Origin of the sequence: Leptospira vanthielii serovar Holland str. Waz Holland = ATCC 700522, assembly GCF_000332455.1 — a bacterium.
Lineage (GTDB): Bacteria > Spirochaetota > Leptospiria > Leptospirales > Leptospiraceae > Leptospira_A > Leptospira_A vanthielii.
This window is the reverse complement of sequence record NZ_AOGY02000063.1, coordinates 1-48,216: the sequence shown is the minus strand read 5'-3', so window position 1 is coordinate 48,216 and position 48,216 is coordinate 1. Positions and strand designations below refer to the sequence as shown.

At 39.6% G+C, this 48,216-nt stretch carries 45 protein-coding genes, 1 tRNA gene and 1 pseudogene; 18 read left to right on the top strand and 29 right to left on the bottom strand.

Annotated elements, in window-relative coordinates:
* From LEP1GSC199_RS14800 to LEP1GSC199_RS14755, 10 genes and pseudogenes are all read right to left on the bottom strand, one after another.
* Positions 1 to 232 (bottom strand): annotated as a pseudogene (locus tag LEP1GSC199_RS14800) (sterol desaturase family protein); the annotation flags it as partial.
* An 18-nt stretch (positions 233 to 250) separates the two neighbouring features.
* Positions 251 to 1,129, bottom strand: a complete 879-nt coding sequence (gene rsmA, locus LEP1GSC199_RS14795) for a 16S rRNA (adenine(1518)-N(6)/adenine(1519)-N(6))-dimethyltransferase RsmA (protein WP_002986730.1) — start codon at positions 1,127 to 1,129, stop codon at positions 251 to 253.
* On the bottom strand, positions 1,083 to 2,912 hold the full coding sequence (locus LEP1GSC199_RS14790; protein ID WP_002986711.1) for a ComEC/Rec2 family competence protein: 1,830 nt from the start codon (positions 2,910 to 2,912) through the stop codon (positions 1,083 to 1,085). The genes rsmA and LEP1GSC199_RS14790 overlap by 47 nt, the downstream gene beginning before the upstream one ends.
* A 42-nt stretch (positions 2,913 to 2,954) precedes the next feature.
* Positions 2,955 to 3,923 carry a tryptophan--tRNA ligase gene (trpS, locus tag LEP1GSC199_RS14785; RefSeq protein ID WP_002986736.1) on the bottom strand — a complete coding sequence of 323 codons (969 nt, stop codon included), beginning with the start codon at positions 3,921 to 3,923 and terminating at the stop codon, positions 2,955 to 2,957.
* Positions 3,920 to 5,899, bottom strand: coding sequence for a hypothetical protein (locus tag LEP1GSC199_RS14780; RefSeq protein ID WP_002986766.1), 1,980 nt, complete (start codon positions 5,897 to 5,899; stop codon positions 3,920 to 3,922). Before LEP1GSC199_RS14780 ends, trpS begins: the two co-directional genes overlap by 4 nt.
* Positions 5,900 to 5,901: 2 nt before the next feature.
* Positions 5,902 to 6,483 carry a LolA family protein gene (locus tag LEP1GSC199_RS14775; protein WP_002986755.1) on the bottom strand — a complete coding sequence of 194 codons (582 nt, stop codon included), beginning with the start codon at positions 6,481 to 6,483 and terminating at the stop codon, positions 5,902 to 5,904.
* A gap of 23 nt (positions 6,484 to 6,506) precedes the next feature.
* Entirely contained in the window at positions 6,507 to 7,466 is a 960-nt protein-coding gene (locus tag LEP1GSC199_RS14770) for an electron transfer flavoprotein subunit alpha/FixB family protein (protein WP_002986781.1), read from the bottom strand.
* A 10-nt stretch (positions 7,467 to 7,476) separates the two neighbouring features.
* Complete coding sequence (locus LEP1GSC199_RS14765) at positions 7,477 to 8,238, bottom strand: electron transfer flavoprotein subunit beta/FixA family protein (RefSeq protein WP_002986791.1); 762 nt, start codon at positions 8,236 to 8,238, stop codon at positions 7,477 to 7,479.
* A gap of 67 nt (positions 8,239 to 8,305) precedes the next feature.
* A complete protein-coding gene (locus tag LEP1GSC199_RS14760) occupies positions 8,306 to 8,605 on the bottom strand; it encodes an LIC10362 family protein (protein WP_002986773.1) in 300 nt (99 codons plus the stop codon).
* Positions 8,606 to 8,621: 16 nt separating this feature from the next.
* Entirely contained in the window at positions 8,622 to 9,452 is an 831-nt protein-coding gene (locus tag LEP1GSC199_RS14755; RefSeq protein ID WP_232420801.1) for a hypothetical protein, read from the bottom strand.
* An 81-nt stretch (positions 9,453 to 9,533) separates the two neighbouring features.
* Here LEP1GSC199_RS14755 and LEP1GSC199_RS14750 point away from each other — a divergent pair, with 81 nt between their 5' ends.
* Positions 9,534 to 10,886 (top strand): adenylate/guanylate cyclase domain-containing protein, encoded by a 1,353-nt coding sequence (locus LEP1GSC199_RS14750; protein WP_002986745.1) that lies wholly within the window; start codon positions 9,534 to 9,536, stop codon positions 10,884 to 10,886.
* On the opposite strand, the gene LEP1GSC199_RS14745 is transcribed toward LEP1GSC199_RS14750, so the two are convergent.
* Positions 10,883 to 12,355: an HD-GYP domain-containing protein gene (locus LEP1GSC199_RS14745; protein WP_002986757.1), complete on the bottom strand. Its 1,473-nt coding sequence runs from the start codon at positions 12,353 to 12,355 to the stop codon at positions 10,883 to 10,885. The two genes, LEP1GSC199_RS14750 and LEP1GSC199_RS14745, sit on opposite strands and share 4 nt — an antisense overlap.
* A 371-nt stretch (positions 12,356 to 12,726) precedes the next feature.
* On the opposite strand from LEP1GSC199_RS14745, the gene LEP1GSC199_RS14740 reads away from it, so the two are divergent.
* Complete coding sequence (locus LEP1GSC199_RS14740) at positions 12,727 to 13,911, top strand: acyl-CoA dehydrogenase family protein (RefSeq protein ID WP_002986723.1); 1,185 nt, start codon at positions 12,727 to 12,729, stop codon at positions 13,909 to 13,911.
* Positions 13,912 to 14,072: 161 nt separating this feature from the next.
* Positions 14,073 to 15,026, top strand: a complete 954-nt coding sequence (gene thrB / locus LEP1GSC199_RS14735) for a homoserine kinase (protein ID WP_002986759.1) — start codon at positions 14,073 to 14,075, stop codon at positions 15,024 to 15,026.
* Positions 15,027 to 15,035: 9 nt separating this feature from the next.
* Here thrB and LEP1GSC199_RS14730 read toward each other — a convergent pair whose 3' ends face one another.
* The gene (locus LEP1GSC199_RS14730; RefSeq protein ID WP_002986761.1) at positions 15,036 to 15,674 is read right to left on the bottom strand and encodes a hypothetical protein; all 639 of its coding nucleotides are present in this window, start codon (positions 15,672 to 15,674) and stop codon (positions 15,036 to 15,038) included.
* A 2-nt stretch (positions 15,675 to 15,676) separates the two neighbouring features.
* Positions 15,677 to 15,814, bottom strand: coding sequence for a hypothetical protein (locus LEP1GSC199_RS21890; RefSeq protein ID WP_002986720.1), 138 nt, complete (start codon positions 15,812 to 15,814; stop codon positions 15,677 to 15,679).
* A gap of 342 nt (positions 15,815 to 16,156) precedes the next feature.
* Here LEP1GSC199_RS21890 and LEP1GSC199_RS14720 point away from each other — a divergent pair, with 342 nt between their 5' ends.
* The 3 genes from LEP1GSC199_RS14720 (at position 16,157) to LEP1GSC199_RS14710 (ending at position 19,604) form a co-directional block, all read left to right on the top strand.
* A complete protein-coding gene (locus LEP1GSC199_RS14720) occupies positions 16,157 to 17,206 on the top strand; it encodes a DsbA family protein (RefSeq protein ID WP_002986734.1) in 1,050 nt (349 codons plus the stop codon).
* Between the two features lie 28 nt (positions 17,207 to 17,234).
* A complete protein-coding gene (locus LEP1GSC199_RS14715) occupies positions 17,235 to 18,218 on the top strand; it encodes a malate dehydrogenase (protein ID WP_002986714.1) in 984 nt (327 codons plus the stop codon).
* A 234-nt stretch (positions 18,219 to 18,452) separates the two neighbouring features.
* Complete coding sequence (locus LEP1GSC199_RS14710; protein ID WP_002986768.1) at positions 18,453 to 19,604, top strand: ATP-binding protein; 1,152 nt, start codon at positions 18,453 to 18,455, stop codon at positions 19,602 to 19,604.
* A 91-nt stretch (positions 19,605 to 19,695) separates the two neighbouring features.
* Here the strand turns inward: LEP1GSC199_RS14710 and LEP1GSC199_RS14705 are convergent, their stop codons facing one another.
* Positions 19,696 to 20,547: an alpha/beta fold hydrolase gene (locus LEP1GSC199_RS14705; protein WP_002986777.1), complete on the bottom strand. Its 852-nt coding sequence runs from the start codon at positions 20,545 to 20,547 to the stop codon at positions 19,696 to 19,698.
* Positions 20,548 to 20,667: 120 nt separating this feature from the next.
* Here LEP1GSC199_RS14705 and LEP1GSC199_RS14700 point away from each other — a divergent pair, with 120 nt between their 5' ends.
* On the top strand, positions 20,668 to 21,114 hold the full coding sequence (locus LEP1GSC199_RS14700) for a MarR family winged helix-turn-helix transcriptional regulator (protein ID WP_039926975.1): 447 nt from the start codon (positions 20,668 to 20,670) through the stop codon (positions 21,112 to 21,114).
* Positions 21,115 to 21,117: 3 nt separating this feature from the next.
* Here the strand turns inward: LEP1GSC199_RS14700 and prmC are convergent, their stop codons facing one another.
* The 7 genes from prmC to fusA form a co-directional block, all read right to left on the bottom strand.
* Positions 21,118 to 22,002 carry a peptide chain release factor N(5)-glutamine methyltransferase gene (gene prmC, locus LEP1GSC199_RS14695; protein ID WP_002986744.1) on the bottom strand — a complete coding sequence of 295 codons (885 nt, stop codon included), beginning with the start codon at positions 22,000 to 22,002 and terminating at the stop codon, positions 21,118 to 21,120.
* A 6-nt stretch (positions 22,003 to 22,008) separates the two neighbouring features.
* Positions 22,009 to 22,081, bottom strand: a tRNA-Arg gene (locus LEP1GSC199_RS14690).
* 4 nt (positions 22,082 to 22,085) lie between these two features.
* Entirely contained in the window at positions 22,086 to 22,718 is a 633-nt protein-coding gene (locus LEP1GSC199_RS14685; RefSeq protein ID WP_015681348.1) for a Crp/Fnr family transcriptional regulator, read from the bottom strand.
* 11 nt (positions 22,719 to 22,729) lie between these two features.
* Positions 22,730 to 23,782 (bottom strand): tetratricopeptide repeat protein, encoded by a 1,053-nt coding sequence (locus tag LEP1GSC199_RS14680; RefSeq protein ID WP_039926982.1) that lies wholly within the window; start codon positions 23,780 to 23,782, stop codon positions 22,730 to 22,732.
* A 25-nt stretch (positions 23,783 to 23,807) separates the two neighbouring features.
* Positions 23,808 to 25,037 carry an amidohydrolase family protein gene (locus LEP1GSC199_RS14675; protein ID WP_002986738.1) on the bottom strand — a complete coding sequence of 410 codons (1,230 nt, stop codon included), beginning with the start codon at positions 25,035 to 25,037 and terminating at the stop codon, positions 23,808 to 23,810.
* A complete protein-coding gene (locus LEP1GSC199_RS14670; protein WP_002986703.1) occupies positions 25,037 to 25,675 on the bottom strand; it encodes an LIC_10271 family cell wall hydrolase in 639 nt (212 codons plus the stop codon). The genes LEP1GSC199_RS14675 and LEP1GSC199_RS14670 overlap by 1 nt, the downstream gene beginning before the upstream one ends.
* A gap of 102 nt (positions 25,676 to 25,777) precedes the next feature.
* The gene (gene fusA / locus LEP1GSC199_RS14665; RefSeq protein WP_002986771.1) at positions 25,778 to 27,895 is read right to left on the bottom strand and encodes an elongation factor G; all 2,118 of its coding nucleotides are present in this window, start codon (positions 27,893 to 27,895) and stop codon (positions 25,778 to 25,780) included.
* A 126-nt stretch (positions 27,896 to 28,021) separates the two neighbouring features.
* On the opposite strand from fusA, the gene LEP1GSC199_RS14660 reads away from it, so the two are divergent.
* Genes LEP1GSC199_RS14660 through LEP1GSC199_RS14640 form a run of 5 tightly spaced genes read left to right on the top strand, consistent with a single transcriptional unit; the run spans position 28,022 to position 32,830 of the window.
* Complete coding sequence (locus LEP1GSC199_RS14660; protein ID WP_039926974.1) at positions 28,022 to 29,548, top strand: TrkH family potassium uptake protein; 1,527 nt, start codon at positions 28,022 to 28,024, stop codon at positions 29,546 to 29,548.
* A gap of 45 nt (positions 29,549 to 29,593) precedes the next feature.
* Positions 29,594 to 30,628: a hypothetical protein gene (locus tag LEP1GSC199_RS14655; protein WP_002986727.1), complete on the top strand. Its 1,035-nt coding sequence runs from the start codon at positions 29,594 to 29,596 to the stop codon at positions 30,626 to 30,628.
* Positions 30,625 to 31,524: a decaprenyl-phosphate phosphoribosyltransferase gene (locus LEP1GSC199_RS14650; RefSeq protein ID WP_002986789.1), complete on the top strand. Its 900-nt coding sequence runs from the start codon at positions 30,625 to 30,627 to the stop codon at positions 31,522 to 31,524. Before LEP1GSC199_RS14655 ends, LEP1GSC199_RS14650 begins: the two co-directional genes overlap by 4 nt.
* A 5-nt stretch (positions 31,525 to 31,529) precedes the next feature.
* Positions 31,530 to 32,039 (top strand): TlpA family protein disulfide reductase, encoded by a 510-nt coding sequence (locus LEP1GSC199_RS14645; RefSeq protein ID WP_002986728.1) that lies wholly within the window; start codon positions 31,530 to 31,532, stop codon positions 32,037 to 32,039.
* 17 nt (positions 32,040 to 32,056) lie between these two features.
* Complete coding sequence (locus tag LEP1GSC199_RS14640; protein WP_002986785.1) at positions 32,057 to 32,830, top strand: hypothetical protein; 774 nt, start codon at positions 32,057 to 32,059, stop codon at positions 32,828 to 32,830.
* Positions 32,831 to 32,841: 11 nt separating this feature from the next.
* Here LEP1GSC199_RS14640 and LEP1GSC199_RS14635 read toward each other — a convergent pair whose 3' ends face one another.
* Entirely contained in the window at positions 32,842 to 33,705 is an 864-nt protein-coding gene (locus tag LEP1GSC199_RS14635; protein WP_002986742.1) for a hypothetical protein, read from the bottom strand.
* 58 nt (positions 33,706 to 33,763) lie between these two features.
* Between LEP1GSC199_RS14635 and LEP1GSC199_RS14630 the strand changes: the two genes are divergently transcribed.
* The 5 genes from LEP1GSC199_RS14630 to hemH all read left to right on the top strand — a co-directional run bounded on the left by LEP1GSC199_RS14630 (position 33,764) and on the right by hemH (position 39,239).
* On the top strand, positions 33,764 to 34,312 hold the full coding sequence (locus tag LEP1GSC199_RS14630) for a polyhydroxyalkanoate synthesis regulator DNA-binding domain-containing protein (protein ID WP_039926971.1): 549 nt from the start codon (positions 33,764 to 33,766) through the stop codon (positions 34,310 to 34,312).
* A 33-nt stretch (positions 34,313 to 34,345) separates the two neighbouring features.
* Positions 34,346 to 35,245: a HEAT repeat domain-containing protein gene (locus LEP1GSC199_RS14625; protein ID WP_002986783.1), complete on the top strand. Its 900-nt coding sequence runs from the start codon at positions 34,346 to 34,348 to the stop codon at positions 35,243 to 35,245.
* Between the two features lie 66 nt (positions 35,246 to 35,311).
* Positions 35,312 to 36,226, top strand: a complete 915-nt coding sequence (gene cysK / locus LEP1GSC199_RS14620; RefSeq protein ID WP_002972008.1) for a cysteine synthase A — start codon at positions 35,312 to 35,314, stop codon at positions 36,224 to 36,226.
* Between the two features lie 57 nt (positions 36,227 to 36,283).
* On the top strand, positions 36,284 to 38,164 hold the full coding sequence (topA, locus tag LEP1GSC199_RS14615) for a type I DNA topoisomerase (RefSeq protein WP_039926969.1): 1,881 nt from the start codon (positions 36,284 to 36,286) through the stop codon (positions 38,162 to 38,164).
* Positions 38,154 to 39,239, top strand: coding sequence for a ferrochelatase (hemH, locus tag LEP1GSC199_RS14610; protein WP_002986794.1), 1,086 nt, complete (start codon positions 38,154 to 38,156; stop codon positions 39,237 to 39,239). The genes topA and hemH overlap by 11 nt, the downstream gene beginning before the upstream one ends.
* Here the strand turns inward: hemH and LEP1GSC199_RS14605 are convergent.
* From LEP1GSC199_RS14605 to LEP1GSC199_RS14575, 7 genes are read right to left on the bottom strand one after another with little or no spacing between them, the layout of a single operon-like run.
* On the bottom strand, positions 39,213 to 40,424 hold the full coding sequence (locus LEP1GSC199_RS14605) for a protoporphyrinogen/coproporphyrinogen oxidase (RefSeq protein ID WP_002986784.1): 1,212 nt from the start codon (positions 40,422 to 40,424) through the stop codon (positions 39,213 to 39,215). The two genes, hemH and LEP1GSC199_RS14605, sit on opposite strands and share 27 nt — an antisense overlap.
* Positions 40,421 to 41,761, bottom strand: a complete 1,341-nt coding sequence (gene hemN / locus LEP1GSC199_RS14600) for an oxygen-independent coproporphyrinogen III oxidase (RefSeq protein WP_002986749.1) — start codon at positions 41,759 to 41,761, stop codon at positions 40,421 to 40,423. The genes LEP1GSC199_RS14605 and hemN overlap by 4 nt, the downstream gene beginning before the upstream one ends.
* On the bottom strand, positions 41,758 to 42,801 hold the full coding sequence (locus LEP1GSC199_RS14595; protein ID WP_002986706.1) for a uroporphyrinogen decarboxylase family protein: 1,044 nt from the start codon (positions 42,799 to 42,801) through the stop codon (positions 41,758 to 41,760). Before LEP1GSC199_RS14595 ends, hemN begins: the two co-directional genes overlap by 4 nt.
* Positions 42,798 to 44,081, bottom strand: coding sequence for a glutamate-1-semialdehyde 2,1-aminomutase (gene hemL, locus LEP1GSC199_RS14590; protein ID WP_002986762.1), 1,284 nt, complete (start codon positions 44,079 to 44,081; stop codon positions 42,798 to 42,800). Before hemL ends, LEP1GSC199_RS14595 begins: the two co-directional genes overlap by 4 nt.
* Positions 44,078 to 45,031, bottom strand: coding sequence for a porphobilinogen synthase (hemB, locus tag LEP1GSC199_RS14585; RefSeq protein ID WP_002986775.1), 954 nt, complete (start codon positions 45,029 to 45,031; stop codon positions 44,078 to 44,080). Before hemB ends, hemL begins: the two co-directional genes overlap by 4 nt.
* Complete coding sequence (gene hemC / locus LEP1GSC199_RS14580) at positions 45,028 to 46,563, bottom strand: hydroxymethylbilane synthase (RefSeq protein WP_002986754.1); 1,536 nt, start codon at positions 46,561 to 46,563, stop codon at positions 45,028 to 45,030. The genes hemB and hemC overlap by 4 nt, the downstream gene beginning before the upstream one ends.
* Complete coding sequence (locus tag LEP1GSC199_RS14575; protein ID WP_002986740.1) at positions 46,556 to 47,425, bottom strand: NAD(P)-binding domain-containing protein; 870 nt, start codon at positions 47,423 to 47,425, stop codon at positions 46,556 to 46,558. The genes hemC and LEP1GSC199_RS14575 overlap by 8 nt, the downstream gene beginning before the upstream one ends.
* Positions 47,426 to 47,531: 106 nt before the next feature.
* Here LEP1GSC199_RS14575 and msrB point away from each other — a divergent pair, with 106 nt between their 5' ends.
* Complete coding sequence (gene msrB, locus LEP1GSC199_RS14570; protein ID WP_002986795.1) at positions 47,532 to 47,915, top strand: peptide-methionine (R)-S-oxide reductase MsrB; 384 nt, start codon at positions 47,532 to 47,534, stop codon at positions 47,913 to 47,915.
* The last annotated feature ends 301 nt before the right edge of the window (positions 47,916 to 48,216 follow it).

Sequence of the window (48,216 nt, the reverse complement as noted above, 5' to 3'; positions counted from 1 at the left end):
ACGCCACGTATAAGTGCTCGTAAATATAGAAATAGGCAAAGAGTCCGATTCCCTTTTGGAAAAGTCCCCAAATTTGGGAAACGATTCCTGTGCTTAGGTCCGCAATGGAATCATTCAGCCGGTAAAGGGCTTTGTTTTTACGGTAACCAATGTAAACTTCGATCCCAATTAGGAGGAAGAATACAGGGATGGCATAGGTGACAATGGGCGGAGGTGTAAAATTCTCGAACATGGCGGAGTAAATTTGACATCATTTTGACAAATAGTCAAGTAAATGTTGACCCAAAGTCAGAAATTGTTCTCGGTTCAATTCTTCCGGTCTTGCCGTAGGAGGAACCCCTGCCGATTGGATAGCTTTCCCTAAAGCCTCCCGAAAGTCTGGATCCTCAGAAAAGGGAGATTCGCGAAGGCTCACTTGGATTTGTTTTCGTTTCCCCCAAAAAAGAGTTCGAAGCATTCGCGACCAGAGCTCCACTTCGCGGTTGTTTGTGAGTTTCCACTGGTTCTGTTTTGTTTCTTTTTTGGGACTGAGTAGGATGAGGGCGGAATGGATTTTAGGAATGGGGAAAAAACAGTTCTTATGAACGGTTTTCAAATACTTTACTTCACAAAAGGCTGAAAGAAAAACAGATAAGGAAGACGTTTCTTTCACAAGGCGTTCGGCGAATTCCTTTTGCACCATAAAAATCCCACCCTGGAAATTGCGACAATGGATGACCAGGGTATTAATGATTTCAGTTGTTAGGTGGTAAGGTAAATTTCCAAATACAAATACTTTTTCGTTATAGATATGGAAGAGGTTGTCTAAGGCATCCCCTTCAAAGAGGACTGCCTTCGGAAACTTTGGTAAAATTTCTTCTTTGGTTAATTGGATGTAAGCGTTGTCGATTTCGAAAAGATAGGTTTTTTTATCTAGGCCTAGGACGGGGTAAGTTAAAGTCCCGAGCCCAATTCCAATTTCTGCAAGAACAGTTGCTTCATCATGTAGCAGAGGTTCGGTGGAATTGACTATGAAATTGACTATGTTTTGGTCGATGAGGAAGTTTTGGCCAAATTTCTTCTGAGCTCGGATCCCTTTGGATTCAAAGAAGGTTTGTATGTTGGAGATGGTCGCGTAAGGGGATTTCAAAAGTTTCCTCAACGAGTATCATTTTCCAGGCAGTAGAAATCCCAAGTAGTTTTTGGTATTGGATCCATTCTTTCGCTTCCTTTTTTTTCCAAGGAGGAAAGTCCAAAAGAAGGACTCCCTTCCATTTGGGGTTGGCACTGGACTTATCTGCTTGTTTTGTTTGTTTTAAAAACCGTCCCACCTCCTTCGGATTCCCATCAAACCGGATAATGGAAAATAAGGGATTCATTCCAGCCCCAAGGATCTCCGTTTCCTTTGGTTTTATTGGGAGTTGGAATTTCGAAATCCACTCTAGGGATTTCTCTGTCCCATGCCAGTAAACGTCTGTTATTTTATGTTTGTTCATTGAGGATAGAATTCCACGGAGACAAGATTCAGATTCAAAGGAAATGATTTTTGGGGGTGGAAGGCCTGGTGTGGGTTCTGTTAATCCTTTGGAATAACAAGTTCCAAAAATATAGAGATGTTCGCCGTGTAAAATGGAAAGATTTCCCTTTCGGAGTTTGGTTAGAAGTATCGGAAAGTTTGTCGTCGGGAAAAAATAAGAAACAATCAAAAAGAAAGTGGGTAGAAGGTAGAGAGGCGTTTTGATTAAGGGATGTTTTAAGAAACGAAGTTTTGGATAAAGTGTGAATCCAATGGTAATGAGGATAGAAACAAAACAAATTTCTGCCGGTGTGGTGGCCCAAGTTTTATAACCTCGGCCTAGATTTCCTAATTCTTGAAATAGTTTTAAGAAGATAGACAATTCGAAAGAAGCAGGAACCCAAATCCAGGATGAAAGTAAATCTACAAAAAACTCAGGAACCAAAGACTGCAGAAAAAAACTAAGATAGAGTGTGGGAAGAAGAATCCCCGCCATAGGAACCAAAAGAAAATTGATCCAAATCCCTCCAAAAGAAAAAGATCGGAAGTAATAGACTAAAACAGGAAGAGTGCTAAGAGAACAAGCAAGTGTTAAGTGAAGATTCTCTTTGAAAATGGATTTGGATTTGGGAAGAAGGATTTGGTCAAAACTTGGTTTTAGAAAAAAAATTCCAAACACAGCTCCAAAGGATAATAAAAATCCAATGCTCAAAAAATCATAAAAAAGAAAAAATGCAATGCAAGCTGTTGAGATCGCAAGTAAATCTGCCGGCCCAATCTTTCTATAAAACAATGAAGCCGTAAGGGATAAAAAAACAAAGAGGTAAGCCCGTAAAAAAGATACGGGAAAGTCCAATGCCGACAAATAGAGAAAACCAACACCTAACGAAAGGATGATGGAAATCCATTTCTTTTTTCGAAAACAAAGGTTTCCCAAAAATTGTAAGGAACCAATAAAAATTCCTAAATGGAGACCGGAGGCCGCAAACAAATGAAGAATCCCTGATTCTTTTGCAATATCTTTGAAACTTCCAGGAATTTCCTTTGTGGATCCCGTGACAAAACCCATCACTATCCTTGATTCAAATTTGGTGAGGGGAGATTTTTTAAGTTGGGTTTCTAAATAAGTACGAAAGAGGGGATGGATGGTTTTTACACGAGGGCCTGAATGGATGTTGGCAAATAATAAAAATAGAATCGATGCCAATAAAAAAAGATAAACCCTTCTATCGATGTTACGCGTGAGGAACGGTGGGAGGAAGGTATAAAGAACGAGAAGTAAGAGAGAAAAAAGGATGAGTGTCGAATGAAATCCGGGAACTTTCATTCCCAGTTTTAAAAGAAAGGCCGTCCCACAAATTCCCAAACAAAACCAACTAAAATCGGCCCTGGGAAGAAGATAGATCTCCTGTTTCATACTGGAATAGGTGGAAAATGGTGAACTTTGGTTCTTTAGAAATTAGAAAGGATAGATGCCTAAGGTTTTTCTCACATCCTCTATTTTCTTTTGTGCGACTGTTTTCGCTTTTTCTTTCCCTTCTTTTAGGACTTGGTGCACATAATCCAAGTTTTGTGAGAGTTCTTCTCGTTTGTTCCTGTAGGGTGCAAAATGACCTAAAATGGAATCCAAAAGATCTTTTTTTAGATCTCCGTATCCGAACCCACCTTGTTTGTATTTATCCATTTGGGCGGATTTTTCTGCAGATGTTAGGAAGAGAGAATGGATTTGGAAGATAACAGATGTTTCTGGGTCTTTGGGTTCTTCTACTGCTTTGGAATCACTGACGATAGACATCACTTTCTTTTTGATCTCTTTTTCAGTTCCAAAGAAGTCGATTGTGTTTTTGTAAGATTTGGACATCTTTGCACCATCCACACCGGGAACGGTAGCCGTGTTTTCATCGATATCGGGTTCTGGGATTGTCAGAGCCGGTCCAAATTGTGTGTTGAATTTTTCGGCTATGTTCCTTGCAAATTCCAGATGTTGTTTTTGGTCTTTTCCCACAGGAACTTTTTCTGCGGAAAAAAGTAGGATGTCACTGGCCATAAGTACCGGATAAGTAAAAAGTCCAGCACCTGGAACAAATCCTTTGGCTACTTTGTCTTTAAAAGAATGAGCCAATTGTAATTGCGATACCGTAATAGATTGCGATAAATACCAAGTGAGTTCTGTGACTTCAGGAACATCACTTTGCACCCAAAATACAGATTTTTCCGGATTTACACCTAGTGCGAGTAAGTCGATGGCACATTCTAAAGTAAAATCTTTTAATTCTTCTTTGGATCGGAAAGTTGTGAGTGCATGTAGGTTTGCTATAAAAAGAAATAAGTCTTCTGTGGATTGGTAATCCAAGATTTTTTTGATCGCAGAAAAATAGTTACCTAAGTGGAGTTTTCCTGAGGGTTGTAAGCCAGTGAGGACTCTCATGTTTCTTCTTCCGTTTCGGAAAGATCTATTGGTTCAGAAGTTTCTTGGTTCTCTGAAGATTCTGAACTTCCAGTGTTACTTCCCGCTTCTTTATGAAAGCTGGAGTAGGTGAGTCTTTCATATTCTTTATTTAATTTGATCAGTTCTTGTTCGATTTTGCGGTGAGCAGTTAGCTTTGAAGTTGTCGTTGGATCTTTGAAGATCACTGCATAATTATATAAATATTTGGTGAATTGGATGAAAACATCTTCTACCTTCATTCCATTGATTCTTTCTTTAGCCACTACATACTTATCAAAATGGGGAATGAACCTTTGTGCAATTTTGACTTCTTCGATGACTTTTTCTTTTGTGGATGCTATTTTATCATTTGTTTTGCCTTTGGATTCGGTGACTTTAGCCATCAAATGGTTTTCCACAATGATATTGAGTTTGCCTGCAAAACTTCCAAAAAACTCCGAGGATTCTTGTAATGCCTGAACTATGGTTCCTGCGATCTGGTCATTGGCCGCATTACCCGTGCTATAGTCCATTCCATACTGCTGGAAACTATATTGGAAACTAGGAAATTTTTTATTAAAATTGTCTATGGTTCGAACGAGTGAATTGAGTTGGTCAATTTCATTTCGAAAAAGTCCAGGTTGGACAAGGAGGAGTTCTTGGTTTTGGTTTTTATCACCTAGACGAATATAACCTTCAATTAAGTTAATGTATACTGTTTGTAAATCACGGAGTAATAAGTATACAAGTCTATGTGGTTGTGATTTATAGCTGTTTTTAACCGTTTGGCTTTTTGCCGATTCTGGCATGTGGTGGGCCATAAAATCGTCTACCACAACATTCAAAAAATCAAAACTGATTTTTCCTTTGTTATCAATGGAGAAATAACGAGATCTAAGATTTTGCAGTTCTTCCATTTTGAAGGAACGAGAGTTGATATCGTCGGAAAGTTTGGCAACAGTGATCTCAACTTCTTTTTGGATTTCTCGTGCTGCTTGGAATTTATGTTCTTGGATGATAGGAACTCGTAAGTCCGCAACAATCTCAGGCCAAGTGAACATTTTTTTCTTTGCTACAATGTAGAAAGCCGTAATGGCCTCGGATAACTTTGGTTTTGTGTTCTCAAGGTTTAATGCGTAACCAACCCCTTCCATTATTTTACCCAACTTGGGAGTGAGTTTGTCGTCCATTTTGACAATGTCTGGAAGGTTTGAGAGGATGATGTCGTTTGCATCGTTTCTTTGGAGAAAACGTACGTAAAACATCTGCATTTTTAAGGAACGTTCTAAAAAAATGTCAGCAGAAATTTTGTCTAAAATGAGTGCATCTAAAGAGGCGAAGGCATTATAGAACTTATTAAAATTATTAATGATATTGTAAACTAGTGGAGTCCAAATCCTCCAACCTTGTTGTTCTGAAACACGTAAGGCCTGGATGGTAGGAATGAGAACATCTTCTTTCATCCCACGAAAAAGTTTTTCCACATTATTGGAAATGGTAGGGTTACGACCAAAAAGACCTATGTCTATCGTTCCGGTATCCCTTCCAAATTTGCTGATGGAGTTGTTTACACTGCCCGCACCACCACCAAAAAGACCGGCAAGAAGTCCACCACCTTGTCTTTGTTCGATGGCCCTTTTTTTTGCTGGGTTTTGTTTTTGTTTGGCACTGTCGATAGTAACTAAATCACTAGAACGTTTCGGTTTTGGATCCGGTGTTGGACTCGCGTATGGTTTTGGATTTTCTCTGCGAGGTGATTCTCTTTCGGGAAGCCCGCGGTCTCGCCCATCTTCTTTTTTTGGTTTGTTTTTGGCTTCATAGTCTTCATCTACTTTACGGATGAGATCAATGCGTATAAAAACGTCGTTTGATTTTAAAATGGCCTCATCGATCAGTTGTTGGTGTTCTGGTATACGAGTTTTACGATACAAATCGGCAAATACGCGGTGTGCTTCTGTACGAGAGACCGGAGTCACAATCACTCCTTTTGGTTGAGAGGGTTCTCAACAATCTGTGAGCTTGTGGGAGGTTGGAAGTTGAATAGGCCTGTTCCGAGACCAATATTTGTAGCAATGCCTGAGAAGGCCACTTCGGTTATTTCTTCGTCGGAACGTTTCATTTTGAGTACACGAGGTAGGTCGTTATCGGAAACAACCAAAATAATTTCATTATATCGTTTGGTATTAGAAGTGAGACGAAAAGTTCTGCCACTAACTGACACATTTTCGTAACCAGACAAAAGTCCACCGAGACCCCCGGAAACACCTCTTAAATCCTGTTTTCCGGCAATGGATGAGTCTGGATTGTAGAACCACAAGATCCGCCCGTTAGAAGAAATAATCCTTCCATCACTGAAACGAACATGGAGTTGATTGGGGCTTTTGAAAGAAACGACTCCTGTGAGTCCACCGTTGATAGTGACTGAAGCACGAAAACTTTCTAATGAATACATTTTGCCGATGACGGCATTGAGACGATCTCTTCCTTCCTCTGCCCAAAGGAAACCCGTTTGGACAAAGAAAAGAACAACGATCGAAATTTTGGGAAGGAAATTCCTCAAAGGACGAAAGTTCGTATTGGGAATTAACCCAATACTTTTTTGAACTCAGAAGTCAGTGCAGGCACTACTTCAAAAAGGTCAGCTACCACACCGTAAGTCGCTACTTTGAAAATAGGAGCGTCTCCATCTTTGTTGATGGCAACGATGTATTTAGAAGATCCCATACCCGCTAAATGTTGGATGGCTCCGGAGATACCGCAAGCAATGTAACAGTTAGGGGAGACAGTTTTACCTGTTTGTCCTACTTGGTGGGAGTGAGAAATCCATCCTGCATCTACTGTGGCACGGGAAGCACCAAGTGCTGCACCGAGTGTATCTGCTAGGTCTTGGATGATCGGCCAGTTTTCTGGTCCTTTGATTCCGCGTCCACCAGATACAATGATAGAAGCATCTGCAAGTTGCACTTTGTTTCCACCAGAAAGATCTTTAGATAAAGACTTAGTTCTTACTTCACCAGCTACTGCACCAGATTTTTCTACAGCTCCTGCTCCGTCTTTTGGAGTTACTTCTTGGGAGTTTGCACGCACTGTAAAGATTTGGATGTCAGAAGTTACTTTGAAATTTGCATACGCTTTTCCAGAGTAAATCGGTTTCTTTGCTACTACTTTGCCACCGTCAACAGAAAGACCCACTGCATCAGCAACGATACCAGCATTTGCTTTGATCGCTACTCTTGCTGAGTATTCTTTTCCTTGTGCAGAGTGTGGAATTAAAACCACTGCTGGTTTTTTCTCTTGGATGATTGCAAAAATTCCATTTGCATAACCTTCAGGAGAAAATTCACCAAGGTTTGCGCCGATGACAGTATCTGCACCAACCGCTTTTAGATCACCAGCAAACGCATCTACGTTGTCAGTAATGATTACTGTATGAACTTTACCACCAATGGAGTCCGCAATTTTGCGAGCCGCAGAAGTGAGTTCTTTTGAGATTTTTTTAAGTTCGCCGTTTTTTAATTCACCAACTACTAAAACATCAGCCATGTTCGTCTCCTTAGATGACCTTCGCTTCTTCGCGAAGAGCTTTTACAAGTTGAGATGCAAAACCTTGTGCATCTGCCGCTTCCAGTTTTCGACCAGCGATACGTGGAGGAGGTGGTTCAAGAGATACTACTTCGAGTTTAGATCCTGTTGCTCCGAGTTCTTCCGGTTTTTTAACATCTACCGGTTTTTTCTTCGCAGACATGATACCTTTTAAACTTGGGTATCTTGGTTCATTTAAACCTTTTTGTGCAGTTACTGCTAGAGGAGCAGAAGTTTCTACAACTTCAGTTCCACCTTCGATTTCGCGAGTGGCAGTTACTTTGTTTCCGTCAAACTCAAGTTTGAGGGCCATAGCTACGTGAGGAACATTCAATCTCTCTGCAATTTGCACCACAACTTGTGAGCTGTCAGTGTCGATTGATTGGCGACCACCGATGACCACATCTGCGTTTTCTGCTTTAATGAGATTTGCAAGAAGTTCGGAAGTATATGTAGAATCAAAAGTTACATAGTCATCCACTTTTACATGAACGGCTCTGTCCACACCCATAGCGTAAGCAGTACGAAGAGCTTCGACTGCACGGTCTGGACCGAGGGACACTGCGATGACTTCTCCACCGCTTTTTTCACGAATTCTGATTCCCTCTTCGATTGCAAATTCATCATAAGGAGAGATGATCCATTTTACGCCAGCTTCGTTGATCGATTTTTCACCGACCTTGATATTAGTTTCCGTGTCCGGAACCTGCTTTACTAGAACAACAATTTTCATTCCTTAACCCCGTTATCGTGGATTACCTAAGACCAGAAAACGAGAGGGAAGTCATAAGGGAAGTACATTATTCTCTCCAGAACGTGTATTTACTCCAATTGTAGGCCCAAATGATCCAAACAATGACAACAACGACGTTTGCATCCGTTCGGAGGAAGAAGGTAAATCCCAAGGTCAGAGGGAGTAGGAGGAGGAGGGCAAAACTAATGAGGAGGACCAAATAGGGAGTGGATTTCCAGTCTTTAGAGGCAACTTGGATTTGTTCCAGGATGTTTAGGTTAGGGTTTGGCACTAATTTTTGGAATCGGAAAGAGTAGAGTAGGACAAAAAGGAAAAGTGCGACCAAATGTACGATGAGTAACCACATAAACCCACCCTAATTTTTAAGGAAGTAGGGAGAAGAAAAAAAAGATCTGGGGTAGGAACATCGGAAGGTAGGAAAGTTCACAAAGAGACTTGAATCCGAAACCTTTCTCTTTTTGCAAACTACAAATACCGAGCCAGAGATACGTTAGTCCCATCCCGATAAGAAATCCACCCGAGTGATTTTGAAAAATTGTAACCCAAAGGAGGAAACAAGTCCCAATTCCCAAAAGGCAAAGGACAACGGTTCTTACCGTTTTTGGTTTTGCATATTGGATTAGGGTGAAAGTTTTTTGCGATTGGTCAAACTCGCGGTCTGTATTGTAGGTGAGAAGGACGTTCGCAAATACATGGAGAAATAAAGTCCAAACCATTGGGTCTGAACCACCAAACAAAGGAAAGGGGAGGAGGACTCCCAAAGTGTAAAATCCTGATACCAAAATTTCTTTGGGGATAGGAGAACGTTTTGTGACGGTTAAAACCAAAAACAAAACAAAGGAAATGAAAATAGGAAAGTGGTTCCAAAGAAAAGCCAATTCAAAAAAGATCCCGATGAATAGAGAAACAAGTGTGGAAAAAGCCAGTAAACTAACAATGATAAATCGGAATTGTATGTAAAAGGCCCCCCGTTCGGAGAGAGGTTCTATTTCACGTTTAGCATCCCATAAATGGTCGGCAAGATAAAGCACCCAAACGGAACTTAAATAAAAGAGAAACAAAGTAGGTCGGATTTTTTCGTTTAGATATAGGGAAAAAAAAGAAAGGTTCGCAGAAAGGGAAAGAAGCACATCCAAAGCCAAAAAGGAACTTAGTTTTCCAAATTGCATCAAATATCCTTTTTGGAACATCATTCACTAAAACATTAAGGTTTCTTGGTTGGCAAAAAGAAAATTCCCTTGTCAGTAAAACTTTTCATGTTGGAATGTTGACCTATGTTCCACTCCATTGTTCAATCCATTCGATCTGTGTATTGTATCCGGGATCAGTTCCCTCGGTATATGTCGGAGCTTTTGTTTCAAGAAGAACAAATGGGCGCATTATTCGCCGTTCGATTTCGGTACGTGATTGGACTAGCTTTAGCTGCCAGTGCAGTCGCCAATTTGAGTAATACAGATTCTTTGTCAGGTTTTTTAATTAATTTTGTGGCCCTTGGATTTTACTTTCTTAATACATTCCTTCATGCTCAAATTCTAAAAAATAGTAAGGGGTATTGGAAAACAAAATATGACTATATTAGTTTATTCATAGATAACCTTCTTGTCACGATCACGATTATCAATTGGTATCTTTTGAAAGGAGAAGGGAATCCCAACTTCCTTGTCAAATCTCCGTTGGTTGTGTTCTACCTTCTTCCTTTGTCTCTTAGTTTGTTCCAATACCGATTTTCTCTTGTGAACTTTTCTTTTGTTTGTTTTTTAATTAGTTATTACGGATTCATTGTATACGCATTAGTAGCGGATTCTCAGGCAGTCAGTGGTTTAGATTGGTATCGTTATGTTTTGGGAGACCAAATCATTCTGGCAGATGCGCTGGTCACAAAACCCACCATTTATTTGGTCCTGGTGTTTGCCGTTTCTTATGCAATTTTTCGAAGCCTTCGTATGTTATTGAAATTTGCAGCAGCAGAATCTCAAAAAACTACTTTATCTCGTTATTTTTCCCCGGATTTAGTTTCAGAAATTGTTTCCGAACCAGAAGTTATCGGCAAGGGTAAAAGACAGAAGGTAACGGTTCTTTTTAGTGATATTCGAGGGTTCACACAGTTTTCTGAATCCATAGATCCAGAAGAGCTCTCCATTTTTTTAACCGAGTTTCGTCGTCGTATGGTACGAGCGATCTTTAAATACAAGGGAAGTTTAGATAAATTCATCGGGGACGCGGTGATGGCGACCTTCGGCACTCCCTATCCTTCGGAAACAATAGGAGAAGATTCCAAAAATGCAGTTTTTGCCGCAAAGTCTATGTTAGATGAGCTTGGGCAGTGGAACAAAGAACGAATGGCAGACGGATTGACCGAAATTAAAATTGGAATCGGAATTCATACAGGAGAAGTGTTTTGTGGGAGCATTGGTTCAGAAGAAAGGATGGAATACACTGTTATTGGTGATACAGTCAATACGGCATCTCGGATTGAGTCGGCTTGTAAAGATTTGGGTGTTTCTTTTCTGATCTCAGAAGCAGTTTGGTTGGAGACCGGCTCTCCTGGTGGTTGGGATAAAAAAGAATCTGTGGCTCTATCGGGAAGAGAACAAAAAATTCATCTCTATTCACCAAACGAAAATTAGGAGGCCATGTTTATTTTGTAAATTGCTTCGTGAAGAGCCGGGTTTAATTCTGGGTCAATGATATAAATGACACGAGTGGTTCCCGCTTGTAAGGCCAGATCCATAATGGCTTTTCTGCGATCAATTTTGATACTGTGTAAATCAAAGTCTGCAATTTTGAATTTGTTTCCTTTTTGGAACACTGGGTTGATGCTACAAATTCTTTGGAGTTTGGGACGTGTTTGATACCTGCCTACATCGAGAACAATACAAATATCAAAATGGGCCCGTTTTTCAGAATCCACAGAGGCTGTGATGACAAAGTCTCCAAAGTTCACAATGTTTTCGTTATTGGTAAGGGAACTTCCCACATAGTCGAGAAGATGTCTGATGTTTTTATTGCTATAAGAGAAAAACGAATCATTCAAAATCATTTTTAATGCGGTGGAAGATTTGAATGCGGGCCTCCAAGGTTGGTTGGAAGTAAGGGATGCATATTCACTAGCAAGTGAAAGTATAGCGATGTCTTCTTCGAAACTAGAAGAGGTCACATTGTTTTCTTGTAAGTGGAGTTGGAGTTCGATATCTTGAGTGATTCTTTCCTTTCCCACCTCTTTATTGTATTTATCACGGACAGACATAAGTTTTGTAAAAAGGGATCTTGGATCTGGAAAGTTGTTATTCACTCCATTGCCCCGGTAAGGTCTGTGGTGGTTTAAAATAAGTGTGCGAACATGAGAATCAATTTCTGGCGCAGGTAAGGTCATCAAATAACTGATGATAGGGTGTTGTTGAACTACCGCATATTCTTCTTTTGTGAGTTTGGGATTGTTTTTGATATCAAGTCGGGAATACCCAACATCTGCCAAATAACTTGCCATCATAAGACTGAGATGGTCTTTTTTATTCGATTCTTCTTTTCCTTCATTCACAATCTTTTTTGTGCGGACCTTCATTCCCATGGCAACTACTGTGCGTTTGGTCATCAGTTCCGATTCTACAGAAACACCCGCTACACCCAGAATTTCTAAAATATTAAAGATACCTAGTTCGTAGTCCGGATTACTTGTGAAGTCAGTGAGAAGTTCGTTTACTGAGTTTTGAACAAAGACGGCTTGGTCCGAAGAGAAGGAAGTTTTGCGTAAATCTTCAATGAGAGCCTGGGATTGTTTGGCGAAACGAGAAGTTTTTTCCTGATCAAATAATTTTGTAGTCCGACCTGGTTCCAAATAGGCACTTTCAGCACCATTGGGTTTGGTTTTTCTCAACTCTGAAATCAAAAAGTAAACACCTTGCATTTCGAATTTTAGTAGTTTCCCGAAATCTGCTTCAGAAGGATTCCTTTTTTTATGAATGAGGATTTGCCCGTCTTTATTGTAAAGATCGAGAGGAATGTTTTTGTTTTTGCGGAAACTATTTAAAGACTCTTCAGTTAACTCAAATTTGGCGAGCTTATCAGTTGGTACTATGTTTGTATCGTTAGTGCTCATTGTTATTTCGGCTTATGTGACGAAAATTTTCCAGATGTTATGGTGATGTTTATATAGATTGAATAATATGTAAATCGATTCCTGTATTTAATTATTACTTTTTATTACATAGGAATTTCCTCATAGGATAATCACTAGTTGTAGGTAGTTATTCTATTGGTGCATACGGTTTTTGTTTTATCTTTTCTTAAGTTGTGTCAATGTTGTTACGCAAAATAACTCTCGTTAGCGTATCTATAATAAACTCTTTCTTTTGGTTGGCATTTTAAATGAAAAACGGTTCGTTTTTGTAGCGATTTCAATTAGCGGAATGTAATGGTCGCAGGTTTTTTCGTTTACAGGCTCAGGAAAAGTACGAAAAAATTATCTTTATGAGTACGCTTTCGACAAAAAAATCATCACTGGATTTATTCAATCCTACAGAAGACCATCTGGCACTAAGGGAGTCTGTCGCATCCTTTGCGGAAAGGGAGATGGACGAACAAGCAAAAGAAAACGATGAAAAGGAAACATTCAATACCATGCTTTTCAAACGGCTTGGTTCTGAACTTGGGCTTTTTGGAATCACTGTACCAGAAGCTGATGGTGGGCATGGTTTGGATCCACTTGCTGCAGTCATCATCCATGAAGAGATGTCTAGGTTTGACCCAGGTTTTACACTTTCTTATTTGGCCCACGAAGTACTTTTTGTGAATAATTTTTTCTATAGCTCCAACCCTTCGCAGAGAGTCCGTTATTTGAGTAAGGTCATCACAGGTGAATGGATTGGTGGGATGGGGATGACAGAACCTGGTGCTGGAACGGACGTTCTTGGGATGACAACTCATGCTGTCAAAAAGGGAGATCGTTATATCATCAATGGAGTCAAACAATACATTACCAACGGATCGATAGGCCAGGTTTTTGTTCTTTATACGAAGCTTGAAAAAAATGGAAAAAAAATGACCTCCTTTGTAATCGAGTCGTCTTACAAGGGTTTTTCGGTCGGTAAAAAAGAAGAAAAGATGGGAATGCGTTCTTCACCCACTACCCAACTAGTTTTTGAAGACATGGAAGTTCCAGAAGAGAATTTACTCGGTGTGGAAAATGGTGCTGTCACTCATATGATGCGGAATTTAGAAATTGAACGTGTGACTCTTGCGGCCCAGTCACTCGGAATTGCTCGTCGTTGTATTGATATCATGTGTGATTATACCATCCGTCACAGGGAAGCCTTTGGCAAAAAACTGATGGAGTTTGGTCAAATCCAAAGGATGGTTGCCGAGTCTTATGCTGATTACCAAGCCGCAAGAGCTCTTGTGTATCACGTGGCAAGTGAGCTCGGACCCGATGTTCGTAACTCTCTGGGTGCAGCATCAGCAAAACTAGTTGCCACTCAAATGGCGGAACGAGTTTCAAGAAATGCCATCCAAGTTTTAGGCGGGTATGGATACTGTCGGGAATATCCTGTAGAACGTTTGCATCGCGATGCCATCTTACTTAGTATTGGTGGCGGAACGAACGAAGCCATGCAAAAGAACATTGCGAGCGATTTGAAAAAACTTTGGTCGGAGTGATGGTCAATATCTAATTGTAATTCACTTCTCACTGATGGTTCCGTTGTTTTATACGAGAGAATTCCTGTTGGAGATTCTTGTGGACTTTCTGGCAGCGGAACCATTCTTAAAAAGAAAGAGAGGTTGATTTTGGAAACCGGTCTTAGAGCCTGGGCGAAACGATGATTCGCCTTCCTAAGATTTTTATCCAAGTGCCGGGAACTTCTGCCAACTTAGGGCCCGGTTTTGATCTTATGGGTCTTGCTCTCGATCTTCGTAATGAATTTGAATTTACTTTTTCCAAAGAAATTACCGAATCAAAAACAGAATTAAAAAACGGCCAACAGTTACCGTTTTCTGCAAAAGAAGATTTGGTGTATCAATCCTATCTTTCCTACTTCGAAAAATTTTTACCAGGCAGATCGGCACCTCCCTACCATTGCAAAATGAGTTTGTCCTTACCCTTAAAAGGGGGGCTTGGTTCTAGTGCTTCGGCCATAGTCGCTGGCCTCTCTTTGGCAAGGGAAGTACATAAAAGATTGGATCCGGAAACTCTGCCAACAGAGCCAAACTTCACCCAATATTTAGCGGAATTTGAAGGCCATCCAGATAATACCTTGCCGGCCTATCTGGGTGGATTTGTTTTCGCCTATTCTACGTTTGGTGAAAAGCTGAGGTATTTCCGTAAAAAATTTCCATCATCGGTTGCTATTTTTGTTTTAACACCAGAGTTTCATGTTTCGACAGAGGAATCAAGAAAGACACTTCCGAAAACCTACCCCACGGCCGATGTCATTTTTAATTTATCTCGCATTGGTGCTTGGATGCATTTTTTAGACAAACGTAAGTTTGGTGATTTGCTTGTTGGTTTGGAAGACAAAATGCATACTCCTTACAGAATTCCAAAGTCATCTCCTTTGTACCCATTAGCGGATCTTTTCAAAGAGGCAGGGATTGGTTATTGTTTGTCTGGCTCTGGACCAAGTTTACTTGTGTTTTTAGAACGGAAGGCAGTAAAAACCAAACAGTCGGAATTGGAAAAGATGGTATCTCAAGTGATGGGGCCCGCAAAAATTGCGTATAGTTTCAAACGTGTCAAACCCGATGGACTTGGGGTTCGCATTCAAACAAAATAGTTTATCGTTTTAGTCTTCTTCGGCACCTTCTTCTTTACCAAATCCATACACGTCTCCACGAAACCTCGCTTTTCTGTTGATCCCTGGTTGGATTTTTCCAACTTCAAATGTAAATTTCATTCGTTCCTTTCCTGATCTATTGAAATAAAAGGAAGAGGTGAGAGAAACTTCGATGTAGTTCACCATCCGTTCTTTGGCAATTTTATCGGAGATTCGAAATTCGGCTGGATGACCAATGATTTCATACGATTCAAAACTTTCTTTGGACTCCATCTTTCCGTAATGTTCCATTCGTGGGGGTTTATAGAAAGTGGGTCCGTTCTTTAAAACAGTAATGGTATAATCTTCGCTATCTCGACTTTTTTTGAATTGGAAGATCAGATGGTCTTCCGAAATCGCATTACATCGGGTAGCCAGGTTTCCGGTTTTACAGCCAATTTGGAAGGTGGCAAACCGGCTTAGTTCATCAACAACAAGATCGTATTTGTCTCCCGTTTGGACGGGGATAAACCGGTCGGATTCTTTTCGAGAGATGACAGGATGGATGAATTGGTTGTATACAACAAGTCCTAGTCCCAAAACGGAAATGGTCAATACTCCGCTAAGAACTAGGATAAAACTATCAAGAATGGCAATGCTAAGGAACAAACTTACCTTTTGGTATCTACCTTATGACTTTTGGGGGACGGTAGGGGAGTTCGGGTCACTAGAGAAAGTAAGTCTTTCACTTCTTCCGGTGAAATGATTTGGTTTAGTTTTTCTTCCAGAGACGCAGGTGTTGGCTTCAATACCAAATCTTCCGGCTTTAACTTTGTTTCTCTTTCTGCCTCTACCTTTTTGTTTGTCGTAGGTTTTGCGACTTTTCGGGAAGGGATTCCTTGCCTTCCTCCGATTGTTTCCCAGTTTGGGTGGGAATCGTGGGGGGGACCGAAACGTGCGAGTTTCCTTGAATGTTAATTGTGTTCATTTTTCCCAAACCTCCGTGTTCAGGATCAGCTCTCTTGAGAAAAAATATCCTTTTCCCTCCCTCAGATTTTCGGATATTTTGAGGTAGGCTTTAGCGAAAATCGATATTTTTTTTCAGATTTTTCCGTTTGATTGCCCGCTTTATGGCCGGGAAGCTGGCAGGGATGGAAAATATTTTTAAAAAGTGGATGGAAAACCCCATCTCCAAAATCGTCCTTGCGACTAACCTCGTTTTCGCCCTTCTCTTTATTGTCAGTGTTCCTTCCTTTGTTCGGGAATACATTACCCAAGATGCAGTGAGTATCGGTGGAAAAAAATATGACTTGAGTGATGTGAAAGAAACTTCTCCCATAGCCTACTCTAAATTCCAATCGGAATACAAGGGACTTATCAAAAACACTCTAGGTGAATTTGCTCAAGACAAACTATTTGAACTTATTGCCAAAGACAAAAACATCAAACCATCCGAAGTATTAACCCAAGGATTCACTCCAAGAGAACCGTCGGATGAAGAAATTATCAATGTATATATGTCCAATAAAGCTCAGTTAGGTGGGAAATCCTTAAACGAGACAAAAGACAAAATTATTGGATTTTTAAAAAACCAACAAGAACAAGAACATAGCCGCACTGTTTACCGCGACATCGTTACAAAGTACCCTGTTGATTTTTTGATCAAAGAACCAGAAGCAGTAAGAGTTTCCGTGGAAGAAAAAAATAATCCTTCCATTGGGCCAAAAGACGCAAAAATCACCATTGTAGAATTCTCTGACTTTGAATGTCCTTTCTGTAAAAGAAGCCAAGATGTGAATCAAAAACTCCGTGAAAAATACAAAGGCCAAATTCGTTGGGTTTTCCGCGATTTCCCACTTCCTTTCCACCAAGATGCAATGTATGCTCACATGGCTGCTAATTGCACAATTTCTGAAGGAAAGTATTGGGATGTATTTAACACACTTTTTGAAAACAGTGGGAACTTAGGGAAAGCCAATGTAGACGCTCTCATTGTAAAAGCTGGAATGCCCAAAGAGAAATACCAAGCTTGTATGAAAAATGCTTCTAGTCTGAAATCTGAAATTGATGCCGACATTGCCGACGGTCAAAAAGTAGGTGTAAGTGGAACTCCAGCATTCTTTATCAATGGAATTTTCATTTCTGGTGCACTACCTTTCGAGAACTTTGATGAGATCATCCAAAAAGAATTAAAACAATAATAGATTATAAATCAAAAAGGAAAATTATATGAGCAAAAAAGTAAAAGTTGCTGTTACTGGTGCTGCCGGACAAATCGGATACGCACTACTATTTCGTATCGCTTCAGGACAAATGTTTGGACCTGACACTGCAGTGGAACTCCAATTATTGGAATTAGAACAAGCCCTCCCTGCTGCTAAAGGTGTCATTATGGAACTAGACGACTGTGCTTTCCCTCTTTTGGAAAAAGTATCTGTCTCTTCTAACATCGATGAGGCGTTTCGTGACATCAACTGGGCACTTCTTGTTGGTTCTGTTCCTAGAAAAGCGGGAATGGAAAGAGGGGATCTACTCAAAATCAATGGTGGCATTTTCACAACGCAAGGAAAAGCAATCGAAAAGAATGCTGCAAGTGATGTGAGAGTTCTTGTTGTTGGTAACCCTTGTAATACAAATGCCCTCATTGCAATGAATAATGCAAAAGGTGTTCCGTCTGACAGATGGTTTGCGATGACTGGCCTCGATGAAAACCGTGCAAAAACACAATTGGCTGGGAAAGCAGGAGTTCTTGTAAAAGATGTTTCCAATGTTGCTATTTGGGGAAACCACTCGGCAACTCAATACCCAGACTTTTACAATGCAAAAATCAAAGGAAAAATAGCAACAGATGTAATCTCTGATCATGACTGGTTAAAAGGTGATTTTATTTCTACCGTACAAAAACGGGGAGCAGCCATCATCGCAGCACGTGGTGCCTCTTCTGCGGCATCTGCAGCGAATGCAGTGGTTGATACAGTGCATAACATCGTGACTCCTACAAAAGCCGGCGACTGGTTCAGCGCCGCTTGCCATTCCAATGGAGAGTATGGTGTGGACAAAGGCCTTATCTTTGGATACCCACTGAAATCAGATGGCAAAAAAGTAGAGATCGTTACTGGTCTTGAAATCAATGCTTTTGGTAAGGAAAAATTTGATATCACTCACAACGAATTGAAAGAAGAAAGAAACGAAGTAAAAGACATGCTTGGTTAAAACTCAAGATTCAACCATTTGTTGGAAGGACCCGCTTACCGAAAGGTGGCGGGTTTTTTTATACACTTTTTATTTTAGTTTTTTCGATTTTTGGGCTTTATGCAATTATTTGGAGCATTTGCTAAATGGAAAATCGACCTATCAAAAATAATAGGTTAACCTATCAAAAATAATAGGTTGACCTATCAAAAATAATAGGTTGACCTATCAAAAATAATAGGTTGACCTATCAAAATGAAATCAGTGATTAGTTTGCCATTCCTTGTGCAGTTGGATAAAAATCTAAAAAACTCCAATCATCTGATTCAAGTGGTCATTGGCCCAAGACAAGTTGGCAAAACGACCACTCTCCTAAAGTATCTGGAAGAAAGTCATTCTGGAAGGTATCACTATGTTTCCGCTGATACTGTTTTTCATTCCACCGAGAAGTGGATCGTGGAGCAGTGGAATTTTGCCAGGGCAAATCATAAAATCCTAGTCATCGACGAAATCCAAAAGTGTGAAAACTGGTCCGAGGTGATCAAAATGCTCTGGGATGAATCAAAAGCCCAAAAAAATCCTGTGGTTTGTATACTACTCGGTTCAAGTTCTTTACACTTACAAAAAGGACTCTCCGAGAGCCTAACAGGTAGGTTCCAATTGATTCCCGTTTATCATTGGAACTATGCCGAATCCAAAAAGGGATACAAATTGAGTTTTGAGGAATATTTAAAATTTGGTGGTTATCCAGGTTCTTATTTTTTGAAGGGCAGTCATGAGTGGAAAACCTATCTCAATCAATCGATCCTTACAACTGTTATCGAAAAAGACATTCTTCAATTTCATACGGTCAAATCACCTGCTTTGTTTCGGCAAGCTTTTGAAATTTTGATTTCCTATCCTGCTCAGGAAATCAGCTATACAAAAATTCTGGGACAAATCCAAGACAAGGGAAATGTGGAACTCGTAAAACATTATATCGCTCTATTTGAAGGTGCTTTTCTGATTAAAACTCTCTCCAAATATTCAGAAAAGAAAGTGATCACAAAAACTTCTTCTCCGAAAATCCTTCCCATGGCACCTTGTCTGTATTATTCGACAGTGCTTGACGAGTATACAGCTGAGGAAAAAGGTCGGGTTTTTGAATTAGTAGTCGGAGCACAACTCCAACGCCTACAAGGTGAATTGTATTACTGGAGAGAAGGAAATGATGAAGTCGACTTTATTTACAAATATGGTAGAAGACTCTATGCCATCGAAGTAAAGAGTGGTCGCAAAAAATCAAACAAGGGGCTTTTGAAATTCAAATCTAAATTTCCAAATGCCAAGTTAGTTTTTGTTACTGAGAAAGACTATCTAGAGTTTGAAGCGGATCCAGATGGATTTTTGATTAGGAATGGTGGGTGAGGGGTGTTTAATTTTGATTCTCAGATTGTAAAGAAAGGAGCATTTCATAAAAATCATTTTAACCTATGCGATTTTTCAGGTTCCAATTTTCTCACCGCATCCAAATTTGCATTTGGGATAAAAACTTTTCAGGTCTTTCTAAAAAAGGTAAGTGGCTACATTCTTCCAAAACTGTCATTTTGATTTTCGGAAAACAACTTAAGATCGGTTCCCAAGTGTAATAAGGTGCTACCTGAAAGTCCTCTTTTCCCATACAAATCCAAACGGGTATAGATATTTCTTTGAAATATTCTGATACATCAATGTCTCGAAACACTTCTCCAAAAAGATAATCAAAGGCAAGTTTGTTTGTGTGAATCCCTTTCCAAAACTCTCTAGAAGGGAAGGGAATTTGGTAAAAACCTTTGGCCTCCAAACTCACACAGTAGTGTATAAAAAAATCTTCCGGTGATGTTTCTATATTTTTTTGGAACTGAACTTGGTTTTCTGTATGTGCCGCCTTACGCACGTCAGATGCCTCTTTTTGGAAGTAAACTTCCGCTTCAGACATGGGACTTCCATGGCTTGGGCCCGTGGAGATCATACAAAGTTTTGATACCAAGTTTGGAAATTTCGCCGCATAAGCAAGAGCCATATACCCATGTCCCGAATGGCCAACAACAGGACAGATTGGTATTTTTAATTCTGTTTGGACGAAAGCAAAATCATTTAATAATTTTTCTAAGGAATAATCTTCTCGGGTTTCCTTTTGCGAGAGGGTTCGCTTCGCAAACCCTCTTTGGTCTACGATGGTGATTTGATACTGTTCTGCCATTTCCTTGGGGATGACTCTGGGATAATACAAAGCGCTTCCGATCCAAAATAGAGGAGGCCCATCTATATCGTTTTTTGCCACTTGGAGGACAAAGCCCTCTCGTTCGATTGTTTGGTATGTCCAAATCATGATGAAACCCCCTGGAACCTTAGTTTAAAATTCCATATAGTTGCACAATACAACTATATGGTTGCTTGTTGCAACTAAAAAAGACTTGAAGGGTTCAAATAAAATTAGGGAAGTGGAATTGTGAAAGGACTCTCTACTTATTTGGGAATTTATATGAGTGAAACATTGCTTCTTATGAGGCGGTTTTTAGCGAATGAATTTACTAAAAAAGGAATCGGGATGCGTTTTGAAGAATGGATGCAGCTTCTTCCTTTGACGGAATCGGAAACTGTAAGCCAGAAAGATCTGAGTGATCGTTTGGTAAAAGACAAAACTACAGTATCCAGGTTAGTGGATGGTTGGGTTAAAAAAGCTTGGGTGAAACGAGAAGTATCCGCCACTGACAAACGATTTTATATTTTGCGTTTTACCAAAAAGGGAAAAGAAATTTGGGAGAAAGGCCTTCCCATCATAACCTCCGCAGATGCGGTATTCCGAAAGGATTTAAGTGACGTGAATGAAAAGGATTTATACCTTCTTCTTTTCAAAATCCAATCTTCTGTCCAAATAGCGGAGAAAGAAAAATAAACTTTAAGAAAGAGAAGGCACCTCGGCAAAGAAAAAACGTTCCTTCTTTGAGCTGTCTAAAATTCTCTTTGAATGAATAAAACCCAATTCCGTCGCTATTGATTCCACATCATTCATATACAGAGGATGAGTTTCCATCATCAACTTTCCACTAGGTTTTAGCCTGTTTTTCGTGGCAGTTAACAAACGTTTGTGGAAATCTTTAAAATCAGATACAAATAAAGCTAAATGTGGCTCATAATCCAAAACATCTGGCATAATGTCCGGTTTTTCTGATTCAGGAATGTAAGGCGGATTGGAGACGATCAAATCAAAATGTAATTCTTTTGGAAGAGACAAATCCAAATCAGAAATAAAAAAATTAGTTTTTTCTGTTAGATTGTATTTTTCAGCGTTACGTCTGCTCACCTCAATCGCTTTTTCGGAAAGGTCAGAGAGAGTTACAACACTTGATTCTAAAAGTTGGGCAAGGCTCAGGCCAATACATCCACTCCCTGAACATAAATCCCAAATTTGGATTTGATCTGTGGTGTTCGCTCTCAAGGATTCCTTCCCTTTCCAAAGATAATCCACAAGTTCTTCTGTTTCTGGTCTTGGGATGAGAACATCATCCGTTACCAAGTATTCAAATTTATGAAATCCTTTTTTACCTGTGATATAGGCTACTGGTTTCCGTTTACTTCGTTCGAGAATTCTCAACCTATAGAGATCAATTTCTTTTTGGCCGAGAGGCATTTCAAATTGCGAGTAGAGTTTGATTCGGGGAAGGTTTAATAGGTCAGAGAGGATCCATTCTGCATCCACACGTGGGTTTGGAATTTCCTTTTTTTCCAGAAATTCTGTAGACCGCTTTAAATAATAAAGTAGAGTTCCGGGTTCTTCCGCCATATCTTATGCCCCCAACAGGATTCGAACCTGTGTCCCCAGTTTAGGAAACTAGTGCTCTATCCACCTGAGCTATGGGAGCTTTTTTACGTAGGTTTACGTTTCTGATTCACTATCCTTTGGAAATCGGAGATATTGTGAATAACAATTTTATCCGGATAGAGATCTAGTTTGCCTGTTTTTACATACTGCATCAGCACCTTTTGCACTTCTCCCACAGGTTGGGCGCACCAATTGGCAATATCATCTACAGTCGCAGAAAGGATAATTTCATTATAAACATCATTGTTATACTGTTTTTCATATAACATCACAAAGACGTCACAAACCTTTCCGATGATATCATCCATAAGGAGAATCATCAGGCGGCGTTTTTGATCATAAATACGAAAGGAAAAAATATGAAGGAGTTTCATCGCTAGTGCGGGGTTTTTCGTCATTAGCATTTCGAAGTTGGCGCGGTTGAAATTGAGAGCTTTCACTTCATTCACAGCGATGGCAGTGGCAGAACGAGGTTGTTCTTCTAAAATTGCCATCTCACCTAAAATATCCCCAGCTTCTAAAACATCTAAAGTTTTAATACTGGTTCCGATGGTTTTTGTGATTTTGACTTTCCCTTCTTTGATGAGGTAAAAGTCGTTTCCTGGTTCATATTCACAAAACAACACTTCGTTCGGTTGGAATACCTTCCCAAACTTTCCAAACATAGCTTCCAACATCTGGTCGTTCACTACTTGCCTCCTTTGAGTTTGGATTTAGCATCTTCTGAGATACTATCATCCAAAGGTGGCATTTGTGTTACCTTTTGGAATAACTGTTTTGATTTTTCCTTATCACCAGATGCCTCTGTAGCGAGTGCTAGGTGGTAAAGGTTTTCTTTAAGTAAAAGGCCTTTGGGATATTTTTTAATAAAATTAGAAAAATGTGTGATGGCTCCAGGATAGTCTTTTGCTTTGAAACTAGACTTACCCATGTAAAACATAGAATTTTCCACAAACTGTTCTTCTTCTTGAGTCACAGAATCTGTTCTTTCTGAAACCATTTTGAATAAGTCAATGGCGTCGGCATACTTTCCTGCGTTCATTAAAGTTGATGCTTTGTCGTAATGGGAAAGGATGGAATTTGGATCTACGCTAGAAGTGGAGGTTTGTGTTGGGACTGCCATGGTTTTTAACATCTCTTGCAGTTTGCCCGATTGTGCGCCCGGTTCCGGTTTGTAAACTAATTCTTGTATGGTGAGAGGGAATGGTGTTTTTTTACGAGCTAGATCCAGAAGTTGTTTGGCTCGGTCTACGTACATTCCGTCCGGATAATGTTGTAGGTATTTTTCAAAGGCATAAGCCGCATGATCAAAATTGCCGTTTTTGTAATAAACTTCGGCGACATTCATAAGTTCGAAGGCAGGATTCTTGGCTTCGCCTTGGCCGAGGATTTCCCTAACCTGGCGGTGGACTTGCCTAAGTTGGCTTGAGAAAACTTTTAGCATTTTGATGATTAAATGGGTTTTGTCCGATACGAATTTTTCGAATTCGGGGACTTTGAAAACGAGAACTGTAGCGGCTCCAATGACTTGTGCCGTTTCTTCTCTGGGGTAACGGCCGATGGCACTCTTAACTCCGAAAAACTCACCGAGTTTTACATCCTCTTTCAGCTCCACACCGTTGATATTCGTGTAAGTTAGTACAACACGACCTTTTTGTAGTACAAAGATATCCTCCGCCTTGTCTTTCTCGAAGTAGACGATGGAACCTCCTTTGTAATTACGAACTATGGGACCTGACAACTCATGCCTCGCTTGCGCTTCATTTTCAAAAATTAGGTAAAAAAGCCAAACTCTTTTTATAACCGACACTGTCAGAAACTTGTTTCAAGAGTTTTTTTGGTGAACCAGCAACCAATTTGGTTTTACCATCAATAGAAAATTCTTCTGTTTCTAAACCGAAATGAAGAAAGAGTGACTTGTATTCTATTGACCCATAAATAGGATACCCATCGATCACAACTAAATCAATATGTTTCCAAGAAAGATCCGACACATTGATCTCTGATATTTTTTTATCATCGTTTACCACCAGTAAATCGGCAGAAAGACCTGGCATTAGTGCATCTGGATTTCCTAATCGAAAAGCCTTTCTTGGATTTTCTGTGACCATTTTAAGAAGTGTGGATTCTTCCAATTCTTCACCATACAACCCAAAGTAAATGGACTTCGCTGTTTTTAATTCTTCGAGTAAATGATTAGATCCACTCGGAGAATAATCTGTCCCCAAACATACATTAACTCCCATATCTAAAAAGAGTTTGATATTGGTTGTTTTTCCGAAGATATGAAGGTTGGAAGTAGGGCACCAAACTACAGAAGCACCTTTCTCCAAAATTTTTTCAACCTCTCTTTGTCCAAAGGGCAAACAGTGCACGAGTACAGAATGTCCGCCAAGAGCATCCATTTTTTCAAGCAAACGAAGGGATTGTTTGGAATCGTCATCGACTCCCTCTGCTAGATGAGTTACAAAAGGAAGTCCCGCATGTTCCGCCATCCGGTATTCTAATGCAGGTCCTTCTCCCCAACCCAAACTATAAGTTCCGACCGAGTGTGCGAGTGTATAATCGGAAATTAGTTTTACGGGTAGGATCCCCCGGAATGGATTTTGTATTTGATGAGGGATATGATCAAATACCGTAGTGACTCCAGCAAAAAGATTTTTATAACCACCAAGATAATATAAAATTTCAGGATCCACTTGTTGGCGTTCTGCAAAAACCCCAGAACTTTTATAGAGATTGTCATAGGACAACCAAGATTGGTGTTTTTCCGTTCCTCCTACTTTTGGTAGGTAACTTGCCAGTAGGTGGTCATGGGAATTGATAAAACCAGGATAGAGTTTTTTCCCCTGTAGAGAAATTTTGAATGTCTCGTTACTTGGTGAGAGATTTGGTTCGATGGCAGAAATTTTTTCTCCGTCGATGAGGAGGTCTTTCGTTTCTAATTTCCCATTGCGATACACTGAACCTGATTGGAAGAGGACTGAGTTTGCCATTAAATTCCGGCCTCTAATATTCGTTCGGGATTCAAACTTAGTTTTTGTCTGTTCACTTGAAAATAAAGGCCTTTGTCTTTTGCCAAAATTCCCAACCGGTCTTTTGACTTCACTTGTTGGCCTTCTGTAACTTGGATTCTTTCCAGGTTTCCATAAACGGAATACAGTCCATTTTGATGTTCTAAAATTAGAAAGTTTTCATATCCATCCATATAATCCACATGAACCACCTTGCCAGGAAGACTTGCTCGGACTAGGGAGGAGACACCGCGTTGGAATTGAATTCCTTTGTGGGGGTCATAGGTCAGTTCGGAAAATTTTTTCAAAATCTTTTCTTTCTGCACCAAGGGAAGGGATGGTTTTTCGGTAAGAAGGGAGGCCGGGGAAATGGAAACTTTCTCCTCTCCTTTGGGAATTCGTAGTAATTCCCTTTCGTAAAGATTTTCTTTGGTGGTGCGGCCATTTAACTTGGCTAAGGTTTCGGCTGAGGTCTTAAATTTTTTAGCAATTCCAAACCAGGAATCCCCTTTGGTCACACGGTAAGAGGAAGGAAACTCTGTTTTTGGGTTTTGTTTGGAGGTTATAGGGAGTATGAGAAAGAAACCCAAAAAAATTAGAATGTATAGCAGTCTTAGCATCCGGTATCCCTGGTAAAAGTATCGACACCTGGCTATAAGAGGGCAATAAAAAAGGCGGGAGAACCCGCCTTTTCCAAAGTCGATGGACTGAAGAAGAAGGGTTTATTCTTCTTCGGTTTTGTGGACCTTGTATTTTTTCATAAGTTCGTCCGCTACGTTTCTAGGAACAGGGGCATACTTGGAAAATTCCATAGCAAACTCTGCTTTTCCTTGCGTAGAGGAGCGAAGCACTGTGGAGTATCCGAACATATCCGCAAGAGGAACTTCGGCTTCGATCTTCGCATAACCGTTTTCTTCGGTAGTGTTTAAGATCATACCACGTCTTTGGTTCACTGATGCAAGGATGGCTCCTTGGAATTCAGTAGGACCTTCTACTTCTACTCTCATGATTGGTTCGAGAATGATAGGAGCTGCTTTACTGAATCCTTGGCGGAAACCATAACGAGCACCAATTTGGAAGGCCATATCAGATGAATCCACATCATGGTAAGCACCATCATTGATGACACAACGAACTCCAATGATAGGAAATCCAATCAGTGATCCTCTTTCTAAACAAGAACGGAAACCTTTATCACAAGATCCGATGTATTCGCGAGGAATGGATCCACCTACGATTTTATCTACGAATTCGTAATTTTTTCCTTCTTCTTGTGGGATTGGTTCGATAAAACCAGCCACTCGAGAGAACTGACCTTGACCACCCGTTTGTTTTTTGTGGGTATAATCAAATTCAGCGGACTTAGTGATGGTTTCACGATACGCTACTTGTGGCGCACCAGTAACTAGATCCACACCGTATTCCCGCTTCATACGTTCGATGTATACTTCTAAGTGAAGTTCTCCCATTCCTTTGATGATGGTTTGACCAGACTCTTTATCAATTTCTGTTTGGAAGGTTGGATCTTCTTTCGTGAAACGGTTGAGAGCTTTGGCAAGGTTTGGAAGTTGTTTTGATTCTTTACATTCAATAGTAAGAGAGATCACCGGGTTTGGAACAAACATGGACTCCATAGTCACTTTTGCTTTTCCATCAGTGAAAGTATCTCCGGAAGCACAATCAATACCGAATAGTGCTACGATATCTCCTGCTTCTGCTTTCGCAATATCTTCCATATCGTTTGAGTGCATACGAACGAGACGTCCAATGTTATGGCGTTTATTGTTAGAAGAGTTGTAGATAGTCATACCTTTTTCGAGTCTACCTTGGTAAACACGAACATAAGTTAACTGGCCGTAACGACCGTCTTCTAGTTTGAATGCGAGACAAACTAATGGTTTTTCTGGATCTGATTCTAAACTGAATTCGTTTTCTTCGTTTCCGATTTCTTTTGCTTTGTTATCAACATCATAAGGAGATGCAAGGTAATCCGCAACTCCATCAAGAAGTCTTTGAACTCCTTTGTTTTTGAAGGCAGAACCCATAAATACAGGAACAAATTTTAGAGCAAGAACACCACGTCGAATTGCTTCTTTGACTCGTGCTTCAGAAGGTGTTCCTTCTAACAACTCTTCGGTGAGTTCATCACTGAAAAGTGATACTGCATCAAGAAGAGCTTCGCGTTTTTCGTTCGCTTGGTCTTTTAACTCATCAGGAATATCAGTGATTTTGATGTCTTGACCATTGGGACCTTCGAAGTAATAAGCTTTCATTTCAACAAGGTCCACAATCCCTTTCAGATCATTTTCCAAACCGATAGGAAGTTGTACTGCATGTGCATTTAGGAAAAGTTTTTCACGAAGTTGATCGATCACTCTCCAAGGGTTAGCACCTGTACGGTCTAATTTATTGATAAAGGCAACACGTGGAACATTGTAACGTTTCATCTGGCGGTCAACAGTGATGGACTGGGACTGTACACCCGCGACCCCACAAAGAACCATAATCGCAGAGTCAAGAACACGAAGGGAACGTTCTACTTCGATAGTGAAGTCTACGTGGCCCGGAGTATCAATGATGTTGATGGAGATATCTTTCCAAGTGGCATAAGTTGCCGCTGATTGGATTGTGATCCCTCTTTCTCTTTCGAGATCCATACTGTCCATAGTAGCACCCACACCATCTTTACCACGTACTTCGTGAATGGCATGGATTTTGTTCGTATAAAATAAAATACGTTCGGTAAGAGTTGTCTTTCCAGAGTCAATGTGTGCAGAGATTCCGATGTTACGGATTCTGTCCAATTTAGGGTCGCGTTTTGTTTCTGTCGCAGAGGTCATATTTTCCTCAAAATAATGGTTAAAGTTGAATTGATTCTACCAAAATCTGAAATGGACTGCGTTTGTAAAGTACTTGGGATTTTTGGTCAAAGGGAAAATCCTGGAGAAAGTAGAGATTAGGGGAATATGCCACTAGCGCGCTTCAATCGATTTTTTCGAACATTGTCTTTTGCCCGACTTGTATGTCTGGGATTCTTTGCTGCCATCCTTATCGGATCGATTGCCCTCTATATTTCTGAAGAAGGGGAACTTTCCTATGTGGATAGTTTTTATCTTTCTGCCTCTTCCATCTGTGTGACAGGCCTCTCTCCTGTTCCCATCTCTGGACTCAATCCTGGAACACAGTGGATAATGCTCTTTCTCATCCAACTAGGCGGTCTTGGGACCATTAGTTTTACTGTAATTGTCGGATTTCTCATCACTCAGGGAATTTCTAGAAATGCACGTTTTAATGCCTTTGTTGGGGCGGCCATTGATACCCAGGCGGAAACCGAGTCACTTGCTACAAATGAAGTGAATCGGATGTTACTCTCCATTATTAATATTTCTTTTTCCATTGAAATCTTAGGTGCCATAGGACTTTACCTCCACATGCCGGATGGTGTGGAAGGGGGGAACACACGTTGGTTCTTTTCACTATTCACAGCAATTTCTTCGTTTAATAACGCTGGTTTTTCGATCACAGACGATTTGAGTGCGTTACGTTTGGATCCCTTTTCTTTATACATTGTTTCTGGCCTTGTGATTTTTGGAGGGATTGGATTTCCAGTGATCATTCTTTTGGAGAAGTTTTTACTCACGGTTTTTGTTCGGATTGTCTACCGCATTGAAGTGATGGCAGAGACTCTGATGATGGAGAAGGCACTGAAAACTGGCAATGTTCCTAGGTTTTTGTTACTTCCTGCACAGTTTTCTGCATTTTTAGAAAATCGCATTGAAGACTATAATAAACATTTACGGGGAGAAACCACAAGGATTCAGTCTAAACTTCTTGTTTATGGCTCTTCCGCCTTACTTTTGTTTGGTTTTCTTGGAATTTATTTTTTGGAAAGGTCCAATCCACATACCTTCCACGGAATGGCTTTTGTTGATAAAATCTCGAATGCTTTTTTTATGTCTGTCTGTTCTCGCACTGCTGGGTTTTCTACAATGGATCTTGGTCATTTAAATGATGCCACTGTCATCATTATTACAGTCCTTATGTTTATCGGTGGTGGTCCACAGGGAACTGCCGGTGGTATCAAAATCACCACCTTTGTTTTGTTACTTGCTTATTTGAAAAATGTAATCCAACCCTCAAAACCAGTTATGTTGTTTGGGGAGATTGTATCCAAAAATTCGGTCGCGGTTGCCATTCGCGTTTACTTTCTTGCAACCATTGCCTTAGCTTTTGTATTTATTTTTCTTGGGATTCTGGACCAAAATCAACATTCTTTGCATGTCATCTTTTTCGAACTCATCTCATCGTTTTCGACAGTGGGTTTTAGTTTGAATCTCACTTCCCAGTTGGGAGATATTGAGAAGTTACTCTATGCCGCTGTCATGTATGTGGGCCGGGTGGGAATTTTTACGGTTCTGATTGCTGCCACAGGCCACTCAGGAGTTCCAAAAATGGGAACTGTTGATGATGGTGTGAAAATCCAGGTTGGTTAGAATGGACATAAAAATCAGTTTTAGTATTTTGAGGAAGGTTCAGACTTGGTATTTGTGAAATTACATATTCGAGATCTATTTTTTTCGTTTTGGAAGTCCCCAGTTCTCACTGCAGAGGAGCTAACATTTGAGAAACAAAAAGAGACTCAAAAGAACATTTTGTCCTCATTGGAATCCCGATTAGAATCCCTAGAGATTCTTTTGTCTAACGACAAATTGGAAGATACAAAACTTCTATTTCGTTATTTGGTTTATGATTTGGTTAACTTTCAATTGTTAAGAACCAACCAAAAAGAGATTCCTTTTGGTGGAAATCTCCAAACTTTTGTGATTCCCGAAGCAAATAAAAAAATAAAACTGTTTCGATTTTTAGAGTCTTTGGAGAAACTTCCCGAGCTCAACTGGAAGGAAATAGATGACCTTTTGTCTTCAGCCATAGAAACTTTTGAGTTTTTATCGTTGGAATCAAAAAAAGAATTTAGAACACGTTATGTAACCAATTTAGACCATTTTCGATTTTTGCAAAAATTTCGAATTGGATTGGTTAGCACAATCGTTTTAACCATTATCGCAGGCATCGCTTATTTCCAATACAAATTCCCGGTGATGAAAGACCAGTCCATCAAACTCTATACATTCATCAGTAGAGAAAAACCTGAAACCTCAGAAACTCTAATGGTGACAAAACCTGTTTTGAAAAAAGACATTGGGGATTGGGTCGAATATGAATGGGAACTAACTAAACCCATGTCAACGTTTGGTGGTCTTCGCATTGATCCACTAGAACAAAGAGGAATTCGTTTTGTATTGGATCAACTTTCAATTTTTGATTCCAAGGGAAAAGAAATTTACACTAAAAAGATAGTAGTGAGTCCAAGTTTATTGCCCGAAGACTATCAAGATTTTTTGAAAATTATAGATATCAAAACTGCCGGTAAACAAACACCAGGCGAACTAGTGGAAATGATTACAACGGGATCTGATCCTCAAATCCATTTTGTATTTCCAACACTCAAAGATGCAAAAACTATCAAATTAAAAATGAAATTCATTGAAGCTCATAAAGTGAAGAAAAAATGATCAAACTATATCTTAAGTTAATGCGAGTTCCTCAGTGGGTGAAAAATGTTATCCTGTTTGCCGGATTGATTTTTTCTAAAAAAATCTTTGAACTTCCTTCATTAACAAAAGTTTGTTTGGCTTTCCTTTGTTTTTCTCTCGTTGCTAGTTGCCAATATGTGTTTAATGATTTTTTGGATCAAAAAGAAGACGCAAAACATCCAGAGAAAAAACATAGACCTCTTGCGAGTGGAGAACTGGATTCGGGAATTGCTTTGGCAATCACCGGTGTAATTTTGCCTGTGGCCCTGATTGGTGCGTACAAACTGTCCCCGGTTTTCTTTTACCTTACCATCTTTTATTTGCTTTTTAATATGTTGTATAGCAAGGTTTTGAAACACATTGTAATTTTGGATGTCATGAGTATTTCTATTGGATTTGTATTACGTGCCATTGCGGGTGCCGTTGTCATTGGAGTAGAGTTTTCTCATTGGTTATTACTTTGTACGTTTATGTTGGCACTCTTTTGGGGATTTTCCAAACGCAGAGGTGAGATCAATATCTTAAAAACCGATGCAGGAAAACATAGAAAAATTTTAGAAGAGTATTCTATTGAATTTTTAGATTTGATGATGGGGGTAGTGGCTACTCTAACTCTTGTTAGTTACGTGATGTATACTGTGAGTCCAGAGACTGCAAAAAGTTTGGGAACTCCTTATATGGTGTATACAGTTCCGATTGTTGTTTATGCCATCTTTCGCTCTCTTTACATCATTTATATCAAGAATATGGGTCATAACCCCACAAAAGCCATCCTCACGGATGTAAGTGTCCTTACTTCAGGTTTTATCTGGTTACTCCTCATCTTATTTTTGATGTTTGGGAACATATCCGGCCAACCACCAGTCTTACAATAAAGACTATGAAAATTTGGAAGCAGTTACCGTACGGATGGAAGGTGGTCTCCGCCTTTGTTTTCTTTTTTTCGACCACCCTTTGTTTTGCCTACTTTAAGGGAAGGGACACACGTCCAGGAGTACCTATTGAAATCCTGGCCACAACACCCACGGAAGCAAATTCCTGGAAGGGCCATCCCAAGGTAGTGTATTTTTGGGCCACCTGGTGTACGGTCTGCAAAGCCTATGCTCCCATTCTAGAGGCAAACTTAAGATTATTGCCAAAATCCACTATCTTCCTCTCTGTTCTAGAAGCAGAAGATTCAGAGGAAACAAAAGAGGTTCTGACAAAACTCACCCCTGATGCGAAACATCCCATATATTCTGCCGATTACCGAATTTTGAAGGAATGGCGGATCACCGCTTACCCCACAACGGTTTTTTTGAATGAAGAAGGTAAGGTTGTGTTTTCCGATACAGGAATCTTAAGCCCCATTGGATTTTGGTTACGTTCTTTTCTTTTGCGCTTTTTCTAAACTGTCGATGATATAACATGGATTCTTCCTTCAAACCCAAACCGCTTTTGAATAAGTCGGAACTCCGACAAATCAAACGCAGTAAAACTCGGGTTGAAGGAAAAAAAGTCATCACTGATGACGTAAAAAAACTAAAATCCCTCAAAGTCACACCGGAACTCAGTTTCCAAGAATCCATTGATTACTACAAAGAACCTATCTGGATTGAATACTATATTCCCAAAGAATCCCGGTTTGCTTTCGAAACCAAATATCTTTTTATCCTACTCGTAGATCCAACAATCACAAACGATCCTTGTGACGCAGAAAGAAAACGTGCAGCGGCCAATCGGGAAATTGTCGATGTATTTGCCTATATGGAATCCCATCCAGAAGCCATCAGACTCATTGAAGATTCCTATCATTCCACAATATCAATGCATGAAACAGTCCATCATATCTTTAGAGCCTTTAAGGAAACAGGAGCCACTGAAGATTTAAAAACTGCATGTTATTTGACAGAGGCTCTCCTTAAATATGAACCCACCATTGCAGGGCTTACTTACTTTAGAGATTATGTAATTTATAATCTAAATTTTTTCATTCGTACTTTGAATCGTTTGAAGATTGAATTTGCCTTGGAAGATGCGACTGTATCACTTCTTATCAAACGCAGAAATGAACTTTGGGAATTAGAAAATAGAACCGAGGATGAAGATTTCGATTTACTTGCCGCACTTTTTTTTGAACAGGCTTTTCCTAACCGTGGGGCAGGGGAACTTTCTAGTGATGACATGTTACTCTTTGAGTGAGTTTAGAGTGATCATAAAAACCAATTATAAAGATCTAAAAGATTTTGAATTTGTGGGAATGCCGGAGTTTTCTTTAAAATCGTTGTTTCTGTTAGCTGCATTGCGATAGGAATTTGTTTTTCTTGGAATGTAAAACTGAGTTTGGAAACAGAACGTGAAATTTCCTTCCAGTCACTGAGTTCTTTCGATTCCTCTCTAAGAGGGAAAGAGTGGAGTAACACATCCCAAAAATCAGATTTAGAAACCAGTACTTCTGAGATGGTTCCAATCCCTGTTTTCAAATCCCTATAAAGATGTTCTTTCATAAAGTCTTTGATTCCAATGGATAAAAACTGTTTTTCCCTTTTTAGTTTGGAGAGTTCAGGAATTACGGTCCTTGGATTGATTACATCCCAATCTAAAATAAGAAAATGACAGGGTCCTGTTTGGATTCGTTTGGAAAGGAACTCCAGACTCCCTTCAGTAAATACAGTTTGGCCCATTGATTTTAAAAATACTGACAGGTGTTTGTCTAGGGATTGGTCTTTTGTGTAAATAACCCAAGTCAATTTTGACATAGGTAAGGTTTTACATGGAAATGTATGGATTTCTGAGTATGGTTTTTCCCAAAGTAGTGAAACACCGATGTTTTTATAAATTTCTTTTTCTTCGTTTGTAAAATTACCGCATAAGATTGGTTCAATGCTCCAATCTAATAACTCTTTTATGATCTCTGGTGTTGGTTTGGAAAAAAGACGAATGGAATCGGGATGGTCTTTCCAAGTTTTCTGCGTACATTCTTTTATGACGAATCCTTGCACTTGTAACCATGTTACAATCAGGTTTTTTTCAAGGTCGGGAAGTTGTGTCAAAACAGCACCGAATAGAGAGTCCATTACGATTGTATTTTAGTTGACCCCCTAGGCTTGAAAGTCATTTTAAAAAGCATCTCCGATGAAGCTCCTCAAGCGATACGCAAACCGCAGACTCTATGATCCAGAAACTAGTTCCACCATCACACTAGAAGATGTGGCTAAGATGATCATCGGAGGAGAAGAAATCAAAGTCCAAGACAATATGACCGGAGAAGACATCACTCCAAAAATTTTGGGACAAACCTTTCTCAAAGTCAGTTTGGGACAAAGAAACGAAGATTTTTCAAACTTTATGTTAACCTCACTGATCCGAGAAACGGGAAGGGATGTATCAGGACTTTTTGAACGTTTGATTCTTGGAGGCATCGGTGCCAACTACCTGACCTCAGAACGATTGGAAAAAATTGTAACTTCCATGGTAGAGCTCGGAGAATTGAAGGAAGCGGATTTTAGCCATTACCGTGAAGACCTGCTTCGCAAAATGGCTTCGAGAGCCAGCGAGAAAAAAGAACAAATCCAAAGGGATTTAGAAAAGTTCAGCCAATCCATTTTGGAAGAAGATAAAGCCACTCTGGGTGATCTTTCCGAAAAATTAAAGGAAGTCGCAGAAAAATTGAAGGAAAATTAAAAGAAAACGATCAGAATTTTCGTCCGCTATTAGATGCGTTTTATCACGATTCCAAAGTTTATTTGTATTTCCTTTGTTTTCTTTGTACCGGCAGTCCTTTTTGCTGAAATGAATGAGCGATTTTTCGAGATCCAACGCACTAGATTATCCTCATCTAATATATCTGAAATTCGGGATGCGATCGACCAGCTTACTTTCGTTAAATCAAGTCAAGGAATCCGTGATATCATTTCTGCTATGGAAGGATCTTCCCATTTTCCAACGAGTCCTGGAAATGCCCCAGCCGTTAAGTTTTATGCAGCGCAGGCCTTAGCTAAAAAGGGAGACAAGTTGGCCGTTCCCTATTTAATCAAAACTTACCAAAAAGAATCTGCCAATATCCCAGAATACAATCCACCGAAATCGCGCACTTGGAAAGATGGTGTTGCTGATAGCACTTCTGTATCTAGTCCTTACTTTTATGAAGAAGGAGAAATCCCCATCACTCTAACTTGCGGGGAAATTTTGCGGACTTTGGGTTCCTTACCCCTAACATCTGAATCGGAGTCCACCATCAAATCGGCATTAATGAGCCCCAATTTTTATATCAGAAGTTCTGCTGCCGATGCACTTTACTTTTCTGGAAAAGGACAGGTTCTCAGTAATTTGTCTGAGGCACTCAGTAAAGAGACAGTTCCTTATGCAAAAATTTCGATTCTGTCGGCTGTGGTGGGACTCGAACGATTGCCAAACCAAAATTACAAGGCTGTATTAGAATCACTGACAGATAAAGACCCGCAAGTCCGGGCCAAGGCGTCGGATGCCCTCAGTAGATTGAACTTTCGAATTTCGGCACCTTACTTAGAAAAGGTGATTCAGTCTGAAAACGATCCTAAAGTCTTAAAACAAATGAAATCCGATTACCAATCTATCATTTCTTTTCATACACCTTAAGAATTCTTGATTTTCATTGTGGACAAATCCGCTTTTTCTCCTAAAATGTGACAGAGTGGAGAAATTATGAAAATAAATAGCATTCTAGAAGCCATCGGAAATACACCTCACGTTAGACTGTCACGACTTTTTGGAACAGACCATGAAGTTTATATGAAACTCGAAAGACAAAATCCTGGTGGATCCATTAAGGATCGGATTGCTCTTGCGATGATTGAAGAAGCAGAGAAGTCAGGAAAATTAAAAAAAGATTCTTTTATCGTCGAACCTACATCTGGTAACACGGGTATTGGTCTTGCTATGGTAGCAGCTGTTAAAGGGTATGCCATCACTCTTGTTATGCCAGAACATATGTCTGTAGAAAGAAGAAGAATCATGGCAGCTTATGGTGCAAAGTTTGAACTCACTCCTCGAGAAAAAGGAATGCCAGGTGCCATTGCTAAAGCACAAGAAATTGTTGCTGCCAATCCGAATGCATGGATGCCTCAACAATTCGAAAACGAAGCGAACATTGCCGTCCATAGAGAAAAAACGGCAGAAGAAATCGCAAAAGATTTTCCAGAAGGATTGGATTATATCATCACGGGTGTAGGTACTGGTGGTCACATCACAGGATGTGCAGAAAACCTAAAAAAAAGATTTCCTAAACTCAAAGTATTTGCGGTAGAACCAGAAGGTTCACCAGTTCTTAGCGGTGGTAAACCTGGTCCACACCCACTCCAAGGAATTGGCGCTGGTTTTATTCCTAAAAACTGTAAAACAGAACTTTTAGATGGTATCATCACTGTAGGTAAAGACGAAGCCTTCACTATGGCCGTACTTGCCGCTAAAAAAGAAGGAATCTTTATTGGAACTTCTTCTGGTGCAAGTCTTGCTGCAGTTTCCAAAAAACTAAAAGAAATTCCAGCAGGTTCCAAGGTTCTTACTTTCTGTTATGACACAGGAGAAAGATACCTATCTGTGGAAGGTCTTTTCGTTTAATAGGATTTTAAGATCACCAAACTCCTAATAGTCGAATCACCGACAAAAGCAACAACAATCGCATCCTATTTAGATAAGGACTGGGTTGTTGTTGCGACCAAAGGTCATATCAAAGACCTTCCTCCCAAATCTTATGGGGTGGATTTAAAGAATCAATTTGAACCTGAATATGAATGGCTAAAAGGAAAAAAAACAGTTTTTTCCGCAATCAAAACCAAGGCCAAAGGTTCCTCCATCATTTACATTGCTAGTGACCCTGATCGCGAAGGGGAAATCATCGCCAAACATTGTTATGATGAATTAGTAAAATTAAAAAAACCAATCTTTCGACTTCGTTTGAAGGAAATTTCGAAAGAGGAAGTGAACCGCCAGATCCAACTAAAGTCTGGACTAGATTTAGCAGAAATTGAATCACAAATTGCAAGAAGAGTAGTAGATCGTATTTTTGGTTTCGAAGTATCGCCGGATCTCTGGAAACATTTAAAAATTTCTTCTTTATCTGCGGGCCGAGTTCAATCCACCGTTTTACATTGGATTTGTGAAAGGGAAATCGAAATTCAAAATTTCTCAAAAGAAATATATTACCAATTAAAATTGAAGGGATCTGTATCAACAGAACACGTTGTTTTGGACCACCAAACTAAAGATAGGTTAGATTCTAAATCTATACAAAATCTGCTTTCTGAAATAGAAATCCTACCAGAACCAACCAGGTTAAAAGAAATAACCTTATCTCAAATCAAAAAGAAAAATATCAAAAGAAATCCGCCGCAAGCGTTTTCGACTGCTAGTTTGCAAGAAACGAGTTTTCGTGTTTTAGGTTTTGATTCCAAAAAAACAATGAAATTGGCGCAAATGTTATTTGAAGGCAAACGGATTGGTTCTGGTGAAAGGGTAGGGCTTATCACCTATATGCGAACCGATAGCACCCGTGTTTCCGATTCAAAACGGGAGTTAGGTGAAAAATATTTAAATCAACATTTTCCTGGTTTAGTTTCTGCGGGTAGTTTCACTCCCAAAAAACAAAAAAAATATTCTCAAGATGCCCACGAAGCTGTCATTCCCGCAAATCCCAATTTTAGTCCCGATTCAATCGCCTCTTATTTATCATCTGATGAGAGAAAACTCTATCAGCTCATTTGGGAGCGTTTTTTAATTTCTTTAATGAAGCCAGAGTTAGGTGAAGAAGCTGTATATGAATTTCAGAAAAATAAACATATATTTATTTATAAGAATGAATTCATTACAGATCTTGGGTTTAAAGCTTTCACCAAAGCAGAAAAGAAAAAACCTCAGAAACGATTGGATTGGAAATTGGGAGATCATTTTAATTATGATTCCTATTCTGTAGAGGAAAAACAAACAGAACCTCCCGTTCGTTACACACAAGGAAAACTTGTCCAGAAAATGGAAGATACGGGAGTGGGTAGGCCTTCTACTTATGGAAGTATTATCGAAACTTTAAAAACTCGGAAATACATTGTAGAATATCATAAGTCTATTGGTCCATCGGCCCTTGGTATGAAAGTGAATGAATATCTTTTTCTTAACTTTCACGATATGATTGGTGAGGCTTTTACAAAAGATTTGGAAGAAAAATTAGACCAAGTCACAGATAAAAAAGAATCACGCATTGCTCTCATCCAAAATTTTTATGAAGGACTGATCCGCATTTTAAGAAGTCCTAGAAAAAAAATGGTCCAGACCTACGACTCTCATATAAAAGAAATTGGGAAAGGCGCTAAAGAATCATCTGCTAAAAAGAATACTTCAGACAAAAAAGAATTTTTTGTTTCGCCTCCTCCCAGTCTAAAAGGTCAAAACATATGTCCTGTGTGTAAAGAGGGTGTTGTAAAAACCAAACTAGGGAAAAAAGGAAAAACCATTTATTTTTGTTCCCGTTACCCGCACTGTGACTACATTACCTATGAACCATAAACCAAAAAAAACTCTCATCCTTGTTAATTTAGGTGGGCCAAGAACCACCGAGGAAATTGAAATTTTTTTAACTGATTTGTTTACTGACCCATTTGTTTTTGATTTGCCTCTACCTGAATTTTTACGTCTCCCTCTTGCCCGTTTTATCGCAAAGAAAAGAACTCCCAAGGTAAAAAAAGTCTATGAGTCTATGGGATTTGGTGGTGGTTCACCTTTGGTTTCGGAAACAGAAAAACAAGCCAAAACACTCGAACAGATATTAAATCAAAAAACAGATATCGATTGGAAAGTGAAAGTGGCGATGACCTGTGGTTTTCCTCATATCAGAGATCCAGAATTTGAAAAACCAGGTCCAAATACCATCTATCTACCGTTATACCCTCAGTATTCCAGATCTACAGTGCTTTCCACACTGAATCATTTAGGAAAAAAGTTCAAAGAATGCCCTGTGGGAAGTGGTGGATATGTTCCTAGTTTTGCCTCCGATCCCAAATTTCACCAAATCACTGCTAGGTTTATTTCTGAATTCTTTGGTGGATCTTTAAAGCCAGAAAATTTTTTGCATTTCCCCGAAGGAAAATTTGATGGAGATTGGAAGGATTTGGATTTGGTTTTTTCAGCCCATGGTGTTCCGATGCGGCTCATTCACAAGGGTGATAGGTATATGCAAGAAGTTGAATCTTCTGTAAAAGGTATTACGGAACAACTTCGTTTGATTGGATTTCGTGGACAAACACATATATCTTACCAGAGTAAGGTGGGACCGGCAAAGTGGACAGAGCCAAGTTCTTTACAGATGATCGAGTCGCTTGCCCATGAGAGAAAACAAATCGCAGTTTACCCCATTAGTTTTGTGAGTGATCATTTAGAAACTTTAGAAGAAATAGGAGAGCAGTTTAAGGATCTTGCCCTAGAATCGGGAGCCAAATCTTTTACTCGGATTCCCGCCTTTGGAACTTACCTTCCGTTTCTGGTGTATTTGGCGGAGAGAGTGCTTATTGCAGATACAGCCATCCAACATTGTACTTGTAAAGAAATGGGTGGTGAGTCACTCCCTGCTTGTCGATTCAAATAGAGACCGAAGTCCTATTCCTTTGCGGTAGTTTCCCAAAAATCGAATGTCAATGCCTTCGGCCATCCATTTCGATTCCAGATTATCAAGTTTCTGATTGAATAAAAATAACTTTCTATCGTAAGCAGGAAAAGCCCCCGTCCAGGAAGTTACATACACTGCCTTCGGAGTATCTGTTTTTTTTGTAATTAGTTTTCTATCTTTTTCGAGAATGGATTCCCAAGAAATTGTTTCGTCCGTTTTTGCCAGACTTGGATAAATCCAGGTTTCAGAATGGAGACCATCATTGGTCCTGCCTGGAAAAATATCTGAATTGGACAAAACACCAAGAGCATGGATTCCTTCGTTTTTCCCAAAAAGAATTCCAAAACATGGTTTCTTTGTTAGGTGGTTTTTTCCAAACCTTGTGATTGTAGTGATGGAAAGTAAATTAGGAAATTCATCTCTTTCGATTCGGTTCCCGAGGAGTGGGATTAGATTTTTTAAGGACAAAGAAAGTCTGATTTTCCCTTTCCATTGTAAGGTGTCGTCCAAACTTTCCAATGGGAACTGGGTTTTGATTTGTATTTTTGGTTTTAAATATGTTACCAGATGAGATACTAAATCCTCCATTCCTTTAGGAAAGGAAACAGTTCCGTAAGTTTTTACTTTGTTCTTTTTAACTTCCTTTAGGATCGTACTTTTTCCCGATCCATCCCATTTAGAAAAAATAGATTCTGCTTGGAGCGAGTCGAGTCTTGTTCCATACACTCCACCTATGGCTGGTTCCATGATGTTTTTTGTGACGGAGATTCCAAACATTTGGCCTGCCCAAGTTTCAAAGTTTTGTTCTTCATAAAATTTTAATTTTTTGAAACCAACAGTGTAGAGTAATCTTAATCCAGTAAAAATAGAAATGGGGAGTCTCGAAAGTTTTCTTTTGATCCAAAAATACCGTCTTCTGGAAGCCTTGTTCGGATAAAGTGGAGTAAGTCCAATATCATCTAACATGGATTTCATTGCATCTGTAAGTAAAACTCCGTTGGCCGCAAGTTCTACTAAACCTTCTTCTACAACTTTTGTTCCAATCAATCCACCTAATCGATCGGACCCTTCATATAGGGTTACCGAGTCTCCTCGTTTTGTATGGTGGTAGGCGAGAAATAATCCAGTAATTCCTCCTCCGATGATATGAACCTCTTCCTTCATATTGCTTTTGAAAAAACAGGTTTTGTTGGTTGGCTCAGTTGTAATTTTTCATCGAAAGCCATTGCTACAATTCTTAAAAAAGGTTTTCCAAGCTCAGATACAGTGAGTGTATCTCCTTGCCACTGGACCAGATTGTCCGATTCCATTTCTTGTAAGAAGTTAAATACATGGGACTTCATGTCAGAGGGAACATGAACTTTCCAAGAGGTCATCAAATCTAAAATCAATTGTTTACGAATTTGATCTGACTTTGTGAGTTTGTGTCCCCGGAGAATGGGAATGATTCCGTCTAGTATGGACTTACGGTATTTCATTTCTAATTTTTGGTTTTGGAAAAAAAGATCGGGAGTTTCTGAAATGGAAGAAGAACCAAGTCCCAACATAACATCTGTTTTGGATTCACTATAACCCATAAAATTTCTATGAAGTTTATTTGTATCAAAGGCTTTCCATAGTTTGTCATGGGGAAGGGCAAAATGATCCATTCCAATTTCTCTATAACCTTCTTTTTCCAATAAAGACCTACCAATTTCGTATAAGTCTCGTTTTACGGTCGCTTCAGGAAGATCTTTTTCAGTGAATAATCTTTGGGATGCTTTGATCCATGGTACATGAGCATAGGAATAAAAGGCAATTCGATCTGGTTTTAGTTCTAATGTTCTTTCGATTGTAAATTTCATGGAGTCCACTGTTTGTTTGGGAAGTCCATAAATCAGATCAAAATTGATGGAATCAAATCCCAAGGCCCTTGCTTCTAAGGTAATGTTTTCCGTCAGTTCAAATGGTTGGATGCGGTTGACGAGTCTTTGTACTTCGGGATCAAAATCTTGAACCCCAAGACTAATCCTTCGAAATCCTAGTTTTTGTAAAAGTTTTAGTTGAGAGACTCTTGTTCTTCTTGGGTCCACTTCAATGGAATACTGCGGTTCCTCTGCGGGATTTAGTTTGTTTAGAATGAACTCAATAGTCGACTGGAGGTGATAATCTGATAAGTAAGTCGGGCTTCCTCCACCTAAATGAAGTTCGCTTAATTTTTTTCCACTGAGACTCGTTACTTTCTCTGTATATAATTGTAATTCATTTTTAAGAGCCGCTACATAAGGTTCTTCCACTGTATGGTTTTTTGTGATGGAAGTATTACATCCACAAAAAGTACAAAGTGTTTCACAAAAGGGAATGTGAAGATACAGTGCAAGTTTGGATTCTTTCGGTGTTAGGTGTGTTTCCAGAGATTGAATACATTCTTCTAACGTAGGAGAATCAGTCCAATAGGGAACGGTCGGGTAACTTGTATACCTAGGTGCAGGTGTATCATATTTTTCAAGTAGGTGTTTCATTTGCCAAATACCTTTCTTGTTTCGTCAATGAGTAAGTGGACAGAACTTTCTGGTGTGAATTGTAGAACTCCGTGTCCAAGGCCAGCCACCCATCCTTTTCTTCCTTCCGGATCCATATCTCTCATCGGTAGAAGATATTCTCTTATTTTTTCTTTGAGAATGGATGTTTCCGCAAATAAGAGTTCTTGGTCAAAATTTCCTTGGATAAAACCTTTTCCACCGAAGTCTTTCAGTGTTTGTTGAATCGAAAATCGATGATCCACACCAAATCCTGCTAAATTTGGAATCTCATGGATTTGTCTGACTTGTTCTTCTGTTGAATTTTTAGCGTAATAACCAATTTGTTTTGGATAAAGTTTGGCAAATTCTTTAATTGGTCCTGTCACATAACGTTGGAAGTTGTAAGGGTCTAACATTCCAGCGGCAGTGTCAAAAATCATCACCACTTCAGCACCACCTTGCAATTGTAACTCGATATTCTCTTTTAGAAGAGGGACAAGTAGTGAATAAAATTGATCTACAAAGTTTTGGTTGGTTTTGATAAACGATAAGTTTCCGTCATGTTTTCCAATACTTGCATAAGTCATTAGGGTAAAGGGGCCACCCACAAATCCGATTAGGGAAACGTCTTTGGGTAATACCTCTCTCGTTCGTAAAACGGCTTCTTTTTGAAACTTGAGTCCCTCGATAGCTTCCTCAGGTGATTTCAAACGTAACAAATCTTTTTCTGAAGTAAGAGAAAAGGAAAGTTTTGGACCTGGATCATAGGTCAAACCCATACCCAAAGCCTCTAGAGGAAATAGAAGGTCGGAGAACAAGATACTCACGTCAAAACCAAATTCTCGAACAGGTCCTAGAGCCACTTCTGCTGCGAGTTCTGGTTGTTTACATAACTCCATAAAACTATAAGTTTCTTTTAGTTTACGGTAATGAGAGTGGTAACGCCCCGCTTGGCGCATAAACCAAATGGGAGGAAGGTCTTGCGGAACTAAATTTAAGGCGTTGGCAAATCTTTCGTTTCTAAATTGAGTGGTGATCATTTTACTTCCTGTAATGCCTTTTTGGTTTTATCTAATGTAGCTTCTATAATTTCGTCGCTATGTGCAGTTGATAAAAATCCAACCTCATATCCGCTAGGTGCCAAATACACTCCCTGGTTCAGAAGTTTATGGAAGAATGTAGCAAACCTTGTTTTGTGATCATGGGGAATGTTGGCGATGGTTCGAATGGGATCCTTTGTTTTCCCTTTGAGCCAAAAGAGACTTCCGTAAGTAACGGCTTCCCAATTGGAATCACCGGATTCAGCTAGAAGTTTTAAAATGCCTGTGGTGAGTTTTTTTGTTTGGGATTCCAATTTTGGATAAGGATTTTCGTTCCAAGCTTTGGTTAGAGTTTTTAGGCCAGCCCGCATACCTATAGGATTTGCGGATAGGGTTCCTGCTTGGTAAACCGGGCCACTGGGTGCCACTAAATCCATAAGGTCTTTTTTGCCGGCATAGGCCCCAACGGGAAAACCACCGCCGATGATTTTTCCGTAACACACTAAGTCAGGAACAATTCCTGTAAGACCTGCCATTCCTTGGAAGGAAACTCTAAACCCGGAAATCACTTCGTCAAATAAGAGTAATACGCCATATTTAGTTGTGAGTTCTCTGCATTTTTTTAAAAAATCAATTCTTTGAGGGAGGAGTCCGTAATTTGCAGGAACTGGTTCGATGACAAGGCAAGCAATTTCCTCTCCTTGTGTTTGAAATAATTCCTCTAAAGCCGTTTCATCGTCTAACGGTAGTACAAGGGTATTTTGTATGATTTCTGGACCAATTCCTTTGCTATCACTTGAGCTAAGACCTGCAAGACCAGAACCTGCTTTAACGAGTAGTTGGTCCAAGTGGCCATGGTAACAACCATCAAATTTCAAAATTTTACTTCTACCAGTCGCTCCTCTTGCCACACGAAGAGCACTCATTACTGCTTCTGTTCCTGAGTTGACAAATCGGATTTTTTCGGCCCAAGGAATGCGGCTTGTGATAAACTCGGCAAGCTCTAAGGAATAGGGCTCACAAGCTCCAAAGGACCAGGCCTTTTTTACAGTATCTTCGACTATTTCTTGGATTTCAGGATGTCTATGACCAAAGAGAAGAGGTCCGAAACTTAAACAATAATCGATATAATCTTTTCCTTCGACTGACTTTAAGTAGGCGCCGTTCGCCTCACTAAAGAAAACGGGAGTTCCACCTACCGATGCAAAGGAACGAACAGGGCTATGCACCCCACCAGGAACCACTTGTTTGGAACGAAGAAATAGTTCTTCTGAATTCATGAATACAACCTTTGTGCTATCCTTGCACCATAAGTAATTAAATAGGACGAACCAGCTCTCCGAAAGACATCCCAGGTTTCTTTTAATCCTTCCTCAAAATTCAAAAAACCTTCTTTGGCTAAATACACAAGACTTGCATACTCACCACTCACTTGGTAAGCACCAGTAGGAAGTCCTGTTTTTTCTTTGATGGGACCAATGAGATCAATGGCAGTCATTCCTGGTTTAACCATAAGTAAGTCGGCACCTTCTTCTTTATCACGAATGGAAGTGTGAATGGCAGTATCACGATCTCGCACATCCAGTTGGTATCCGCTTCTATCTCCAAATTGTGGGGAAGAATCTGCGGCGCCACGAAAAGGTCCATAAAAGTTACTTTTGAATTTTGTCGAATAACTCATGATAGGCACCATAGAATGTTCGTTAGCATCTAAAATTTTTCTGTGCGATCCGACACGGCCATCCATCATATCACTCGGCGCAATTCCGTCCGCACCGGCATCTGCGTAAATGAGGGCAAGATCAGACAATCGTTTGAGTGTTAGTTCCAGATCTATCGTTCCTGATTTGTGGAAGTGGCAACAGTGGCCAGTCGTTGTCACTGAGCAAATGCATGTATCAAGCCATAGAAACATGTCCGGGAATTCTTTTTTGATCGCACTGATATTGGTATGGTAGAAGTTTTTTGGAAAACCTGTATCTGATTTGTCTTTCGGAACCATAAACAATAAAAACTGAGAGACACCGGCTTTTAAGTCAGATTCAATTTGTTGGAAAATTGATTTATCTGTATCACGGAAAACTCCAGGTAACCCTTTGATTGGTTCCTTTTCATCGATGCCTTCCGCAAGGAAAAGAGGTTGGATCATCTTGTTTACGTTAAGCGATCCTGTTTCTCCTAAGTTTCTTAAATATTGGTTGGAACGAAGTCGAAGTGTTTGTTTTTTCATGGTTTTATATACCTTTCTACCCAAGAATCAAAAGATAATGATACAAAAACTCGTTTTGTGCTTGCTTCTTCACCTATCGTCTGTTTGATCTTTTTAAATGTGGATCCAGGACCAACAAAGTGAATTACGTTTAACAATTCGGGAAATCTTTTGGTGACGATATCAAACTCAGAACCGCTTCTCCAATACGCTACTTTGATTTTGGAAGTATCAAAGGGCACTGGGATTTCTGGCGCTGATACAAAGTAAGTTGGGATGACTGGATAAATACTATTAATTTTGTCTGAGTCTACATGGGTGAGTTTGATGAAATTTGTTTTTCGCCCCAAAAGCAGGTCGATCATCGGAGGTTCACTTTCGCCCAAACCATCACAAGTTCCATTCACCCAAAATCCCCTTAGCGCTAAGTCTTTCCAAGTAGAGAGACCAGCCGACCAAAGGATTTGGTTTGTTGGATTTACTGATAAATCTAAAGGAAAGGCATAACCCCGGGAAACAAATACATCCACATCTTTGGGAATGGAATAGGTAAGTCGTTCTCTTTGTCTTGCCGCCATCTTAGCGTTTGGTGGCCAAACTTCGCTCCGATCAAACTTTAGATTCGGAGTGTCTGATAATTCTTTGGAAAATAGAATTTTCCCATCTTCCGTTTCCCCTCTAACAAATGTTATCTTTCCGTAACCTCTTGTTAAAACTGAAACTCCAATTTTTTGATGGCAACCACCGCCATACCTGGATAATATTTTTCTTTCTTCATTTGCAGTTAGTTCTGCATTTGCATCAGTGATTTCTCTCAGTAGTGATTCTAGATGTTTGTCTTCTTTTCTAATCTCTGCACAAAGAGCTCCTTGTGCCGGTGCACTCGGAAAAATTGATGATGGCATTACCATAAACAAAGAAAGGTTTATCGTTTCTCTGATAAGTTGTTTCACTTCCCTTAGTTCTGGAATCTGGTTTTCAAAGTCATCAAAACCAAGAATCCGATCTAAAGCAGCTTTTGCGACTAAGATACCACCATTTTCATGATCTAAATACTTCCGCAGTCGAGTTTGGATATTTCCTCGGACCGATTCGATTTTAACTTCAAATGAATTGATGGGAGTAGGGAAATAAGATTTTATGAAATCACGAATGTGATGTTCTCTTCTCGGTGAAGAAGTAAGAATTGTAATGTCTGTTGGCGCAGAGATCCATTTATTTCGTTTGAATAGTAATACGTCCCGAACATCTTCCCGGGGTAAGATTGGTACAAGGATGGTTTCGTTTCGTTCCCTTAGATCCATATCTTTCCAGGAATGGATGACAATATCAATTTTTTTATTGAGTAAGTCTTCTTGTAGATCTTTGGTAAAAATTCCTTGGCCAGCAAATTGCCAAAGTGGAGTCTTTAAATCTTTGTCACCGGCAGATTCACGAAACACTGGTAAAAATTCTTTTGTATTGTTTTTTTCCTGGAGTGCTTTGATTACGGAAAAAATTTGAATACGAGAGAGTAGGGAGGACCTTCCTCCGACTTTGATAAGTTCAGACAAGTAAATCTTCCCATCCATTCATTATGTGTATCTGTTCTTCCTCCCTTTCTCGAGTTAGTTCCGTAAGAAAGATTTGTAAGTCCATTTTCACTGATTGGATTTGTTCGTCGGTTTCTTGCAGATCGTTTAGGATCTTAGATAAGGGAATATAATTTATATATCTGGATTCACTAAAACCAGTTTCACGAAAATCTAAAATCAATGATGAATTTTCAATCATTGACTCCCAATTAAATGGTAAAAAACTAGAGGCAATGACAATGGCTTCGGTACTCGGTTTGTAATCTTCCCAGTGATGAGTCGTGATAGAAAACTCTTTTTGTAATTCAGTCATTCTTGTTTGGTTTCGTCCGATGAGCCGAATTTCTTTATTTTTCGAAACAAGATAAGGAAGAATGGAAGTGGCGAGTTTTCCTGTTCCGAGTAGAGTCACCGACTTATGTTTTTGTAAATAAGAATCAGCAACACTTCCGTAAGTTTGCCTTCCAATTCCAGTTAGGTATTTGGAGCGAATTTGTTTTGTGTGTTCTAAAATTTGGTCCCGTAATCTTAAGAGAGAGAGTGCAAAGTTGGAGTCAGTCACCCTTTCTTCTCGAAAACGATCTCTGAACTGAGCTTGGATTTCTGATTCACCAAATAATTTGGATCGTAAACCGGAAACAACTTCGAGCAGAAAGCGATAGGCTTCAAAACCATGAAAAACTTCGTGACCTTTGTAAAATCGTTCTTCTTCTGTAATCGGAAACAAACGACGATCCCCAAATGCAATAGTTCTTTGGCATGTTTGCCAAACCTCTAGACCAGCGTCGTCTAAAGTTTTGATGGGATCATTTGAGTGTAATAGAATCAGGTTTGACCACATAGTTTTATTCTATCAAATACAAGGTTCCAACTGTCACAAGATTGTCAGTCTCTAAAAAAATAAAATATGATATTGAAACTAAGTCTCAATTAATAAGGATTGGATTATGATGAATGAAGAAAATTGGAAAGAAAAACTCACTCCCTTACAATACCAAGTGACACGTGAAAAAGGCACCGAACGGCCGTTTACTGGTGAATACTATGGACATAAAGAGAAGGGAACTTATCTTTGTGTTTGTTGTGGCGAAGCATTATTTTCTTCCAATGCAAAGTATGATTCTGGTAGTGGTTGGCCGAGTTATTATGAGCCGGTTCGTAAGGAAGTTGTTGCCACTGAATCGGACGGAACACTTGGAATGCAACGTACTGAAATCCATTGTCAAAACTGTGGAGCACATCTCGGTCATGTGTTTCCAGATGGTCCCAAACCAACGGGTTTACGTTATTGTGTGAATTCTGCCTCCTTAAAGTTCCAAAAGGAATCTTAAGGAAGGAGGATCTTCTTATCTGTGATGGTTTTCTGTGTTGGAGGAGACTCGGTTGGTATTGAGAGTGTTGTATCGAAGTATCTTATTCTTTTAACCAGGATACTTCAATACTGTCTTAGTTCAGTGAAAAACAGAATTTTGAGATTCAAAATTAAGCTAAGCAACAAGCCTTATATTAGCCTTTACCGAGTATTCTTTTCTCTTCAATTTTGCTTCAAGTAGTTTTTCTTTTCTTTCTGCTAAAATCTTTTCCTTGCGACCATAAAACACATCCATAGGTGTTACGTAACCGATTGCAGAA

Bases quoted from the DNA above. Each gene is read 5' to 3' on its own strand.
- LEP1GSC199_RS14790 (WP_002986711.1), bottom strand. From the start codon at position 2,912: ATGAAACAGGAGATCTATCTTCTTCCCAGGGCCGATTTTAGTTGGTTT.
- trpS (WP_002986736.1), bottom strand. From the start codon at position 3,923: ATGAGAGTCCTCACTGGCTTACAACCCTCAGGAAAACTCCACTTAGGT.
- LEP1GSC199_RS14770 (WP_002986781.1), bottom strand. From the start codon at position 7,466: ATGGCTGATGTTTTAGTAGTTGGTGAATTAAAAAACGGCGAACTTAAA.
- LEP1GSC199_RS14765 (WP_002986791.1), bottom strand. From the start codon at position 8,238: ATGAAAATTGTTGTTCTAGTAAAGCAGGTTCCGGACACGGAAACTAAT.
- LEP1GSC199_RS14760 (WP_002986773.1), bottom strand. From the start codon at position 8,605: ATGTGGTTACTCATCGTACATTTGGTCGCACTTTTCCTTTTTGTCCTA.
- LEP1GSC199_RS14755 (WP_232420801.1), bottom strand. From the start codon at position 9,452: ATGATGTTCCAAAAAGGATATTTGATGCAATTTGGAAAACTAAGTTCC.
- LEP1GSC199_RS14750 (WP_002986745.1), top strand. From the start codon at position 9,534: ATGTTCCACTCCATTGTTCAATCCATTCGATCTGTGTATTGTATCCGG.
- LEP1GSC199_RS14745 (WP_002986757.1), bottom strand. From the start codon at position 12,355: ATGAGCACTAACGATACAAACATAGTACCAACTGATAAGCTCGCCAAA.
- LEP1GSC199_RS14740 (WP_002986723.1), top strand. From the start codon at position 12,727: ATGAGTACGCTTTCGACAAAAAAATCATCACTGGATTTATTCAATCCT.
- thrB (WP_002986759.1), top strand. From the start codon at position 14,073: ATGATTCGCCTTCCTAAGATTTTTATCCAAGTGCCGGGAACTTCTGCC.
- LEP1GSC199_RS14720 (WP_002986734.1), top strand. From the start codon at position 16,157: ATGGAAAATATTTTTAAAAAGTGGATGGAAAACCCCATCTCCAAAATC.
- LEP1GSC199_RS14715 (WP_002986714.1), top strand. From the start codon at position 17,235: ATGAGCAAAAAAGTAAAAGTTGCTGTTACTGGTGCTGCCGGACAAATC.
- LEP1GSC199_RS14710 (WP_002986768.1), top strand. From the start codon at position 18,453: ATGAAATCAGTGATTAGTTTGCCATTCCTTGTGCAGTTGGATAAAAAT.
- LEP1GSC199_RS14705 (WP_002986777.1), bottom strand. From the start codon at position 20,547: ATGATTTGGACATACCAAACAATCGAACGAGAGGGCTTTGTCCTCCAA.
- prmC (WP_002986744.1), bottom strand. From the start codon at position 22,002: ATGGCGGAAGAACCCGGAACTCTACTTTATTATTTAAAGCGGTCTACA.
- LEP1GSC199_RS14685 (WP_015681348.1), bottom strand. From the start codon at position 22,718: ATGTTGGAAGCTATGTTTGGAAAGTTTGGGAAGGTATTCCAACCGAAC.
- LEP1GSC199_RS14675 (WP_002986738.1), bottom strand. From the start codon at position 25,037: ATGGCAAACTCAGTCCTCTTCCAATCAGGTTCAGTGTATCGCAATGGG.
- LEP1GSC199_RS14670 (WP_002986703.1), bottom strand. From the start codon at position 25,675: ATGCTAAGACTGCTATACATTCTAATTTTTTTGGGTTTCTTTCTCATA.
- fusA (WP_002986771.1), bottom strand. From the start codon at position 27,895: ATGACCTCTGCGACAGAAACAAAACGCGACCCTAAATTGGACAGAATC.
- LEP1GSC199_RS14660 (WP_039926974.1), top strand. From the start codon at position 28,022: ATGCCACTAGCGCGCTTCAATCGATTTTTTCGAACATTGTCTTTTGCC.
- LEP1GSC199_RS14650 (WP_002986789.1), top strand. From the start codon at position 30,625: ATGATCAAACTATATCTTAAGTTAATGCGAGTTCCTCAGTGGGTGAAA.
- LEP1GSC199_RS14645 (WP_002986728.1), top strand. From the start codon at position 31,530: ATGAAAATTTGGAAGCAGTTACCGTACGGATGGAAGGTGGTCTCCGCC.
- LEP1GSC199_RS14640 (WP_002986785.1), top strand. From the start codon at position 32,057: ATGGATTCTTCCTTCAAACCCAAACCGCTTTTGAATAAGTCGGAACTC.
- LEP1GSC199_RS14635 (WP_002986742.1), bottom strand. From the start codon at position 33,705: ATGGACTCTCTATTCGGTGCTGTTTTGACACAACTTCCCGACCTTGAA.
- LEP1GSC199_RS14630 (WP_039926971.1), top strand. From the start codon at position 33,764: ATGAAGCTCCTCAAGCGATACGCAAACCGCAGACTCTATGATCCAGAA.
- LEP1GSC199_RS14625 (WP_002986783.1), top strand. From the start codon at position 34,346: ATGCGTTTTATCACGATTCCAAAGTTTATTTGTATTTCCTTTGTTTTC.
- cysK (WP_002972008.1), top strand. From the start codon at position 35,312: ATGAAAATAAATAGCATTCTAGAAGCCATCGGAAATACACCTCACGTT.
- hemH (WP_002986794.1), top strand. From the start codon at position 38,154: ATGAACCATAAACCAAAAAAAACTCTCATCCTTGTTAATTTAGGTGGG.
- LEP1GSC199_RS14605 (WP_002986784.1), bottom strand. From the start codon at position 40,424: ATGAAGGAAGAGGTTCATATCATCGGAGGAGGAATTACTGGATTATTT.
- hemN (WP_002986749.1), bottom strand. From the start codon at position 41,761: ATGAAACACCTACTTGAAAAATATGATACACCTGCACCTAGGTATACA.
- LEP1GSC199_RS14595 (WP_002986706.1), bottom strand. From the start codon at position 42,801: ATGATCACCACTCAATTTAGAAACGAAAGATTTGCCAACGCCTTAAAT.
- hemL (WP_002986762.1), bottom strand. From the start codon at position 44,081: ATGAATTCAGAAGAACTATTTCTTCGTTCCAAACAAGTGGTTCCTGGT.
- hemB (WP_002986775.1), bottom strand. From the start codon at position 45,031: ATGAAAAAACAAACACTTCGACTTCGTTCCAACCAATATTTAAGAAAC.
- LEP1GSC199_RS14575 (WP_002986740.1), bottom strand. From the start codon at position 47,425: ATGTGGTCAAACCTGATTCTATTACACTCAAATGATCCCATCAAAACT.
- msrB (WP_002986795.1), top strand. From the start codon at position 47,532: ATGATGAATGAAGAAAATTGGAAAGAAAAACTCACTCCCTTACAATAC.